The sequence below is a fragment of the Flavobacteriales bacterium genome, assembly GCA_016715895.1.
In the GTDB taxonomy this organism is placed as follows: Bacteria; Bacteroidota; Bacteroidia; order Flavobacteriales_F; family PHOS-HE28; genus PHOS-HE28.
Genome location: JADJXH010000003.1, coordinates 1,195,973 through 1,250,946 on the forward strand (window position 1 = coordinate 1,195,973; position 54,974 = coordinate 1,250,946).

General features: G+C 64.7%; 61 protein-coding genes and 1 tRNA gene (2 of these 62 running past the window's edge). 30 read left to right on the plus strand and 32 right to left on the minus strand.

Translation table 11 applies throughout. The annotated features are described in order from the left end of the window. The 10 genes from IPM49_05510 to IPM49_05555 form a co-directional block, all read right to left on the minus strand. Positions 1–40 carry the beginning of a hypothetical protein gene (locus IPM49_05510; GenBank protein ID MBK9273985.1) on the minus strand. Its footprint begins 905 nt before the window's first position, so only the first 40 of its 945 coding nucleotides appear in the window; it begins with the start codon at positions 38–40; its stop codon lies off the left edge, out of view. Positions 41–126: 86 nt separating this feature from the next. Then, complete coding sequence (locus IPM49_05515; protein MBK9273986.1) at positions 127–678, minus strand: YceI family protein; 552 nt, start codon at positions 676–678, stop codon at positions 127–129. A gap of 32 nt (positions 679–710) precedes the next feature. Then, the gene (locus IPM49_05520) at positions 711–1,121 is read right to left on the minus strand and encodes a hypothetical protein (protein ID MBK9273987.1); all 411 of its coding nucleotides are present in this window, start codon (positions 1,119–1,121) and stop codon (positions 711–713) included. A 4-nt stretch (positions 1,122–1,125) separates the two neighbouring features. After that, positions 1,126–1,476, minus strand: coding sequence for a hypothetical protein (locus IPM49_05525; GenBank protein ID MBK9273988.1), 351 nt, complete (start codon positions 1,474–1,476; stop codon positions 1,126–1,128). Then, positions 1,476–2,228 (minus strand): hypothetical protein, encoded by a 753-nt coding sequence (locus tag IPM49_05530; GenBank protein ID MBK9273989.1) that lies wholly within the window; start codon positions 2,226–2,228, stop codon positions 1,476–1,478. The genes IPM49_05525 and IPM49_05530 overlap by 1 nt, the downstream gene beginning before the upstream one ends. A gap of 133 nt (positions 2,229–2,361) precedes the next feature. Continuing rightward, entirely contained in the window at positions 2,362–2,565 is a 204-nt protein-coding gene (locus IPM49_05535) for a hypothetical protein (protein ID MBK9273990.1), read from the minus strand. Positions 2,566–2,582: 17 nt separating this feature from the next. Then, complete coding sequence (locus IPM49_05540; protein ID MBK9273991.1) at positions 2,583–3,776, minus strand: hypothetical protein; 1,194 nt, start codon at positions 3,774–3,776, stop codon at positions 2,583–2,585. A 101-nt stretch (positions 3,777–3,877) separates the two neighbouring features. Then, the gene (locus IPM49_05545) at positions 3,878–4,639 is read right to left on the minus strand and encodes a response regulator transcription factor (GenBank protein ID MBK9273992.1); all 762 of its coding nucleotides are present in this window, start codon (positions 4,637–4,639) and stop codon (positions 3,878–3,880) included. Beyond that, the gene (locus IPM49_05550) at positions 4,636–7,479 is read right to left on the minus strand and encodes a histidine kinase (protein MBK9273993.1); all 2,844 of its coding nucleotides are present in this window, start codon (positions 7,477–7,479) and stop codon (positions 4,636–4,638) included. Before IPM49_05550 ends, IPM49_05545 begins: the two co-directional genes overlap by 4 nt. Beyond that, positions 7,476–8,042, minus strand: a complete 567-nt coding sequence (locus tag IPM49_05555; GenBank protein MBK9273994.1) for a YceI family protein — start codon at positions 8,040–8,042, stop codon at positions 7,476–7,478. The genes IPM49_05550 and IPM49_05555 overlap by 4 nt, the downstream gene beginning before the upstream one ends. Before the next feature lie 69 nt (positions 8,043–8,111). On the opposite strand from IPM49_05555, the gene IPM49_05560 reads away from it, so the two are divergent. Beyond that, positions 8,112–8,201 (plus strand) — tRNA-Ser (locus tag IPM49_05560). Between the two features lie 229 nt (positions 8,202–8,430). On the opposite strand, the gene IPM49_05565 is transcribed toward IPM49_05560, so the two are convergent. Beyond that, on the minus strand, positions 8,431–9,477 hold the full coding sequence (locus tag IPM49_05565; GenBank protein ID MBK9273995.1) for a hypothetical protein: 1,047 nt from the start codon (positions 9,475–9,477) through the stop codon (positions 8,431–8,433). 114 nt (positions 9,478–9,591) lie between these two features. Between IPM49_05565 and IPM49_05570 the strand changes: the two genes are divergently transcribed. After that, positions 9,592–10,914 carry a DUF5103 domain-containing protein gene (locus IPM49_05570; GenBank protein ID MBK9273996.1) on the plus strand — a complete coding sequence of 441 codons (1,323 nt, stop codon included), beginning with the start codon at positions 9,592–9,594 and terminating at the stop codon, positions 10,912–10,914. A gap of 3 nt (positions 10,915–10,917) precedes the next feature. Here IPM49_05570 and IPM49_05575 read toward each other — a convergent pair whose 3' ends face one another. Further along, complete coding sequence (locus tag IPM49_05575; GenBank protein MBK9273997.1) at positions 10,918–11,949, minus strand: hypothetical protein; 1,032 nt, start codon at positions 11,947–11,949, stop codon at positions 10,918–10,920. Between the two features lie 68 nt (positions 11,950–12,017). On the opposite strand from IPM49_05575, the gene apaG reads away from it, so the two are divergent. From apaG to IPM49_05595, 4 genes are all read left to right on the plus strand, one after another. After that, positions 12,018–12,404, plus strand: coding sequence for a Co2+/Mg2+ efflux protein ApaG (gene apaG / locus IPM49_05580; GenBank protein MBK9273998.1), 387 nt, complete (start codon positions 12,018–12,020; stop codon positions 12,402–12,404). A 49-nt stretch (positions 12,405–12,453) separates the two neighbouring features. Further along, positions 12,454–12,747: a hypothetical protein gene (locus IPM49_05585; GenBank protein MBK9273999.1), complete on the plus strand. Its 294-nt coding sequence runs from the start codon at positions 12,454–12,456 to the stop codon at positions 12,745–12,747. Positions 12,748–12,831: 84 nt separating this feature from the next. Continuing rightward, complete coding sequence (locus tag IPM49_05590) at positions 12,832–14,409, plus strand: SulP family inorganic anion transporter (GenBank protein ID MBK9274000.1); 1,578 nt, start codon at positions 12,832–12,834, stop codon at positions 14,407–14,409. A 9-nt stretch (positions 14,410–14,418) separates the two neighbouring features. Then, on the plus strand, positions 14,419–15,054 hold the full coding sequence (locus tag IPM49_05595; GenBank protein MBK9274001.1) for a carbonic anhydrase: 636 nt from the start codon (positions 14,419–14,421) through the stop codon (positions 15,052–15,054). A 6-nt stretch (positions 15,055–15,060) separates the two neighbouring features. Here the strand turns inward: IPM49_05595 and IPM49_05600 are convergent, their stop codons facing one another. Together IPM49_05600 and IPM49_05605 are read right to left on the minus strand one after the other, a co-directional pair. Then, positions 15,061–16,521 carry an NADP-dependent isocitrate dehydrogenase gene (locus IPM49_05600; protein MBK9274002.1) on the minus strand — a complete coding sequence of 487 codons (1,461 nt, stop codon included), beginning with the start codon at positions 16,519–16,521 and terminating at the stop codon, positions 15,061–15,063. Further along, entirely contained in the window at positions 16,518–17,216 is a 699-nt protein-coding gene (locus IPM49_05605) for a TetR/AcrR family transcriptional regulator (GenBank protein ID MBK9274003.1), read from the minus strand. The genes IPM49_05600 and IPM49_05605 overlap by 4 nt, the downstream gene beginning before the upstream one ends. Positions 17,217–17,289: 73 nt before the next feature. On the opposite strand from IPM49_05605, the gene IPM49_05610 reads away from it, so the two are divergent. The 5 genes from IPM49_05610 (at position 17,290) to IPM49_05630 (ending at position 21,416) form a co-directional block, all read left to right on the plus strand. After that, positions 17,290–17,505, plus strand: a complete 216-nt coding sequence (locus IPM49_05610; GenBank protein ID MBK9274004.1) for a hypothetical protein — start codon at positions 17,290–17,292, stop codon at positions 17,503–17,505. 6 nt (positions 17,506–17,511) lie between these two features. Beyond that, complete coding sequence (locus IPM49_05615) at positions 17,512–18,474, plus strand: sodium-dependent bicarbonate transport family permease (GenBank protein MBK9274005.1); 963 nt, start codon at positions 17,512–17,514, stop codon at positions 18,472–18,474. A gap of 11 nt (positions 18,475–18,485) precedes the next feature. Then, complete coding sequence (locus tag IPM49_05620; protein MBK9274006.1) at positions 18,486–19,340, plus strand: hypothetical protein; 855 nt, start codon at positions 18,486–18,488, stop codon at positions 19,338–19,340. A gap of 58 nt (positions 19,341–19,398) precedes the next feature. Continuing rightward, positions 19,399–21,027: an L-glutamate gamma-semialdehyde dehydrogenase gene (gene pruA / locus IPM49_05625; protein MBK9274007.1), complete on the plus strand. Its 1,629-nt coding sequence runs from the start codon at positions 19,399–19,401 to the stop codon at positions 21,025–21,027. An 80-nt stretch (positions 21,028–21,107) separates the two neighbouring features. Next, complete coding sequence (locus IPM49_05630; GenBank protein MBK9274008.1) at positions 21,108–21,416, plus strand: septum formation initiator family protein; 309 nt, start codon at positions 21,108–21,110, stop codon at positions 21,414–21,416. 18 nt (positions 21,417–21,434) lie between these two features. Here the strand turns inward: IPM49_05630 and IPM49_05635 are convergent, their stop codons facing one another. Continuing rightward, positions 21,435–21,905, minus strand: a complete 471-nt coding sequence (locus tag IPM49_05635) for a peptidylprolyl isomerase (protein ID MBK9274009.1) — start codon at positions 21,903–21,905, stop codon at positions 21,435–21,437. Positions 21,906–22,018: 113 nt separating this feature from the next. Here IPM49_05635 and scpA point away from each other — a divergent pair, with 113 nt between their 5' ends. The 4 genes from scpA to IPM49_05655 all read left to right on the plus strand — a co-directional run bounded on the left by scpA (position 22,019) and on the right by IPM49_05655 (position 28,308). Next, complete coding sequence (scpA, locus tag IPM49_05640; GenBank protein ID MBK9274010.1) at positions 22,019–25,243, plus strand: methylmalonyl-CoA mutase; 3,225 nt, start codon at positions 22,019–22,021, stop codon at positions 25,241–25,243. 302 nt (positions 25,244–25,545) lie between these two features. Beyond that, a complete protein-coding gene (locus tag IPM49_05645; GenBank protein ID MBK9274011.1) occupies positions 25,546–25,797 on the plus strand; it encodes a KTSC domain-containing protein in 252 nt (83 codons plus the stop codon). A gap of 20 nt (positions 25,798–25,817) precedes the next feature. Next, positions 25,818–27,032 (plus strand): hypothetical protein, encoded by a 1,215-nt coding sequence (locus IPM49_05650; GenBank protein ID MBK9274012.1) that lies wholly within the window; start codon positions 25,818–25,820, stop codon positions 27,030–27,032. Between the two features lie 79 nt (positions 27,033–27,111). After that, on the plus strand, positions 27,112–28,308 hold the full coding sequence (locus IPM49_05655; protein ID MBK9274013.1) for a hypothetical protein: 1,197 nt from the start codon (positions 27,112–27,114) through the stop codon (positions 28,306–28,308). 262 nt (positions 28,309–28,570) lie between these two features. On the opposite strand, the gene IPM49_05660 is transcribed toward IPM49_05655, so the two are convergent. Next, positions 28,571–29,581: an IS110 family transposase gene (locus IPM49_05660; protein MBK9274014.1), complete on the minus strand. Its 1,011-nt coding sequence runs from the start codon at positions 29,579–29,581 to the stop codon at positions 28,571–28,573. A gap of 628 nt (positions 29,582–30,209) precedes the next feature. Between IPM49_05660 and IPM49_05665 the strand changes: the two genes are divergently transcribed. From IPM49_05665 to IPM49_05685, 5 genes are read left to right on the plus strand one after another with little or no spacing between them, the layout of a single operon-like run. Continuing rightward, positions 30,210–30,575, plus strand: coding sequence for a helix-turn-helix transcriptional regulator (locus tag IPM49_05665; GenBank protein MBK9274015.1), 366 nt, complete (start codon positions 30,210–30,212; stop codon positions 30,573–30,575). Further along, complete coding sequence (locus tag IPM49_05670) at positions 30,569–31,882, plus strand: type II toxin-antitoxin system HipA family toxin (protein MBK9274016.1); 1,314 nt, start codon at positions 30,569–30,571, stop codon at positions 31,880–31,882. Before IPM49_05665 ends, IPM49_05670 begins: the two co-directional genes overlap by 7 nt. Positions 31,883–31,930: 48 nt before the next feature. Then, positions 31,931–32,674: a hypothetical protein gene (locus IPM49_05675; protein MBK9274017.1), complete on the plus strand. Its 744-nt coding sequence runs from the start codon at positions 31,931–31,933 to the stop codon at positions 32,672–32,674. A gap of 2 nt (positions 32,675–32,676) precedes the next feature. Continuing rightward, entirely contained in the window at positions 32,677–33,312 is a 636-nt protein-coding gene (locus tag IPM49_05680) for a DUF523 domain-containing protein (GenBank protein ID MBK9274018.1), read from the plus strand. Further along, positions 33,309–33,563 carry a Smr/MutS family protein gene (locus IPM49_05685; GenBank protein ID MBK9274019.1) on the plus strand — a complete coding sequence of 85 codons (255 nt, stop codon included), beginning with the start codon at positions 33,309–33,311 and terminating at the stop codon, positions 33,561–33,563. The genes IPM49_05680 and IPM49_05685 overlap by 4 nt, the downstream gene beginning before the upstream one ends. Positions 33,564–33,566: 3 nt before the next feature. Here the strand turns inward: IPM49_05685 and IPM49_05690 are convergent, their stop codons facing one another. Continuing rightward, positions 33,567–34,244 carry a hypothetical protein gene (locus IPM49_05690; protein ID MBK9274020.1) on the minus strand — a complete coding sequence of 226 codons (678 nt, stop codon included), beginning with the start codon at positions 34,242–34,244 and terminating at the stop codon, positions 33,567–33,569. Between the two features lie 126 nt (positions 34,245–34,370). Between IPM49_05690 and IPM49_05695 the strand changes: the two genes are divergently transcribed. Then, entirely contained in the window at positions 34,371–36,203 is a 1,833-nt protein-coding gene (locus tag IPM49_05695) for an ABC transporter ATP-binding protein (protein MBK9274021.1), read from the plus strand. Here the strand turns inward: IPM49_05695 and IPM49_05700 are convergent. After that, entirely contained in the window at positions 36,185–36,601 is a 417-nt protein-coding gene (locus IPM49_05700) for an NUDIX hydrolase (GenBank protein ID MBK9274022.1), read from the minus strand. The two genes, IPM49_05695 and IPM49_05700, sit on opposite strands and share 19 nt — an antisense overlap. A 2-nt stretch (positions 36,602–36,603) precedes the next feature. After that, on the minus strand, positions 36,604–37,335 hold the full coding sequence (locus tag IPM49_05705) for an SRPBCC domain-containing protein (GenBank protein ID MBK9274023.1): 732 nt from the start codon (positions 37,333–37,335) through the stop codon (positions 36,604–36,606). A gap of 107 nt (positions 37,336–37,442) precedes the next feature. On the opposite strand from IPM49_05705, the gene IPM49_05710 reads away from it, so the two are divergent. From IPM49_05710 to IPM49_05740, 7 genes are all read left to right on the plus strand, one after another. Beyond that, entirely contained in the window at positions 37,443–37,598 is a 156-nt protein-coding gene (locus tag IPM49_05710) for a hypothetical protein (GenBank protein ID MBK9274024.1), read from the plus strand. Between the two features lie 58 nt (positions 37,599–37,656). Beyond that, positions 37,657–38,154: a peptide-methionine (R)-S-oxide reductase MsrB gene (gene msrB, locus IPM49_05715; protein ID MBK9274025.1), complete on the plus strand. Its 498-nt coding sequence runs from the start codon at positions 37,657–37,659 to the stop codon at positions 38,152–38,154. A gap of 143 nt (positions 38,155–38,297) precedes the next feature. Further along, positions 38,298–38,900: a hypothetical protein gene (locus tag IPM49_05720; protein MBK9274026.1), complete on the plus strand. Its 603-nt coding sequence runs from the start codon at positions 38,298–38,300 to the stop codon at positions 38,898–38,900. Beyond that, positions 38,881–40,026 carry a T9SS type A sorting domain-containing protein gene (locus IPM49_05725; GenBank protein MBK9274027.1) on the plus strand — a complete coding sequence of 382 codons (1,146 nt, stop codon included), beginning with the start codon at positions 38,881–38,883 and terminating at the stop codon, positions 40,024–40,026. The genes IPM49_05720 and IPM49_05725 overlap by 20 nt, the downstream gene beginning before the upstream one ends. A 118-nt stretch (positions 40,027–40,144) precedes the next feature. Further along, entirely contained in the window at positions 40,145–40,963 is an 819-nt protein-coding gene (locus IPM49_05730; GenBank protein MBK9274028.1) for a hypothetical protein, read from the plus strand. Positions 40,964–41,006: 43 nt separating this feature from the next. Further along, a complete protein-coding gene (locus tag IPM49_05735; GenBank protein ID MBK9274029.1) occupies positions 41,007–41,498 on the plus strand; it encodes a YajQ family cyclic di-GMP-binding protein in 492 nt (163 codons plus the stop codon). Positions 41,499–41,502: 4 nt separating this feature from the next. Continuing rightward, positions 41,503–42,000: an acyl-CoA thioesterase gene (locus IPM49_05740; GenBank protein MBK9274030.1), complete on the plus strand. Its 498-nt coding sequence runs from the start codon at positions 41,503–41,505 to the stop codon at positions 41,998–42,000. Between the two features lie 305 nt (positions 42,001–42,305). Here the strand turns inward: IPM49_05740 and IPM49_05745 are convergent, their stop codons facing one another. From IPM49_05745 to IPM49_05785, 9 genes are all read right to left on the minus strand, one after another. Next, entirely contained in the window at positions 42,306–42,629 is a 324-nt protein-coding gene (locus IPM49_05745) for a hypothetical protein (GenBank protein MBK9274031.1), read from the minus strand. 82 nt (positions 42,630–42,711) lie between these two features. Further along, the gene (locus IPM49_05750; GenBank protein MBK9274032.1) at positions 42,712–43,410 is read right to left on the minus strand and encodes a hypothetical protein; all 699 of its coding nucleotides are present in this window, start codon (positions 43,408–43,410) and stop codon (positions 42,712–42,714) included. 6 nt (positions 43,411–43,416) lie between these two features. After that, on the minus strand, positions 43,417–44,340 hold the full coding sequence (locus IPM49_05755) for an endonuclease/exonuclease/phosphatase family protein (GenBank protein MBK9274033.1): 924 nt from the start codon (positions 44,338–44,340) through the stop codon (positions 43,417–43,419). After that, the gene (locus IPM49_05760; GenBank protein ID MBK9274034.1) at positions 44,337–44,825 is read right to left on the minus strand and encodes a hypothetical protein; all 489 of its coding nucleotides are present in this window, start codon (positions 44,823–44,825) and stop codon (positions 44,337–44,339) included. Before IPM49_05760 ends, IPM49_05755 begins: the two co-directional genes overlap by 4 nt. 3 nt (positions 44,826–44,828) lie before the next feature. Then, on the minus strand, positions 44,829–46,394 hold the full coding sequence (locus tag IPM49_05765; GenBank protein ID MBK9274035.1) for a DUF4173 domain-containing protein: 1,566 nt from the start codon (positions 46,392–46,394) through the stop codon (positions 44,829–44,831). Further along, positions 46,391–46,687 carry a transcriptional regulator gene (locus IPM49_05770; GenBank protein MBK9274036.1) on the minus strand — a complete coding sequence of 99 codons (297 nt, stop codon included), beginning with the start codon at positions 46,685–46,687 and terminating at the stop codon, positions 46,391–46,393. The genes IPM49_05765 and IPM49_05770 overlap by 4 nt, the downstream gene beginning before the upstream one ends. Further along, positions 46,684–47,355, minus strand: coding sequence for a hypothetical protein (locus IPM49_05775; protein ID MBK9274037.1), 672 nt, complete (start codon positions 47,353–47,355; stop codon positions 46,684–46,686). The genes IPM49_05770 and IPM49_05775 overlap by 4 nt, the downstream gene beginning before the upstream one ends. Before the next feature lie 72 nt (positions 47,356–47,427). Beyond that, the gene (locus IPM49_05780) at positions 47,428–48,129 is read right to left on the minus strand and encodes a ZIP family metal transporter (protein MBK9274038.1); all 702 of its coding nucleotides are present in this window, start codon (positions 48,127–48,129) and stop codon (positions 47,428–47,430) included. Continuing rightward, the gene (locus IPM49_05785) at positions 48,126–48,854 is read right to left on the minus strand and encodes a methyltransferase domain-containing protein (protein ID MBK9274039.1); all 729 of its coding nucleotides are present in this window, start codon (positions 48,852–48,854) and stop codon (positions 48,126–48,128) included. Before IPM49_05785 ends, IPM49_05780 begins: the two co-directional genes overlap by 4 nt. Before the next feature lie 61 nt (positions 48,855–48,915). Here IPM49_05785 and IPM49_05790 point away from each other — a divergent pair, with 61 nt between their 5' ends. After that, a complete protein-coding gene (locus IPM49_05790; protein MBK9274040.1) occupies positions 48,916–49,722 on the plus strand; it encodes a hypothetical protein in 807 nt (268 codons plus the stop codon). A 130-nt stretch (positions 49,723–49,852) separates the two neighbouring features. Continuing rightward, on the plus strand, positions 49,853–50,245 hold the full coding sequence (locus IPM49_05795) for a DUF1987 domain-containing protein (GenBank protein ID MBK9274041.1): 393 nt from the start codon (positions 49,853–49,855) through the stop codon (positions 50,243–50,245). On the opposite strand, the gene IPM49_05800 is transcribed toward IPM49_05795, so the two are convergent. The 4 genes from IPM49_05800 to IPM49_05815 all read right to left on the minus strand — a co-directional run. Next, positions 50,242–53,310 carry an ATP-binding cassette domain-containing protein gene (locus tag IPM49_05800; protein ID MBK9274042.1) on the minus strand — a complete coding sequence of 1,023 codons (3,069 nt, stop codon included), beginning with the start codon at positions 53,308–53,310 and terminating at the stop codon, positions 50,242–50,244. The two genes, IPM49_05795 and IPM49_05800, sit on opposite strands and share 4 nt — an antisense overlap. An 83-nt stretch (positions 53,311–53,393) precedes the next feature. Beyond that, positions 53,394–53,813 carry a hypothetical protein gene (locus IPM49_05805; protein ID MBK9274043.1) on the minus strand — a complete coding sequence of 140 codons (420 nt, stop codon included), beginning with the start codon at positions 53,811–53,813 and terminating at the stop codon, positions 53,394–53,396. A 2-nt stretch (positions 53,814–53,815) separates the two neighbouring features. Further along, positions 53,816–54,718 carry a hypothetical protein gene (locus tag IPM49_05810; GenBank protein MBK9274044.1) on the minus strand — a complete coding sequence of 301 codons (903 nt, stop codon included), beginning with the start codon at positions 54,716–54,718 and terminating at the stop codon, positions 53,816–53,818. A 103-nt stretch (positions 54,719–54,821) separates the two neighbouring features. Beyond that, a protein-coding gene (locus IPM49_05815; protein ID MBK9274045.1) for a hypothetical protein crosses the window boundary here: on the minus strand, positions 54,822–54,974 show its end. Its footprint extends 2,556 nt past the window's final position; the window shows 153 of its 2,709 coding nt (coding positions 2,557–2,709); its start codon lies beyond the right edge, outside the window; the stop codon is at positions 54,822–54,824.

Below are 54,974 nucleotides of genomic sequence, written 5' to 3' on the forward strand. Positions count from 1 at the left end.
GCGTGGCGATGAAGAACAGGACGGACAGGGTTCGGCGCATGCGGGTGATGGTTGGTGGGGCTGTCGAATGAACGGCCCCGATGGCATCGGGGCCGTTCAAAGGTCGATGGGGCGGGCGGCCCGCGATCACATCTTCGTGTGGTCCACCTGGACCTTGATCACGATCTCCTTGGCGATGTTGTCGCGCACCATCCCGGGGATGGTGATGTTGTAGTCCTCGGGCTTCACGGTGAAGGAGCCCGTTGCACGGATGGCCCCCGTGGGCTCCATGCCCATGGTACCGCTGGCCTTCACGGGCTTGGTCACGCCGTGCAGGGTCAGATCACCCTCCACGGTGACCGCATGGCTGCCGGGCTTCTTCAGGTCCTCGGCGGTGATGCCGGTGATCTTGCCCTTGAAGGTGGCCTTCGGGAACTTGTCGCTCTCCACGTAGTTCTCGTTGAAGTGCTCCTGCATGAGGGCCTTCTCGAACTCGAAGCCCTTCATCAGCACGGCCATCTCGATGGCCCCCGTGGTGGCGTCGAACACGCTGGTGGCCTTGTGGTTGTGCGCCTCGATCTTCTCCATCGGCGTGTCGCTGTGGAACGAGATGTGGCCCGTACGGGTGGCATAGCGTTCCTGGGCGGTCGCGGTGAGCGTGGCGAGGAGCGCGGCGGTGTACAGCAGATGGCGGGTCATGGTCATGGGTTCGTTCGGAAGGGTTGCAAGTGTCATTCCACAATGGCGCAGCGCTGCAGGACGACGTCCAAGAGCAGGCCAGTGGAGATGCCTTTGATGCGGACGGGGGTACCGGCGGTCAGTGAGGCGGGTGCGTCGGCCTGTGCGAACTGGCAGACCACGCCGGCGAGGGGATCACCGGTCTCCAGCACCACGTCCACCAGCCCGTTCTCGGGGGCCTTCACCTCCCGCACGGTGCCGCTCACCAGGAGCACCTTTCCGTTGAAGCGCGCGTTCGCGGCGCTCTCATCGGCGGTGTAGGCCTGAAGCAGCGCTGCGGCCTCGATGGTCTCGGCGGCCTCCAGTTCGCCGGTGGGCGCGGCCGTTCTGTTGTACTCGCGCCAGGCATACCAGCCGCCGCCGACCAGGGCCAGCAGGGCGATGAGGATCACGATCCGTTTCATGGGTTCAGTTGTTGGGGGCCCCGGCGTTCACCCAGGCTTCGATCCGCCGGCGGTCACAATCCGGAAGCAACCCGGTGGGTGGCATGGGCGAGGGATCCCCCTGCACCGCCCGCGATACGAGCGCACCGGCATCCGCAGCGGCCTTGATGCCGGCGTAGCTGCCGAGGTCGGGCGTCTGGGCTCCGGCCACATGGCAGCCGGGTACCGCGCAGTTCCCTTGGATCAAGGGCTGCACCGTGCCGGAAAAGGTGACGTTCGACACGTCGCAGAGGCGGTTCGGATAGAGCTCCTCCTCCACATCGTAGTAGCAGCCCCCGAGGGAAAGGGCGAGCAGGGCGGTCAACAGGGTGCGCATCAGTTGTTGGGGGCTCCGTCCTGGATCCAGATGAGGAACTTGTCAATGTCGCACTGGGGCAGCATGGGGCCCGTGGGCGGCATCGGGATGCCTTGTGGGTCGTGCGTCACCGAGGCGGCCAGGGTGCCGTCCAGGGCCAGCGTGCTCAGCACGGCATGGGTGCCCAGGTTGAGGCCGCCCTGCGGATTGGCACCGCCATGGCAGCCACCGCACCGCTGTTGCACCAGGGGGGCGATGCTCGCCGAGTAGGTGACATTCATCGTGTCGCAGACCGCGGAACAGCTGTTGTTCTGCGCACCCTGGTTGATCCATAGCTCGATCAGGGCGATCTGCTGCGCGGTGAGCCCGGGCTGACCAGGCGGCGGCATCACCTTGTCGGGGTCGGTCTCCGTGAGCGCCTCCATCATGTCGCCATCCTGAACGATGCCGCTGTTGAGCAGGGAGGCGTGGTCCGTGATCTGGATCCAGTCATTGTCGTCGGTGGCCTGGTCATGGCAGCCAGGCACGGCACAGTTGCTGATCAGGATCGGCAGGACCTGCTGCTGGAAGTAGACCACGTTCGGGTCACAATCATCACCGCCACCACCTCCGTTCCCACCATCATCGACCAGCGGAGCGATGGGCGGTTCGTGCTTGCAGCCGGGCAGCATGAGCAGTAGCAGGATGGCCGCGGCGAACAAGGCAACAGCGCCGACGGTGAGCGCCTGTTCGGTGCGGTGTTGAGGGGTTCCGGCGGCTGGTGGGGACTGCATCAGATCGCGTAGTGCTGCAAAACTAGGTCGGGGGTGTGGGCGTGGCCGCCGTTCTTCTGACGAAACGGGCGATCGGGGCGACGGAGCGGGAAAAGGCTTCCTGGACATGCGATGGTGGGCGGATGCGTTGTGGTCAGGAATTGCTGCCGGCGGCCCGCAGTTCGGCCACGGCCACGGCGATCGCGATGGCATCCAGTCCGTTGTGATACCGCGGCTGGCGATTGAGGAGCAGGATGAGCCCGGGGACCTCATCGGGCCTGCAGCGCAGCAGCCTGCGCAGGTCCTTGCGATCGAGCTGCGGACCGATGCGCGGGCCGGGGGTGATCCTGGTGGCCATGGCCTTACGGTGTCAGCTCAACGGGCGAGTACGGTGAAGGCACGCTGCACCACGAGGCCGTTCCTGTCAGCGACCCGTGCGATGTAGCGCCCGGCGGGCAGCTCGGCGATGCGCGCCGATCGCTGCGGCGATCCCCAGCTCACGCGCTGCACCATCCGGCCATCGCTCAGGAAAAGGGTAAGCTCGGCGGGGCCCGCGAAAGGACGGCCCTCCCAGGTCAGCTGGACCGGTCCGTCGGATGGATCCGGGAAGACCAGCAGTCCGCCTGGTGCAGCATCCTCCGGAACACCGATCGCACCACCGGCCCCGAGCTTGATCGCCGTGCCGTTGATCCCCACCGCCAGCGCAAGGCCATCCTTCGCATCCGCCGCTTCGAGCGCGCTGTTCACCGGCGTGCTCATGGCCTGCCAGGTGAGGCCCTCATCAGTGGAGACGTATACCAAACCGTTCTCCCCACAGAGGTACACCGCACTGTCATGAGCGCAGGCCACTGCGCCCATCTCCAGGGCGGTTCCTGTCGGGATCACCGCCCAGGAGGCCCCTGCATCCGCTGAGCGCAGCACCTCCCCGGTGGCCAGCGGGGCCAGCATCACGCTGCTGTTGATGGGTAGGCTCAACAGGTCGTTGAGGTCCTCGCCCGTGCCTGTGGGCGCGGCGGCCCAGGTCGCACCGGCGTCGGTGGTGTGGCGCATGGTGCCGTTGCGCCCCGCGATCCACACGTGGGTGGGTTGATCCGCGATCACGGCGTGCAACCGGTCCAGCGTGCCGGCGTTCTGAACCGTCCAGGTGACGCCATCATCCTCGCTGCGCACCACCTGCCCGTCCCGTCCCACGGCGGTGACCATGGCCCCCGCCGTGGCGAGCGCTTCGAACCCATCGGGCACACCGGTCGCATGGGTGGTCCAGGTGGCGCCGTCATCCGTGGAGCGGTGCACGGCCCCATCATCACCGGCGATCACGAGCGCGCCGGACGCGGTGCGCACCAGGGCGTTCACATCATCGTTGGGCACGCCGACCATCGGCATCCAGGTCGATCCACCGTCCATGGTGCGGAGCAGCGTGCCATCGACACCGCCGATGAAGGCGTGCAGGCCGTCCTCCACGAGAACGGCGGTCAGTTCAACGGAGGTACCGGTCTGGACCGCGGTCCATTGGGCGCCGGTCGGCAGGGCCAGCATCGCGGCACCGAGCAGGAGCAGTGAGGTTCGCATCGTCGTTGGGGTTGATGAGGCGAAACTGGTGGCGCCTCCATCGGGGCGCACGATCGGATCGGACGGAACAGGCGAAATGAAGGATGGAGCGGTCCGCGCGCTCACTGTCCCGACAACCAGCGCTTGAACGCCGCGCTTCGCTCACTGCTCACCACCGCATCCTGGCCATAGGCCGGATCGAGGATCACCTTCACACGGCTCTTGCTGTAGGCGAGCAGCTCTTTGATCGCCTGGATGTGTGTGATCACCTGCCGGTTGATCCGGTGGAACTTCTCGGGATCGAGCTGCTTCTCCAGGCGGTCGAGGCTCTCATCGAGCGGCAGGTCGCGTCCTTCGCGTGTACGGAGGAAGGTGTTCTTCTCCAGCGAGTGGATGTAGGCGATGTCGTCGGGGACGACCACCCGGAAGTGGTCGCCGTAGCGGATGAGAAAGCGTTTGATGAAGGCGTGCGGTACGTCCACATCCGCCCTCGCCGAAGGCGGGGCAAGGGCCGCAAGGTCGCGGACCGGGCCGAGCCGTTCGACGCGCTCGATGGCCTCGTGGAGCTCGGCGGCCTTGATGGGCTTCAGCAGATAGTCCACGGCGTTCACACGGAAGGCCTTCAGGGCGTGGGCATCGTAGGCCGTGGTGAACACCACGGGGCAGTCCACGGTGGTCCGCTCGAAGACCTTGAAGCTCTCGCCGTCGGCGAGCTGCACATCGAAGAAGGCCAGATCGGGCGCTTCGTGCGCGGCGAACCACTCCACCGCCTCATGCACGCTCTCCACCACACGGAGGACCACGGCATCGGGTCGCACCTCGGCGAGCAACCTGCGCATCCGCTGGGCGGCGGCAGGCTCATCCTCCACGATAAGGATCTTCATGTTCCGGGTCCGATCAAAGGTATCCGCACCTCGAAGGTGCCGGGCCCGTTGACCACATGCACGGGACGGTCGGTGAGGGCGGTATAGCGCTGGCGGATGCTCTCCAGACCATAGCCGGTGGAGCGATGCCCCACATCGCGTGGTCGGAGCGGATTGCGCACGATCAGCTCCCCTGCGGCGACCTCCACGGTCACGGGCAGCGGTTCGGCGGTCGTGGCGGCGTTGTGCTTCAAGGCGTTCTCCACCAGCAGTTGAAGGGTCAAGGGTACGATCCGGTGCCGGCGTGCCTGCTCATCCACGTTGACGAGCAAGGCGATCCGGTCGCCGAAGCGGCGTTTCTCGAGGTCGAAGTAGGTGGCCAGCAGGCGCAGCTCCTCCTCCACCGGGATCAGCTCGCGTTCGCGCACCTGCAGGATGTTGCGGAAGAAGGTGCTGAGCTGCTCCACGTGACCGACCGCTTTGTGCGGCTCCTCCTCGATGAGCTCAATGAGCGTGTTGAAACTGTTGAAGAGGAAATGAGGGTTCACCTGGCTGCGGAGGGCTTCGAGCTGGAAGCGCACGCGGTCCTTCTCCAGCCGGTCGCGCAAGCGGATCCGTTCTTCCCGCAGGCGGATGAAGGCGTAGAGCAGCATGGTGATGGCGAGGAGCCAGAGCGCCAGGGCCCAGGGGCGACGCCACCAGGGACGCTGGATGGTGAAGCTGAAGGCGGTCCAGGGATGAGCGGCGCCACCATCGGTGGATGCGGGCCGCACCTCGAAACGATAGGCGCCCGGTGTCAACCGCGCATAGGTCACCTGACGTTCGCGCGTGGTCCGGACCGCACTGTCGTACCCGACCAGCCGATGTTCGAACCGGACGGCCCGGGGATCCGCACCGGGGGGCGTGAAATACTGGAAGGTGAGCAGGTCCTGGTCGTGGGCGAGCCGCGTACCATCAACGAGGGGCAGGGGCTCCAGGCCCCATGTCCAACCCAGGATGGCAGCCTTCACGGTGCGTGAACGGTCCACCAGCTCCGGACGGATCCGAACGAGCCCCTGGTCCGTGGCAAGCCAAAGCGCACCCTCGGCATCGGAGGCCATCGCGTTCAGCTCGCCATCTACCCCCTGAAGGCCGCAGGCAGCACCCAGGTCCAGGAAGTGGTCGTCCGCCGGCTCGTACAGGAGCAGGCCTTCGTCCGTGAACACGGCCACACCGGACCGGAAGGGCGCCACACCCAGCGGTTCCCCGCGCAGCACGGGATGGTCCTGTCCCACGCACCGCACGGCGCCGTCCTTCACCTGGCACAGGCCGGTGCCCGGCCCCAAGGCCCAGATCGTCCCATCCTCGCCCCGGCAGAGGCTGTAGTAGGAACGGGGTCCGGCCCCGGATCCCGGCCCGGCGAGCGGTGTTCCGGTGGACCCTGGTCGCACCTGGATGAGACCGGACCCATCGGAGGCCACGATCGCGGAGCCGTCCTCGAGCGGCATGATGTCGTAGAGAAAGCCACCACCGGGTACCGGCAGGGTGGTGAAGCCGCCGTGCGGCGTCCACCGCGCCGCGCCGCCCAAGGTGGCCATCCACAGCGCCTCACCCGAGCGGCGAATGCGCAGGACATGATCGTTGACCAGTCCATCACGTTCGGTGAGGTGAAGGTCAGCGCCGGAGGGTGTCAGGCGATGGACCCCATCGCCCATGGTGCCCGTCCATACCTCCCCAGTCGCATCGGAGAGCAGGGTCACCACGGCCATGGAGGGCTTCAAGGCCGAGCGGCGGCTGGTGAACGCGGCCGTGTCCGCGAAGGCCACCGCATGGCTGTACACCTGCTCGCCGATGGCGAACTGCACGCGGCCGTCCGGGGAGGTCGTCAGCGCACTGATGCGCCTCAGGTCGATGCGCTCATGTATGCTGGCGACGAGCACATCCGGGTCGGAGCGATGAACCCGCTCCCTGCCCGTGCACCACCACAGGGCACCGTCGGGGCTGCGGACGAGTCCCGTCACCCGCGTCGGACCCTCCGAGGGATCGCCAGAGCGGTACCACTCCGAGCGGTCCTTGAGGTCGAGGGCGAGGAGGCCATGCCGCTCCGTGGCCAGCCAGGCGATCGATGGGTCGATCCACAGGCCGGTCACCGGGCCGAAGGCCCACGCACTGTCCAGCGCCAGCGGCCTTGCCACGCGGACATCCGAACCGATGCTGAAGACACCACCGCGGTCCGTTCCGCCCCAGAGGGTGCCTTGGGCATCCGCGAACAAGCTGAGGACGAGGTTGTCCGGCAGGCCTTCGGTCTCGGTGATGTGCGCCACCACGGAGCCGTCCGGTCCGAGGAGATCCACACCGGCGTCCGTGGCCAGCGCAACGCGGCCGTCAGGCAGAAGGACCAGCGCGTTCACGTGATCGTCAGCAAGGCCGTTCACCGTGCTCAACCAGTGGAGGGTGCCGCCCTGCAGCCTGCAGATGCCGGCCCCATAGGTACCCACCCACAGGGATCCCGAGGCATCCCGGAGCAGACCGGTCACCGGCCAGCGGCGCAGCGTCGTGTCCACGAGCAGGGTATCGTGGAACAGCCCGTGGCCATGGAGGACCACACCGTTGTTCAGCGCGACCAGCACACCGTCCTTGTCGGAGGCCAGGGCCGTGACCACGGGCATGGGGTCCGGGAGGGCCGCCTGGGTCAACTCGCCGTCGGTGCGGAAGAGGCCATCGGGGCCACCGGTCCAGAGCAATCCATCCGGAGACACAGCCAGCACTTCAGCGCGCGGCCTGCGCATGCCGTCCTGCAGCTCGAAGCTGCGCGTCAAGGGATACTGCCCCCATCCGGGGCTTGCCCACAGCAGGGCGAGGATGGGCCACAGGCACCTCATGGGGCCGCCGGCTTCGGCCGGAAGAGCAGGTCCACGGTGACGATGGCCTCCGGAGCCACCTTGCGCTGTACGACGCGAGGCACGCGGATCGCATGGTCCTCCAAAAGCACGGGAAAGGTGGAGGTCACGCGCACACCGTCCCGGCCCACGGCGATGCGGCATTCGATGATGCGCTCGCGCTCCACACCATGCAGATCAAAGGTGCCCTTCGCCCGCACGATGGTGGTGCCCGGTGTCCGCAGGTCGAGGCTTTCGATCACACGGCCCTTGAACACCGCATAGGGATGGGTCGCGGACTCCAGGTAGTTCTCGTTGAAGTGCTCCCGTTGCAGGGGGCTGTTGAATCCATCGAGATCGGCCATGGCCACTTGCACGGCGAAGGTGCGGGCCGCAGGGTCCATGATCCCCTTTGCGGAACGCATGGAGGCCTTGATGATCTCCAGTGGTGCATCGCTCACGAAGGAGACCTCCGAACGCACGACGTAAAGCAGCTCCGCGGTCTGTGCATGCAGCGGCGGGAGCGCCAGGGCCGGGAACAGCGCAAGGAGGACGTTCCGGAACATGGTGGACCGCGAACTTACGCCCGACCGCAGCGCCCTCGGTGGCCCGCTCCTATCTTCGCGCAACCGTTCGGAGAGGTGCCAGAGTGGTCGAATGGGCCTGACTCGAAATCAGGTGTGCCCTTCGGGGCACCGGGGGTTCGAATCCCTCCCTCTCCGCCAAGCCGCCCCGCGTAAGCGGGGCGTGTTCGTTCACGGCAGCGAGGCGATCGTGATCGGCAGAGCGGACGGAACGAACACACGCGGACGCGAAGCGGGCGCGGCTTGAAGCCTCCCCCCAACGGGATGCGCAGCCATCCCTCCCTCTCCGCCTGCGGGCCTTTCAGCACCCTGCGGCGAACACGGTCCGCCAGGCCGACCCGCGCAAGATCGGGGCGTGTTCGCGGATCGCTCAGCGGGCCACCTGGCCGAAGTTGATGCAAACGGACACGAAGGGAAAGCCGAAGAAGACCTCGTCACGCAACTCCTCGTTGTTCACAAAGGAGAGATCGACGGCCACACGACGGCTCACAAAGCGTAGCCCGGCGGACCACCAGGTGCGGTAGCGGCCGTCGACGTGCACCAGCCAGTTGTCCGTCACCACCCAGAGCTTGGGGATCAGCCGGCCGGCCAGAGCGAAGGAATAGGTCGGCAGCAGCTCCCAACCATCCCATTCGTGGTATCGCACACCTGCTGAGAACGTGCCGTGGAACAGCTCCATGCCAATGGTCAGAAGGCCCTGGCCTGCGAAGAGCCCCTGCCTGACGCCCTCATCGCGGTGCCGATCGAACGGGGCCGTGATCCCGTACGGTGTGTTGCTGTAAAGCCCGGCAGCGCCGAGATGCAGCTGCGGTGTGATGGACCAGCCGGTCCGGGCACCGACCACCACGCCGGGCGCGTTCCGTGAGTACGAGAGGAGCGAAACCACCTCCAAGCCCCCGAACAGCTCCAGGTGATCGACGGGCGACACGTGCACGGACTGGATGGCCAGGTAGGTGTTCCGATAGAAGTGCTCGCCGCGCCGCACGGGCAAGGCGGAGGGGGCCAGCGTATACCGGGACGCATGCCGGTCGCGGAACCAGCGCAGACCGTCCGGGTCACGCCTCCGTGCCGCCCGGCGCACCGCAGGGGCCTCCGCAGCGGATGCCGGCCGGGAAGGTGCCGGGACGGGTCCATCGATCCGCTCCATGCGCACCACACGATCCAGCGGGACCTCCACGATTCCGAAGGCTTCCGTGCGGACACGGATCGCTCCCGGACCGGGATCCATCAGTTCACCCAGGATCAGCGACCCATCGTCGAGCTCGATGCGATGAACGTAACGGGTGGTATCCGGTTGAGCGAAACACACCAGCGAGCAGGCCATCGCGAAGCCGAGCAGTCCCTGCCGCCACCAGGTGACCGGCGACCATCGGCGGTGCGCCGCATCCGGGACGACCGGCCGCGCGGCCCGGGTCATCCCGGATACGGGAACGGTCGGTGCCATCGGTTGAGGGCGGAAGTCCACATTCAAAAGTAGGTACCTTTCACCGCCTCGGACCACGGTGTCCGCAGGGGTTCCCGCACTCCGCTCATGAAGCGTCTCCGCCGCGTTCACGCCGTTCGGGCCCTCCTTGCTCTGCTGCCCCTGGCCTGCGGTTCGACGCAGCCGGCCATGGACGCGCTGAGCCCGGAGTACTATGAGCCACGCACGGTGCAGTACCGGGACGAGGTCTTCGACCCCTTGATCCGGACGGTGCAGTGCTTCAAAGGGGGCTTCGAGCTGGCCGCACCGGTGATCGAGCTGGGCAGCACGGAGTTCGTGGAGCTGCGCTTCGATGACCTGCGCACCACCACGCTCGACCTGTCCTACACGATCGAGCATTGCAATGCCGACTGGACGCCCAGCGACTTGGCCAAGGGGCAGTACATCGACGGAGCCTTCATCGATCTGGTGCGGGCACCGCGGATGAGCTTCAACACCCTGCAACCCTTCTTCCACTACAGCCTGCAGGTACCGAACCCCATGATGCGGCCGACGCGATCGGGCAACTACATCCTGAAGGTGTTCCAAAGCGACGACGAGACCGCCGTGATGGTGACCCGCCGCTTCCTGGTGGTGGAGAAGGTGATCGGCATCGATGCGCGCGTGATGGCCAGCCGGGATGTGCAGGTGCGTGACGTCGCGCAGCAGGTGGACATCACCGTGCGGACCAACGACCTGACGGTGATCGATCCCTTCGGCGACATCAAGGTGGCCGTGTTGCAGAACCTCAACTGGAACGATGTACGCACCGGATTGAAACCCCGCTTTATCCGCAACGACGAGCTCATCTACGACCACCCGCCGGAAGCTCAGTTCATGGGGGGCAACGAGTACCGCAACTTCGAGATCAAGAACCTCCGCTATCCATCCCTCCGTGTGGCGAGCGTCCGCACGGGCCAGCAGCTGATGGAGGCGGTGCTGTCCGACGATCCGTCGCGCCACATCCGGGTGTACCTCGAGCAGCCCGACGTGAACGGCCGCTTCCTCATCCGCAACGACGATGTGGACGGCGACCCCACGGGGGCCGATTATGTGAACGTGGTGTTCAGCCTGCCGATGGATGCGCCCCTGCCAGGAGGGGACGTGTACGTGGTCGGCGGATTCTGCGACCTCCTCTGCCGCAAGGAATACCGGATGCAGTACGTGCCCGACAGGAAGCGATACATGCTGGTGGCGCCGCTGAAGCAGGGCTTCTACGACTACCAGTTCGCCTGGCTTCCGCATGGCGCGCATCTGCCCGACCTCACCAGGCTGGAGGGCAGCCACTTCCAGACGGAGAACGACTACCTCGTGCTGGTGTACCTGCGGGATCACCAGCAGCGCTGCGACCGGTTGGTCGGGGCACGCTTCGTGAACAGCCGCAGGGGGTGAGCCTCAGGGCACCATGATCCGGCGGACCCCAATGCCGTCGACCTGAACAAGGATCGCACCCGTGAAAGCCGGTAACAGGACCGTCGTCCGCAGCCGGCCTGCATCCAGCAGCCTGCCGGTCACATCCAACAGGCGGTAGGCGGTCGCCTCCAAGGGCAGGCCCTGGAACCACAGGGAACGACCATCCTCGTTGAGGGATACCGTGAAGGCATCGGATGGGGAAGGCCCGGGCACGGCCGTGGCGCAGTCGGCCAGGTCGAAGAGGATCACCTGGTCGTTCCCACCGCTCGGGATGCAGATCCGGTCGTGCACGGTATCGAAGTCGATGTCGGCCGGCTGGCTCAGGCCTGGCACCATGAGGTCCTCGAACTGCGGCGACACGACGCCCCATTCGAAGCGGGAGATCCGGTTCGGGCTCCAGGACGAGATCACCACCAGCCCATGGCATTCGAGCGTGATGCCGTCAATGCTGCCCACGCCGGTGCTGACGGTGCCGGTGATGGCGGCGGTGGCGCGGTCGTAGCCTCGGACGATGGCCCCGGGCCCCCAATAGGCCACCAGCAGCGCGTCGCTCACCGGTTCGTACACGATGCCGTTCGGCGTGCCGCCCGTGCTGGCCACCCAGGTGATGAAGCTCATTGTGGACGGTTCCACCCGGAGGATCTGCTGCCCGCTGAAGTCGGTGACATAGAGGAAGTGCCCGTCCGTGGTGATCCCGTTCAGGAACCCGCCTCCCGTGTTCAGGTCGAAGACCTGCGAACCATCGCTCAACAGGTAGCCCTTCACCCGCCCTCCGCTGCAGGCATACAGGGTATCACCCAGGATCTCAAGTCCGTACGGGTCGGGGCTCACGCTGGCAAAGGGGGTGACGGTACCGGCCTGGTCCCGTTGTTTGATGGTGCCATCGCCCAGGTTGCTCACGAAATAGCGGTCACCGATGGGGTCATGTTCCACGCTCTCCGGGTCGGTGTACTGGGCGCTGAGGGACATGGAAAGGCCGAGCACGGGACCGAGCAGAAGGGGACGGGGGATCATGTGGCCAAGCTACCGGATCCCCGGAGATGCACCGGAAGCGCCTCCGGGCGCGTTATCCTTGCACCCAGATGCCCACCACGGTCACCAACGGGATCCGCGTCAGCGTGAAGGTGCGCTTCGCCGAGGAGCTCAGCGATCCGAAGCTGGGCCGGTTCCTGTTCGCCTACCGCATCACGATCGCCAACGAAGGCCAGCACACCGTCCAGTTGCTGCGCCGCCGCTGGACCATCTGGGACAGCCTGGGGCCGGTGCGCCAGGTGGAGGGGCCCGGCGTGGTCGGCGAACAGCCGGTGCTCGCCCCCGGCGGACGCTTCACATACACGAGCCAGTGCGACCTGCGCAGCGGCCTGGGCCGCATGGTGGGCACGTACACGATGGGGGATCGCGACAGTGGGGAACGCTTCAGCGTGGAGGTGCCGGAATTCGTGCTCCGCTATCCGTTCCTGGCCAATTGAAGGGCGGTCGTCCGGGGCACCTACCTTAGCGCCCGTTCATCCTCATCGCATGGTCAGGCCCATCCTTCGCATCCTCGTCCCGCTCCTGATGGCGGTGTCGCTGGTGGTGCTGCCGGGCTCCATCCAGGCCGCGGACCGGATGCTGGCGGAACAGCACATGGACAGCGGACAGCTGCCCGCCGCCGAGGAGGAGGTCGGACATGCCGGTGCGGCCGCGCTGCTGGCGGGCGGTCCATCGGACAACCCGCCGGATCGGATCATCGCATTGCTGGGCCGGCATGCGGTGGGCGAACTTCCCGAAGGGATGCGCCGCATCCACGTACCACCGCCCAAGGGATGGTGAGCTGACGGCGCGGAACGCGCCTGCCCCGGGCCCACGAGGCCCAGTCCGTCCGGTCCCTCACATCCCTGAATCCACGCTCCGTCCATGGGAGGCTCCCTCTTCCGTCATCTCCGTTCCGATCTGCCCGCCTCGCTGGTGGTCTTTCTCGTCGCCCTGCCCCTTTGCCTGGGCATCGCGGTGGCCTCAGGCGCACCTCCGGTCTCGGGCATCATCGCCGGGGTCATCGGCGGCATCCTTGTAGGCGCCGCGAGCGGTTCGCCGCTTGGTGTCTCCGGGCCGGCCGCGGGGCTGACGGCCATTGTGGCCGCCGGCATCGCCGACCTCGGCAGCTTCGAAGCCCTCTTGGGCGCGGTCGTGCTGGCCGGCGTGATCCAGGTCGCCCTCGGGTTCGCCCGCGCCGGCATCATCGCCTACTACTTCCCCAGTGCGGTGATCAAGGGCATGCTCGCCGGCATCGGCATCATCATCATCCTCAAGCAGATCCCGCACGCCGTGGGCGATGACAAGGATTACATGGGGGATGAGAGCTTCGATCAACCCGACAAGCTGAACACCTTCGAGGAACTGTGGTATGCCGTGAACAACCCGACGCTCGGAGCCGTGCTCATCACCGTGGCCTGCCTGCTGTTGATGCTGCTGTGGGAGCGGCCGTTCATCCAGCGGAACAACTGGTTGCGCTACATCCCAGGTCCGCTGCTGGCCGTGGCGCTGGGTGTGTTGATGGCCCTGGGCTTCTCGGGCGCTCCAACGCTGGCCATCGGTCCGGAGCACTACGTACCCCTGCCGGACCTGACCGACCTAGGTTCCTATGCATTCCCCTCCTTCACGCTCATCGGCACCGGGACGTTCTGGACCGTGGCGCTCACCATCGCCGTGGTGGCCAGCATCGAGACCCTGCTCTGCGTGGAGGCCACCGACAAACTGGACCCGCACAAGCGGATCACCCCGGCCAACCGCGAGCTCTTCGCCCAGGGCGCGGGCAATGTCGTCAGCGGCCTGCTGGGCGGGCTGCCCCTCACGCAGGTGATCGTGCGCAGCTCGGCGAACATCCAGAGCGGGGGGCGGACGAAGCTCTCCAGCATCATGCACGGGCTGTGGCTGCTCGTGGCGGTGTTCTCCATCGCGGGCCTGCTGCGCATGGTGCCGTTGGCGAGCCTGGCGGCCGTGCTGCTGCTGGTGGGCTACAAGCTGGCGAAGCCCTCCCTGTTCCGATCCATGTGGTCGCAGGGCCTGCCTCAGTTCGTTCCCTTCGTGGTGACGGTGGGCTTCATGGCCGTCACCAACGACCTGTTGCGCGGTGTGGCCCTGGGCCTTGCGATGGCCTTCGTGCACATCCTGTGGAAGAACTTCAAGGTCCCGTTCCACTACGACCCGAACCGCTACAAACCGGGCATGCCCATCTACATCGAGCTCAGCGAGGACGTCACCTTCCTGAACAAGGCGGGGATCAAGCGCACCTTGCACGAGATCCCCGAAGGTGCGCGTGTGGTGATCGACGGCGGACGCTCCATGGACCTCGATCCGGACGTGCGCGAGATCATCTACGACTTCGCCGGCACGTGCGCGGAACGGAAGATCCGCCTCCAGCTCATGAACATGCCCGCCCCACCGGGTGAGGCGCAGCGACCCGCGCCCACCATGCTCGCCACGACCAGACCATAATCCCATACCATGGACAGCTATCACAAGCTCCTGTTGAACAACAAGGCCTGGGCCGAGAACACGGTGGCCCAGGACGCCGAGTTCTTCCATCGCCTCGAGAAGCTCCAGCGACCGGAGTTCCTCTGGATCGGCTGCAGCGACAGCCGCGTGCCCGCCAACGAGATCACCGGCACCCAACCCGGGGAGATCTTCGTGCACCGCAACATCGCCAACCTGGTGGTGCACACGGACCTCAACCTCCTGAGCGTGCTCCAGTACGCCGTGGAGTACCTGAAGGTGAAGCACGTCATCGTCTGCGGCCACTACGGTTGCGGTGGTGTGCACGCGGCCATGACCCATCAGAGCCTCGGCCTGATCAACAAATGGCTGCGCAACATCAAGGACGTGTATCGCTTGCACAAGGCCGAGGTGGACGCGCAACCCACGGAACAGGCCCGGTTGGACCGCATGGTCGAGCTCAACGTGCAGGAGCAGGTGATGGACCTGGTGAAGACCAGCATCATCCAGAAAGCCTGGAAGGACCGTGGCGGCCCCCATCTGCACGGCTGGGTGTACAGCCTGCATGACGGCATCGTGAAGCCGATCTGCGATGTCCCCGCGGGTACGCCCGTGGACGACATCTACCGGTTCGACAACCTGGAGTAAGGCGGTTCATTCCCCCTGCCCGAGGGAGAAGCCGCGCACGTGGTCGAAGAGGTACAGGTTCTCGGTCTTGATCACGTCCACGCCCGCCTCGGTGAGCAGGTGCAGCAATTGCACCACCTGCCGCTGGCCGATGGGCATGTACGTCGCCTTGCTGTCATCGATGGCCACATCGGGCCCCACGAAGCGGCAGCGCCAGTGGTCGGTGCAGAAGGTCTCGGGGAAGCCCTCGGGCCAGACCTTCACGCCGCGGTTGGTGATGAGCTTGAGCTTCAACATCCCGTGCGAGGCCTTCTGCAGGCGGGCCGCCAGCTCGTCGGGCGCGCTCGTCGGGTCGCACACGAACACATCCACGCCGCAGAGCTCACGCTTCACCGCGGGACGGTCATACGCGTACTTCAGTGCGGTGCCGTGCTTCATCTCCACGCTGCTCAGCTGCTTGGGCTTGCGGCCCAGGCGCTCGACCACCGCATCAGCGAACTCGGCGGTGCCCACCCGCTTCTTCGACACGCCCTCCTGGAAGATGTCGCCGGGATGCAGCCCATCCTCCAGTGCGCAGAGCCAGGCGTTCTGGATGGCCCCGGCCTTTTCCGGCAGGCCCAGGTGCACGAGCATCATACAGGCCGCATTGAGCATGGCGCTGGGGTTGGCGATGCCCTGGCCGGCGATGTCGGGCGCACTGCCATGGATGGCCTCGAACATGCTGATGCGATCGCCGATGTTGGCGCTCCCCGCCATGCCCACGCTGCCGGTGAGCTCGGCGGTGACATCGCTGATGATGTCGCCGTAGAGGTTCAGCGTCACGATCACATCATAGCGGTCGGGCTGCGTGGCCACGCGCGCGGTGCCGATGTCGATGATCTGGATCTCCTGCTGAAGGCCGGGATACTCCTTGCCCACGCGGCGGAACATGTCGGCGAACATGCCGTCCGTGAGCTTCATGATGTTGTCCTTCACCAGGCAGGTCACCTTCTTACGGCCGTTGGCGTGCGCGTACTCGAAGGCGTAGCGGATGATCTTCTCGGTGCCGGGCAGGCTGAGGACCTTCAGGCACTGGAACACGTCGGTGGTCTGGCGGTGCTCGATGCCCGCGTAGAGGTCCTCCTCGTTCTCGCGCACCACCACCACGTCCATGCCCGGGTGCTGCGTGCGCACGAAGGGGTGGAAGCTGCGGCACGGGCGCACGTTGGCGTACAGGCCCAGGGTCTTCCGGATGGTGACGTTGAGGCTCTTGTACCCCAAACCCTGCGGCGTGGTGATGGGGCCCTTGAGGAAGACGGGGTTCCGGCGCAGTGTGGCCCAGGCCTCGGCGGGGATGCCGCTGCTGTTGCCGGAGAGGTAGACCTTCTCGCCCACCTCGATGTGCTCATAGGTAAGACCGCATTGCGCGGCGTCGAGGATGCGGAGCACCGCATCGGTGATCTCCGGTCCGATGCCGTCGCCCTTGGCGACGGTGATGGTATGGCTCATCTCTTCTTGAGGGGTTGTGCGTGGTCGAGGTAGGTGATGGTGCGGTGCAGCAGGTGCTGCGCCAGTTGCTTGAGGTCCTTGCGGCTGCTGAGCTCGGTGAGCGAGGGCAGGTGCTCCATGGCGAAGGGCAGGCTGTGCGCCATCTCGATCACCGTGGTGGCGAAGGAGCGCGGCCAGGGCACGTCGGCACGGCAGGCCACCAGGCGCTCGGCCATGAAGGCGCTGAGCTCCTTGTAGGGCAGGAAGAGCCGGCGGGCGTTGTCATCATCCACGTTCTTGTGGAGGTAGCTCTTCATGCCCTCCTCGATCACCAGGCGACGCAGGGCATGCGGGTCGAGCTGCAGCGGCGGCAGCGGCCTGGGCCAGACGCCGCAGATGGCCTCCACGATGTCCTCCAGCGCCTCGCGCGGGTCGTGCGCACGCTCGGCGATGCGTCCGCAGACCTGCCGCAGCCAGAGCCAGTAGAGCTGGTAGTAGTACTGGAGCAGCCGCTGCTTGTTGGGGAAGTACTTGTAGAGCGTGACCTCCGTGCTGCCCATGCGGTCCGCGAGCTTCCTGAAGGTGAAGGCCTCGAGCCCCAGTTCGTTCATGAGCCCGAGCCCCTCCTCCAGCACGCGCAGGCCCAGCCCGGTGGACTCGGGATCCTTGAGGGACAGGGCCGGATCGGGGCGGAGGTGGAGGTGCGCGGAGGCCATTGCGGGGGCGAATATAGTATTACTTAACTGTTCGGATAGTTTCACTTACTTCGCACCGCGGGAGGACAACTTCATGGAAGAGCTCATCACCGGCCATCGGGTCCAGTTGATCGGGACGGCCATCGCCCTGGCGGCGTTCGCGGGCCTCAGGACCAACTTGCGCTGGCTCGTGCGCAACGCGGTGTTCAAGTTCGTCCTCATCCGTCTGAGGGACGTGCACCCGCTGACGGTGCCGAACTCGGTGCTGCTGAAGAGCCCGTTCGCCATCGCCTCATCCCATCGTAACTAGCCCGGCATGGACACCCAGCTCCTGCTCTCGAACCTCACCAACCCCACCCTGCTCTTCTTCCTGCTGGGCATCGTGGCGCATCTGGTCAGGAGCGACCTGGAGATCCCGCCCACCACCATCAAGTTCATCTCGCTCTACCTGCTCTTCGCGATCGGCTTCAAGGGCGGCCAGGAACTGGCGCACGAGCACCTGAACATCCAGGTCACCAAGGAGCTGGTCTTCGGCATGGCCATCGCGTCCGCCATCCCGTTCTACGCCTTCTTCCTGTTGCGCGGCAAGCTGGGCGTGCAGAACGCCGGTGCGGTGGCGGCCGCCTACGGTTCGGTGAGCGCGGTGACCTTCGTGGCGGCCAGCAGCTTCCTGGAGGCCAAGGGCCTGCCGTTCAGCGGGCACATGGTGGCCATCATGGCGCTGATGGAGAGCCCCGCGATCATCGTGGGCATGGTGCTGTTGATGCGGTACGACAAGGAGGGCACCGGGCGCCCCTCGCTCGGGCACATGCTGAAGCACTCGTTCACCAACGCCAGCGTGCTCATGCTCATCGGCAGCCTGCTCATCGGGCTGGTGGCCGATGCCAGGCAGGCCGAGGGCATCAAGCCCTTCACCACCGACATCTTCAAGGGCTTCCTCGCGATCTTCCTGCTGGAGATGGGGATGGTGACGGCCTCGCGGTTCGCGGCCTTCCGCGCGTACGGGGGCTATGTGAGCGCCATGGCCCTGGTGCTCCCGCTGGTGAACGGCAGCCTGGTGGCCTGGTCCAGCGGGTCCATCACCACCGACCCGGGCGACCGCTTCATGTTCGCGGTGCTCGCCGCCAGCGCCAGCTACATCGCCGTGCCCGCCGCCATGCGCCTGGCCGCGCCGAAGGCCGACCCCGGGCTCTACATCCCGATGGCCCTCGGCGTCACCTTCCCCTTCAACATCACTGTGGGCATGCCGCTCTACCTCGGCATCATCCAGGCCGGTTGACCATGGATGCCGTGCACGAACGCTTCGCAGGGCGCACCCTCGCGGTGGCCACCATGCACGGCAAGGAGCAGGTGATCGGTCCGGCCCTGTGCGCCGCGCTCCCGCTGGCGGGCTTCGACGCCATCGCCGACCTGGACACCGACCGCTTCGGAGCCTTCAGCGGCGAGGTGGAGCGCACGCACGACCCGCGCACCGCCGCACTCCACAAGGCCATACACGGGGCCGAACGCAGCGGCATGGACCTGGTGATCGCCAGCGAAGGCTCCTTCGTGCCCTACCCGCCCGCGCCCTTCCTGACCTGCGATGAGGAGTGGCTGGTGCTTTACGATGCGCGCGACGGCCGCAATTGGGCGCATCGCCATGTGTCGCTGGAGACCATGGCCGGCGGGGAGGAATGCCGCACGGTGGATCAGGTTCGGACGTTCGCCCAACGCATCGGCTTCCCCTCGCACGGCCTGGTGCTGAAGCCTCAGGAGCGCTGGCGGGAAGGCGATGCGGTGATCAAGGGGATCGCGGATCGTGATGCCCTGGAGGTCCATGCCGCTCGGATCATCGGTGCGCATGGCACGGTGTGGGCGGAGTGCGACCTGCGGGCGATGCTGAACCCCACCCGCATGGCGGTGATCCGCGCCACCGCCGAACGCTTCGCGCAGGAGCTGGCCCACTGCTGCCCGGCCTGCGGCGAGCCGCACTTCGCCATCACCGAAGCCGTTCCCGGACTGCCCTGCGGGCTGTGCGGCATGCCCACGCGCAGCACCCTGTTCCATCTTCGGAACTGCGGGCGCTGCGGGCACAGTGCGCAGGAACCGCGCGAGGATGGCCGCGTCAGCGAGGATCCGCAATACTGCGACCACTGCAACCCGTGACCCTTGTCACGCTCTCCAGCCACAGCAGGCTGGGTATCTTCGCGCCCCATTCCACGCCATGACCGACGCCATCTTCCACAGCCCCGCCCCCCTCAACGAACCGGTCCTCTCCTACGCCCCCGGCACTAGGGAACGCGAGCAGCTCTTCGCCGCGTACGACCGCATGATGAAGGAGAAGCGCGAGCTGCCCATGTGGATCGGTGGCAAGCCGGTGGAGACCAAGGACCGCCGTCCGGTGCGTCCCCCGCACCAGCACAAGCACATCCTGGGCTACAGCCACCACGGCGACAAGGGGCACGTGAAGCAGGCCATCGCCGCCGCGCTGCGCGCCAAGAAGGACTGGGAGAGCATGCGCTGGGAGGACCGCGCCGCCATCTTCCTGAAGGCGGCCGACCTGTTGAGCGGTCCGTACCGTGCCGCCATCAACGCCAGCAGCATGCTGGCCCAGAGCAAGAACGCCTTCCAGGCCGAGATCGACGCCGCCTGCGAGTTCGCCGACTTCCTGCGCTTCAACGTGCACTACATGCAGCAGATCTACCGTGACCAGCCCTACAGCCCGGCCGGCACGTGGAACCGCGTGGAGTACCGCCCGCTGGAAGGCTTCGTGTTCGCCCTCACGCCCTTCAACTTCACCAGCATCGCCGGCAACCTGCCCAGCAGCGCCGCCCTCATGGGCAACACCGTGGTGTGGAAGTGCGCCGACAGCCAGGTGTACAGCGCGCAGGTGATCATGGACCTCTTCCGCGCCGCGGGCCTGCCCGGCGGGGTCATCAACCTGGTCCACGTGAGCGGCAAGGACGCTGGTGAGGTGATCTTCAGCCACCCCGACTTCGCCGGCATCCACTTCACCGGCAGCACCAGCGTGTTCCAGACCATCTGGTCCACCATCGGCGCCAACATCCGCACCTACCGCAGCTACCCGCGGATCGTGGGCGAGACCGGCGGCAAGGACTTCGTGATCGCGCACCCCAGCGCCGACCCCGTGGAGGTGGCCACCGCGCTGAGCCGCGGCGCCTTCGAGTTCCAGGGGCAGAAGTGCAGCGCCGCCAGCCGCGCCTACATCCCCGGCAACCTGTGGCCCACGGTGAAAAAGGAGCTGCTGGCCGACCTGGAGAGCTTCACGATGGGCAGCCCGCGCGACCCGAAGAACTTCATCAACGCCGTGATCGACGAGAAGGCCTTCGACAAGATCGCTTCGTACATCGACGGGTTGAAGAAGGACCGGAAGAACGTGAGCATCATCGCCGGCGGCACCTACGACAAGAGCCAGGGCTGGTTCATCGCGCCCACCGTGGCCGTGACGAAGGACCCGAAGAGCACCACGATGTGCGAGGAGATCTTCGGGCCCGTGCTCACCATCTACGTGTACCCCGAGAACGAGTGGGCGAAGACCCTGAAGCTCGTGGACGCCACCAGCCCGTACGCCCTCACCGGTGCGGTGTTCAGCCGGGACCGCGCGGCGATCGTGGAGGCCACCGACGCCCTGCGCCACGCGGCCGGCAACTTCTACATCAACGACAAGCCCACGGGGGCCGTGGTGGGGCAGCAGCCCTTCGGCGGCGCGCGCGGCAGCGGCACCAACGACAAGGCCGGCAGCTACCTCAACCTGCTCCGCTGGGTCAACGCCCGCACCATCAAGGAGAACTTCGTACCGCCCACGGACCACCGGTATCCGTTCATGGCGTGAGGGGTTCTCCACGATCGATCGTTGATCGCGCACACGCCGAAGCCTGCCCTGACCCTGGTTGAACGTGCCACCTTCGCAGGGTGAAGGAGAAGCTGAGCCGTTTCGTGCCTGCCGGCCTGCGCAACCGCTACGGAGTGGCGGTGCTGGTGCTCGTGGCCTGGATCGCCTTCTTCGACGAGTATGACCTGTGGACCACCTTCAAGCTCCGCCGCCAGCTGGCGCGCATGAAAAGTGAGCAGGCCTGGTACCAGGAGCAGATCGGCGTCACCCGGCAGCACCTGCATCAGCTCACCAGCGACAAACAGCTGCTGGAGAAGTTCGCCCGGGAGCGCTACCTGATGAAGCGCGACAACGAGGAGATCTTCGTGCTGGTGCCTGCGGAGGACTGACCCGGTCCTCCGTTCCGCTCAGTGATGATGCCCACCGGGCCCGTGCACATGACCATGCGCGATCTCATCGGCCGTGGCCTCACGTACATCGGTGATCTCCACCTTGAAGTGCAGTGTCACTCCTGCCAGGGGATGATTGCCGTTCAGGACCACCTCCCCGTCCTTCACCTCCACCACGCTCCATACCCGGTTGTCCGGGGTCTGGAACTGCATGCCCTCCTCCACCGTCTGATCGCCGAAGCGGTCCATGGGCACGCGCTGCAGCAGGGAGTGATCCAGCTCACCGTAGCCCTTCCCCGGCTCCACGACCACTTCCATCGTATCGCCCTTCACGCGCCCCTCCATCCGCTCCTCCAGGCCCGGTACGATGTTCCCCGCACCATGCAGGTAGGCGAACGCATCGCGTCCGGCGCTGGTGTCCAGCAGCACGCCGTCCGGGTCGTTCAGGGTATAATGGAAAGTGACCACGGAGTGCTTGCCGATCTGCATGAGCATTGTTTGTGGGGGCAAGGTACGGCGCGTGCCGCACGCGCTGTTGCTCGCCAGCACCGGCTTGGAACGGCTGCTCCGAAGTGCACCACGGCGTGCCGAACTTCGCCCCGATGGCAACCACGAAGCTGTTCGAGGCCTTCCCCCCCGCCACGCGTGCGCAATGGGAGGCCGTGATCAAGAAGGAGCTCAAGGACAAGGAGATCGCCTCCTTGTTCGTGCAAGTGGAGGGCGAGACGCTCCCCCCTTTCCACATGGCCGGGGAAGCTGGTGCCGGCGGAAGCCGCCGCCGCGGCGTGAAGCGCGAGGGCAACCCCTGGCGGGCCACCATCGGCGTGGACGCCAGCGATGCCGATGCCAACGACAAGCTGCTCGAGGGCCTCATGGGCGGTGCCGATGCCGTCGAGGTCTACGGCCGCATGCCCGACCTGTCGCCGGTACTGAACGACGTGCTGCTCGGGGGCATCGACCTGCAGGTGGATGGCGAGCACGGCACCCTGGGCCTGCTGCTGAAGCGCGCCGCGGAACAGCAGGTGGCCCCCACCGACCTCAGCCTCTGCCTGGGCCTTCCCCATGATGCCGACGTGCGCGACCTGAAGGACCGCATCGCGCAGCACCCGCGCATCCGCCTGTTCAGCGTGAGCGATGGCGCTTCGCGGAACACGCATGAAGCTCTAGAGCAAGGCCGGATGCTGCTGCAACGCCTGCTGGACCAAGGCTTCGCCATCGATGACGCCTGTGCCCGTCTCCAGTTCCGCCTCCACCTCGGGGATGATCTGTTCCTGGAAGTTGCACGCATGCGCGCCTTCCGCGAGGCCTGGGCCGCCGTGGTGGATGCATTCAAGCCGGAGCACGACTGCTCGCACAACACTTGGGTCCAGGCCGTCGTCTGCTACCCTGCCGAGACGAAGTCCGCGCACGAGAACCTGATCCGCGCCACGCTGCAGGCGGTGTCCGCGATCACCGGCGGCTGCGATGGCCTCACCATTCCCACTCCTGCCCTGCCCGAAGGTGATGCGCTCGCCCGCCGCGTGGTCCGCAACATCCACAACCTGCTGCGCGACGAGAGCTTCCTGGGCCGCGTGGCCGATCCCACTGGCGGGAGCTATTCGGTGGATAAGCTGACGGATGTGTTGGTGGAAAAGATGGTTGTCGGTTGTCAGTTGTCAGCTGCCAGCGCCCCACCCAGCCGGACAACGGACAACCAACAACTGACAACCGGCATTCCCAACAGAGAAGAAATCCCCCTTAAGTCCTTCTACAGGCCCGTCGATGCCGCGCAGCTCGAGCACCTGCATTACGCCGCCGGCATCCCACCCTACCTGCGCGGACCCTACGGCAGCATGTACGCCATCCGTCCGTGGACCATCCGGCAGTACGCGGGATTCAGCACGGCCGAGGAGAGCAACGCCTTCTACCGCCGCAACCTCGCCGCAGGTCAAATGGGTCTCAGCGTCGCTTTCGACCTCGCCACGCACCGCGGCTACGACAGCGACCACCCGCGCGTGAAGGGCGATGTGGGCAAGGCCGGCGTGGCCATCAGCAGCGTGGAGGACATGAAGATCCTGTTCGACAACATCCCGCTGGACAAGATGAGCGTGAGCATGACCATGAACGGCGCCGTGCTGCCCATCATGGCCTTCTTCATCGTGGCGGCAGAGGAACAGGGCGTACCACCCGAGCAGTTGCAGGGCACCATCCAGAACGACATCCTCAAGGAGTTCATGGTGCGCAATACCTACATCTACCCGCCGGGGCCCAGCATGCGCATCGTGGGCGACATCTTCAGCTATTGCGCGAAGAAGATGCCCAAGTTCAACAGCATCAGCATCAGCGGCTACCACATGCACGAGGCCGGTGCGCCTGCCGACCTGGAACTGGCCTACACGCTGGCCGACGGCATCGAGTACGTGCGCACGGGCATGGCGGCCGGCATGCAGGTGGACGAGTTCGCTGGTCGCCTCAGCTTCTTCTGGGGCATCGGCATGGACCTGTTCATGGAGGTGGCCAAGATGCGCGCGGGCCGTCTGCTATGGGCCAAGCTGCTGAAGGAGATCGGCGCCACCAGTCCGAAGAGCCTCGCGCTGCGCACGCACTGCCAGACCAGCGGCTGGAGCCTTACGGCGCAGGACCCCTTCAACAACGTGGCGCGCACCACGGTGGAAGCGCTCGCGGCGGTGCTCGGCGGCACGCAATCGTTGCACACCAACTCGCTGGACGAGGCCATCGCACTGCCCACCGACTTCAGCGCCAAGATCGCCCGCGACACGCAGCTCTACCTGCAGAAGAACGCTGGCATCACGAAGTGGATCGATCCGCTCGGCGGCAGTTACTACGTGGAGTGCCTCACGCACGAGCTGGTGCACAAGGCCTGGGCGCGCATCAAGGAAGTGGAGGAGCTCGGCGGCATGAGCAAGGCCATCGAGACCGGTCTGCCGAAGATGCGCATCGAAGAAGCCGCCGCGAAACGCCAGGCCCGCATCGACACCGGCAAGGACCGCATCATCGGCGTGAACGCGTTCCCGGTGGAGGAAGAGACCACCATCGAACTCCTCGAAGTGGACAACGCGAAAGTGCGGGAGCAGCAGATCGCACGGCTCAATGCGATGAAGGCGGCACGGAACGAGGTCGCCGTTGCCGAAGCACTTAGCGCACTGACGCAGGCCGCAAAGGCGAATGGCGAATGGTCATTGGCGAATGGTGAGCGCCGCAGTCACCAGTCGCCAAATACCATTCACCAAGACAACCTTCTAGAGCTAGCCGTCATCGCCGCCCGGCACAGAGCAACCCTCGGAGAAATAAGCGACGCCCTCGAAAAAGCCTACGGCCGCTACAGCGCGGTGATCCGCAGCATCAGCGGTGTTTACTCAGCCGAAAGCATGCAGGACCCCGAGATGAAGGAGGCCATGCGCCTCGCCGATGAATTCGCCAAGCACGAAGGCCGCCGCCCCCGCATCCTCGTCGCCAAGATGGGCCAGGACGGGCACGACCGCGGCGCCAAGGTGATCGCCACCAGCTTCGCCGACATCGGCTTCGATGTGGACATCGGTCCGCTGTTCCAGACCCCGCAGGAAGTGGCCAAGCAGGCCATCGAGAACGATGTGCACGTGTTGGGCATCAGCAGCCTCGCCGGCGGCCACAAGACCCTGGTACCCGAGGTGATCAAGGAGCTACGCGAGACCTACAAGCGCCCCGACATCCTGGTGGTGGCCGGTGGTGTGATCCCACCGAACGACTTCGAGTTCCTGAAGCAGGCCGGCTGCTTTGATGTGTATGGGCCGGGGACGAAGATCCCGGTGGCGGCGAAGGGGATCATTGCGATATTGATGGCACGGTGATGATGCGTGCCTTTGATGATTTGGGCGTGCCGGTTCCCCCGGCTCACAGGCCGGGGCTCCCGTCGCGCTTTCCGCTGTACTCCTCGCTCCTTCGGCGCTGCGGGGTGCCGCTCCAATCGCTCACGCGGGGTTCCCGTTCACCTATCGTGTTTCTTCTTGGAGCTGCTGTCCTGTTCTCCGGGTGCAGCAGCGATAGCGCGTCGTCCAGCGAAGTGAAAAGCGGTCCTGTTGATGAGGCCAACACATCTGTCGGAAACAGTTGTGCTGATCTCCCAACGTCATTCGCTTCATACACTGAGGCGATGAATCGCATCCGGTCAGCATCCTTTCGCATTGCAGAGGAACAGAACACGGACGAAAGCTCTTGGGTCCGAGGTGCCGAGTTCTACAGTTGCAATGGCGCTTCCGGATTCTTCATTCTCCGCACCGATGATCGCGAGTACATCCACGTTGACGTGCCGCTTAAAGTGTGGCATGGGTTCAAGGAAGCCTCATCGTTCGGGACCTATTACAACGCCAAGATCAAGAGGCGCTATCGCCTTGGCTTATACTGATGGAGCTACATTCGACACACATGAAACGCATCATTGCCAAAGAGTTCCTGCTGCTCGTCGGATGCTTGATTGTGGTTCTGCTTGTCGCCGTGTTCGGATGGATACGGGACTCTTGGTTTCAACATCGTGCTGATAGTCTCGGGCGAGAGCAGTCGGAACAGGCCACTATCCTAGACTCATTGAGTCAACTTTCGGTACCGAGGCATCTCGACTTCTTGGATTTGTTCGAACCCGACTTCGTGCGCAAGAACTACGATGTATTCCTCGTATCCCCCTTCTGGACCATGGACCCATTCTTTTCAGGCATTCACGGCGGTCCCATCCTAAGAAAAGTGGAAGGCGACCCTTTCGCCACCCAAGGAGCTAAACCTCAAGATGATCAGAACAAGCCATTCACGGGTGTTGAGGACGATCCATTTGAAGAGTTCGGCGGCCATGCAGTCAAGACCCCGAAATTCATCGAGGTTGAGGCGCCGGATGGAAGCGTCATAGAATTCCCCGAAACCATGACCAAAGGTGATATTGAGGCAGTTATGCAAAGGCATTATCCGAATATCAACAGGCGTTTCTTGGTGTGCATTGCAAAATCACTCAATGCCCAAGGGTACCTGACTGCCGATCGAATTGGGCAATTAGAAGCGACTTGCGGATTGTCTGGCGCAGACCTAATCGGAATCGAGCACGAACTGAGAAATGCAAGTGCAGGACATGAAATGTCATGGAAGCCGCCCTTAGATGCTGAGGAGGTGTACACTTCCTCAAAGACAGACGGGGCCTCTATAAGCTGGATCGAGGCGCTTCAAGAAAGAGGCGTGCCTAAGGATGAGATGACCAAGTGCCTCACGAAAGCCCGTTCCGATACGACCATTGCACCAAGTCTCCTTCATGCTGTCAGGGGCTTGCTGTGCGACACCATCCCGTATGCTGAACTGCGGGATGGTTTTGACTACCTGAAGCAACGCCGCGTCCTACGATGCAACTTTGACGAACTGCTGTACACGCTCCAGAATCAGGCCGTCCCCCCGAGCCAAGAAGCTCTAGAGGCTGCTGCGAGGCAGAGAGTAGTCGTTAATCAGCTCCGCGATGATAAGAATATCGCACGCGCGAGTATTTGGAACGAGACAAAGCAATGGATAGTGGTGAAATGGGTTGCGATCGTGCTGCTCGTGCTGGTCTATCCGTTACGGCTGCTCGTGATGGGAACACTCTGGGCAGTGCGAACTTTACGGACCTGAGGCTTGGCCTTCAGCCAGGCCCTCTACCGTTATGCCGCTCAGCCTGCTTCTGGACAAGTCTACATTTCAGATGCTCCACATGGAGCAGATGCTGGTGCTTCACAGGTACTACAACCCGAACGTAACCCCTACTCTGGTTACCGAGGTACTTGGCGACCTGAGCAAAGAGGTCGAACGAGGTACGCCAGCCGATAAGGTTTCCGCATTTGCCCGGAAGCTCCTCCCCCACCAGATCGCCATTAATGTAGACTACCGTTCGCTCATCGAAGGCGAGCTCCTTGGTCATCCTGTCGCTGCCGACTTTCGGCCACAGGTCGGGAATGGAATGTATGTGCGGTCTGCTTCTGGAGGTTTGGGTATGCGCATAGGGCCGTCGGCCGAGGAGGAGGCATTGCGTCGCTGGAGAGAACGGGAGTTCACGGACATTGAAGCGCTGACCGCAGAACTTTGGAGAAAGACGACCAGGAACCCGGATGTGCTGCAGAACCTCAAGACCGCGCTCAAGGATAAACTGGATCTTGAGCAACGCATTGGCGATCTTGACGGCATCCGAGAGCACACGGATCGGCTGCTCCAATCATCAGCCAACCAAGAGCATCTGCTTCAGTTCGCGCTAGCAGAGTTCGCCGTTTCGGCAGAGAGCGCGACCAAAGCCTATTCGCGTTGGCAGCAGGAAAGCCCAGCTTCATTTGAGCACTATGCGCCGTACGTCTATCACTGTTGTCGAGTTCGGCTGTTCTTCCTTCTCGCGCTCACTCATGACATTGATGGTATCGGAAGGAAGACGGATGGTATCGATCTTGAGTACCTGTACTACCTCCCCTTTTGTCGGGTCTTCACATCGAACGATGGCTTCCACAAGAAGCTCGCTCCATTCTTCATCACCGCCGAGCAGGATTTCGTTACTGGCGATGCTCTCCAAAAGGACCTGAAGGCAATCATCGAGTATTGTGAGACGCTAAGTGAAGAGAAGCACAAAAGCAGAGTATTGAAGGAGCCGCCGCAGATCCCTTCCTTGTTGACCTATCAGCTATGGGCTAAGTACTTCCAGTGGCCAAACCCTGGTTTTCATGACCCTAGGGCGAATGACATTGAATACCACCGCAAGAAAGCCCACGAATTGTACGACGCGACCAGGACGGGCACTCCGCCCAGCTCATCGGGCGAACCCGACTTCATGGTCGTTGAAAGAGCCATGAACTGGAATGATCCATGTCCTTGCAAGAGCGGACTATCACTGCGTGAATGCCTTCCGAAGCACGCTGTGGTCCAGTAATTCCTGCGACCCCTTCAGGGTCGAATGCCTGTTTGGCTGGGCCGAGTGCTAATGGCTGTGACCCCTCCGGGGTCAAGACCACTTAGGTCTCCGGTGATGCGCTCCCGACCCCGGAGGGGTCGCAGCAATTAGACCAAGATCGTCCGATTCCACCACGACCCGCCGGACGGCGGGGTCGCAGGCATCAGGCCGGATCTTCGGCAGGTCCATGGTCCCGGCCGTGATCGTTTGCGTTGTAGGCTTTCGCATTTCGCGTTAGGGATTATTCTATGACGTTTGCAAGGGGTGTTCGTATCTCGTAGGGTACTCCCTTCCGGATCACTGCACAGACACGGTGGATGAGCTTGTTGCGCATGGCGTTGAAGACGAGCATCTTGTGTTTGCCCTCAGCCACTTTGCGGTCATAGTAAGCGCGGAACTCACCGGGGAACCGGATGAGCCCGACCACCGAGACATGCAGCAGGGCCTTGAGCGTGTGGTTGGCATTGTGCGATACGCGGGTGCGCCCTCTGATGCTGGTGCCCGACCTGTTCTCGAAGGGTGCGCATCCGGCATGGCAAGCTAGCTGTCGCGGTGAGGTGAACCGCGTGAAGCCGTCGGTGAGGGCCAGCAGATGTGAGCCCAGGATGAGCCCAACGCCTTCCACAGACCTCAGCAGCTCGAAGCGCTTGCTCAACTCGGGCTCCGCGTTGATGGTGTCTTCGATCATGCCTTCCAGTTCCTTGATCACCTTGTCCAGCGCTTTGATCTGTGCCTTGTCGAACCGGGTGAACGGCCCGCGCAGGTCTTTGTCCATGAGCTTGTTCATGTCCTTGATCTGCCGCTGGTGCATGGTCTTGCGCATCACGTAGTTCTGGCGCTTGCTCAAGAGCTGCTTGAGCTTGTTCATCTTCAGCTGGTCAGCCGTGAACAACCGTGACTTGTCCTGGAAGCGACGGGCGTAGTCGGCGATCCTGAGCGCATCTACCCGGTCGCTCTTCCCCCGGGTCATGCCAATGCTCTGCTTGATGTCGTTGGGATGAGCAAGCCAGGTGGGGATCTCCAATTCCACCAACACTTCCAGCAGCGCATGGCCGTAGTAGCCCGTGGGCTCCAGGCACACCAGGTATTCTCCTTTGACCAGTGTGAACTCCTTGGTCCATCGGCGCAGTAGCGCCTTCACGCTCCTGGTGGTGTTCTCCACCTTGATCTCTGCGGCCAGTGTCCCGCGTTCATCCAACAAGGCCACATCCAAGGTCGCCTTGCTCACGTCGATCCCGATCCAGTGCTTCATGTTCGTTTACTTTTGGGTGACACACGATCCCCTGGGGGGAGCGCTGAGCATCGGGTCCTGAACTTGACAACTCTAGTAGGCCGTGAGCCTCACATTCTATCCAAGCCTCAGACCTGAGGGACCGCAGGTACCGATAATCGCTATAGGTCATCACACCTTCGCAGCGGACTGGTTCACCTGTGATCCTGCTCAGCCTCCTTCGGAGGAATTGTTCACTTCGAAGATGCTTCATCTTCCAAGCGTCCAAGTGTAGAGCAGCAGCGGAAAGCCCACAGCGAGGAACGAGCGAGGACTTGCAGCCCCGGCTCATGGGCCGGGGTAAACTACTGGCCCGACGGCGACATCCCGAGCGAAGGCTCTGCGAAGCGAAGGGACGAGCCGGAACGCCCCGCAACCGATCAGAGAATGAGCGGATCAGATGATCAGACAATGCCCCCGCCCCGGCATTCCATCTTCTGATCATCTGATCACCCTATCATCTAATCATATGTGTTGCTTAAAGACTCCATTGTTATCATCTTATTGTCTCTATGATGCTCTTAGGCATCTTTTGGATGTAACAGAACCGAAGGGAATGCGTATACTTGTGGCGGGAAAGCTGCGTTAGTGAACTGAACCCACCTTTACGATGGCTACGAGCAACATCAACTGGCAAGCCCTGAGCGACACCCAAGCAGTGGAAAGGCTGGGCGCGGAGCTGCGGCGCATGCGGCTGGAGCGCAACCTGAGCCAAGCCGAGGTGGCCACGCGCGCCGGTCTGGACCGCACCACCGTGGTGAAGCTGGAAGCCGGCAGGGCCGCCACCCTGCTCACCGTGGTGCAGGTGCTGCGCGCCATCGGGCGGCTGGAGCTGCTCGATGCCTTCCACCAGGAGCCGCAGCCCACGCCCTACATGCTGGTGGAGGCGCAGGAGAAGTACCTGAAGCAGCAACGAAAGCGCGCCAGCCGCAAGAAGGCCACCATCCTACCGCCCAAACCCAAGAGCACATGGTAACGCATGCACGTGTGCTCCTCTGGGGCCAGGTGGTGGGCCTGGTGGTGTGGGACGACCAACTGCAACGGGCCACCTTCCAGTACGATCGCGCCTTTACGCGCAGCGGGCTGGACGTGGCTCCCATCATGATGCCTTTGGCGAAGGCGCGCGGTGGCGATGAGGTCTTCAGCTTCGGCGATGTGCGCGACGAGACCTTCCGCGGGCTGCCAGGGCTGCTGGCCGACAGCCTGCCCGACCGCTTCGGGGAGCAGATCCTGAACGCGTGGCTGGCCACCCAGCAGCGCACGCCCGGCAGCGCCAACCCCGTGGAGCGCCTGTGCTACACCGGTCGCCGCGGCATGGGTGCGCTGGAGTTCGAGCCGGCCCACAACGACTGGGAGGCCAGCAGTGAGGCCCTGCAGGTGGAAGACCTGGTGCGCGTGGCGAACAGCGTGCTGTACGAGCGTGCCGCCTTCCGCACGAACCACAAGAATAAGGGCCGCGAGGAGGCCCTGATGGACATCCTGCAGGTGGGCACCTCGGCCGGCGGTGCCCGCGCCAAGGCGATCGTGGCCTTCAACGCGGATACGGGCGAAGTGCGCAGCGGCCAGGTGGACGGTCTGCCCGGCTTTACCTACTGCCTGATCAAGTTCGACGGCGTGACGAACGAGAAGCTCGGCGACCCCAAGGGCTACGGCCGCATTGAGTACGCCTACTACCTGATGGTGCGGGCGTGCGGCGTGGAGATGATGCCCTGCCGCCTGCTGGAGGAGCACGGGCGCGCGCACTTTCTCACCCAGCGCTTCGACCGCGTGCGCGACACGGAGGGCACGGTACACAAGCTGCACATGGCCACGCTCTGCGGCATCGCGCACATGGACTACAACCAGCCGCTGGTGCACAGCTACGAGCAGGCTTTCCAGGTGATGCGTGTGCTGGGCCTGCCCTACCCCGCCGCCGTGGAGCTCTTCCGCCGGATGTGCTTCAACGTGGTGGCCATGAACTGCGACGACCACACAAAGAACATCAGCTTCCTGATGGACCCGCAAGGCGCGTGGCACCTGGCCCCGGCGTACGACATGACCTATGCCTACCACCCGGAAAGCCTGTGGCTGCGGCAACACCAGATGAGCGTGAACGGCAAGCGCACGGACATCACCCGCGACGACCTGCTAGCAGTGGCCAAGGCGATGAACATCAAGAAGGCCGCTGCGATCATTGACGAGGTGAAGGCGGGCGTGAAGAAGTGGAAGACCTTTGCGAAGAAGGCGGAGGTGGAAGGGAAGCAGGTGGAGATGATCGGGCGGATGCACTTGACCAGGATCTAAGCCCGGGAAAGGACTTGAACCGCACGTTCCGATCACGACCTTCGCATCATGGGGCTCATCAGCTGGTTGAGCGAGTACCGCAAACGGAGGGCGTTATCGGGCATCACACACGCCTATTGCCTGGAAGGACGTGTGGATGGCAAGGTGGCATACCACCTGTTCCGCCTGGAGGACGGAAAGTTCATTGAGAGCTGCTGGGGGACCCCGAAACGATATGGGCGCGTGGGTTGCTCAGGAAGCGCTAATGTCGCCCAAGCCTTGGAGGCCATCGCCGAGAGGCGGGCGTATTATTACGCACAAGGCTTCGTGGAAGTGGAAGTGCCGGACTGGTGGCAGAAGGGCTACAGACCACCAGAGAACGAAGGCCCCGACTTCTTCGAGGACCCGGACTTCCACGAATGGGACGATGTGAAGGTGAAAGAAAAGGACACCTGGACCCATACGGGGATGTATCTCATGTGGCTGGACGCACGTGGCTTCCTTGACCCACCGACCGATGAGACCGATGCCCAACGACTGGCCCTTGCACGTCAACGGCAATTGACACCTGGAGCGTTCTTCGGCGCGGTGTACGGAGGATGGTTCGGTCCCGAGGAACTCACCGATGAAGGCTTGGACTTTACCCGCAGCTACTACACCGACAAGGGCTACAAGGCCGACTACCGCGCTCATGTGCTGAAGCCCCGAAGCAACTTCTACAGTGCAGCGGACACTTGGGAGACCTATGACCGTATCGCGCCGGTATTGGACGAACGGTATGCGGCGTGGAAAGAAGCGCAGTTGTTGAAATGACCATGCAGCGCCCCGCCCACCTCCCCGACCCTGCCTTCTTTCAGCGCCCGCGCCCCACGGCGGATCACCCCTTGGTGGTGATGATGAGCGCCTGTCTGGGCGGTATCGGCTGCGGGGTGGACGGCAGCACCAACGGCGATCATACACCCCTGCGCTCGTGGCTGGTGCGGCCCGAGGTGCGGCTGGTGAAGTTCTGCCCCGAGGACTTCTCCTTCGGCACACCGCGCATGACGCCTGACAGCCACGGCGGCAACGGCTTCGATGTGCTGGACGGCAAGGCGCGCTCATTGGCGGAGGACGGTACCGACTGGACCGAGGGCATGGTGAAGGCCGCCTTCGAAATGCGCGACCGGGCCCTGCGTGAGCGCGTGGACGTGGCGATCCTGATGGACATGAGCGGCGCCTGCGGCAGCACGGTGACCTACCTGGGCTCGCGCTTCGCGGCGGACAAGGTGTACCAGCAGGGTCCCGGTGTGGCGGCGGCGGCCTTGATCCGTGCGGGCATCCCGGTGATCTCGCAGCGCGACGACCGCTCACTGCGCATGCTGCGCGACCTGCTCGACGGCACGCACACGGTCAACAATGAGCGCGACCACTGGGAGAAGGAGTGGTACCAGAGCTACTTCGCGCGACCATGAGCAAGCACAAGCTCGACCTCCACGACATCTTCAACAAGGGCGACCAGATCGACCGGGCGCTGCGCGAGGCCATGGACTTCTGCATCGACCGCCGCATCGACATGCTGGAGATCATCCCAGGCAAGGGAAGCGGGCAGCTGAAGAAGAAGGTACTGCGCTTCCTGCAGCTACCGGAGGTGAAGAGGACCTACCATCGCATCGACAAGGACCGGGACAACTTCGGAAGGCTCTTCGTGCGGTTCAGGCACTGAGCCTTACGGCCGCGTGGCGAACCAAAGGTGGTGCTTCGTGCCCTTGTTGCGGTGCGCGAAGACCTTCTCCTCCTTCACCCGGAAACCGGCCAGCTCCAGGCGACGCGTGAAGGGATCGTGCTGATCGGTGGACCACACGGCGAGCACACCGCCGGGCCGCAGCGCCTTATAAGCGGACTGCAACCCGCGATGCGAGTACAGCCGGTTGTTCTTCACCTGGGTAAGCCCTTCCGGTCCGTTGTCCGTGTCGAGCAGGATCGCATCGTAACTCCCGTTCCCGGCGCGGATCAGCTCCAGCACGTCGCCCTGGTGCACGATGGTGCGCGGATCCTTCAGTGGGTTGCCGGCGCGCTCGCCCATCGGCCCCTGGTTCCATTTGACCACCTCGGGCACCAGCTCCGCCACGATCACCTTGCCCTTATCGCCCACGATCCGCAGCACGGCAGCGAGCGTGAAGCCCATGCCCAGCCCACCGATCACCACGTACGCCTCCTGCGGCGACCTCAGGCGCTTCAACGCGAGCTCCGCGAGGGCGTCCTCCGAGCCATGCATGGCCGTGGACATCAGTTCGCCCCGGATGCCGACCACCTCGATGGCGTACTCATTGCCGCGCTGGTAGAACAGCAGTTCGCCCCCGTTGTCGGGGATCAGTGCACGGTCGAGCAGCTTGTTGATGCGCATCTTCATGGCGTGGGCCGGTTGCACTGGAGCGGACAGGCGGGCGCGAAGGTCGCCAACCTGGCGTTGTCCTGACGATCCGTCGCACGGCTTGGAACGGCCCGGTATTGGGCCACAGCGGCCCCATCCATGCTCCCGACCTCCACAAAACTGCCCACGTCCCGCGCCGAGCGCACCCCCAACGGCCCCAAAGCCACCATCCGCGCGAAGGCCGGCGAACTGCCCAAGGCGGAGCGCAAGGTGACCTGGCGCACGGCATTCTGGCAGTACATCTGGCCGCGCCGAAAGCACATGCTCCTGGGACTCCTGCTGATCGTGGTGAGCCGCGTGGCGGGCATGGTGCTGCCGGGTAGCACCAAGTACCTGCTGGACGATGTGGTGGGACAGGGCGACCTGCAGATGCTGTGGGTGCTGCTGGGCGCTGTGGTGGGCGCGCTCATCGTGCAGAGCGTGACGAGCTATGCCCTCACCCAACTGCTGAGCGTGGAGGCGCAATTGCTCATCAGCCAACTGCGCACACAGGTGCAGCGCAAGATCCTCTCGCTGCCCACGAGCTTCTTCGACAACACCAAGAGCGGCGCGCTCGTGAGCCGGATCATGAGCGATGTGGAAGGCGTGCGCAACCTGGTGGGCACGGGCCTGGTGCAACTGATCGGCGGCACGCTCACCGCGCTGATCTCGCTGGTCTGGCTCATCTACATCAGTCCGTGGATGACCCTCTTCACCTTGGTGCCCGTGGGCTTCTTCGCGTTCATTGCCATGAAGGCCTTCGGCCGGATCCGACCGATCTTCCGCACACGGGGTGTCATCAACGCAGAGGTGACCGGCCGGCTCACGGAATCGCTGAACGGCGTACGCGTGATCAAGGGCTTCGGCGCGGAGGAGCAGGAGAACCAGACCTTCGAGCAGGGCGTGCAGCGGCTCTTCGACAACGTGAAGACCAGCCTCACCGCCACCTCCTTCATCAGCAGCATGAGCACCCTGCTGCTCGGACTGGCCAGCGCGGGCATCATGGGCATCGGGGCCTACCAGATGGTGGGCGGTGAGCTCACCAGCGGCGAGTTCGTGCAGTTCACCGTGCTGCTGGGCTTCATGATCGCGCCCATCGTGCAGATGAGCAACATCGGCAGCCAGCTCACCGAGGCCTTCGCCGGACTGGACCGCACCGAGGAGATCATGAACATGCAGCCCGAGGACATCGCGGAGGAACGGCCCATCGTGCTGGGCGAGGTGAAGGGCGACATCGCCTTCCACGATGTGCGCTTCGCCTACGCGGAAGGCAAGGAGGTGCTGCACGGCATCGACTTCACCGCCACAAAGGGCTCCGTGATCGCGCTGGTGGGCACAAGCGGCAGCGGCAAGAGCACCATCGCGGGCTTGGTGGCCACCTACCTCACCCCCACCGCCGGCACCGTCACCATCGATGGCCACGACCTGAGCAAGGTGCGCCTGAGCAGCTACCGCAGGCACCTGGGCGTGGTGCTGCAGGACGACTTCCTCTTCGAAGGCACGATCCGGGAGAACATCCTCTTCCCCCGCCCGGACGCCACCAAGGAGCAGTTGATGAAGGCCGTGAAGGGCGCCTACGTGAACGAGTTCACCGACCGCATGGAGCTGGGGCTGGACACGGTGATCGGTGAGCGCGGCGTAAAGCTGAGCGGTGGTCAGCGGCAGCGGGTGGCCATCGCGCGGGCCATGCTGGCCGATCCGAGGATCCTCATCCTCGACGAGGCCACGAGCAACCTCGACACCGAGAGCGAAGCGCTGATCCAGAAGAGCCTGAACGAACTGGTGAAGGACCGCACCACCTTCGTGATCGCGCACCGCCTCAGCACCATCCGCCAGGCCACGGAGATCCTGGTGATCGAGCAGGGACGCATCGCCGAGCGCGGCACGCACACCGAGCTCATCGCCAAGGAGGGTCGGTACTACGAGTTGTACACCTACCAAGCGCGCATCTGAGCGCGGTGGTCGGCGAGGATGCGAGCGTGGTCGAAGCCCATGGGAACCTCCTCACCCGGCTCCAGCCACCGATGCGCGCGGGCCTCGGAGGTGACGGTGGGTGTGCCACTAACGACCTCGGCACGATAGGCGATGCTGACGAAGGACCCGCGCGGGTCGCGACCGGGTTCCGAGTAGATGCCGATCAGGCCGGTGAGCTTCACCTCCAACCCAAGTTCCTCGCGCACCTCGCGGATGCAGGCCTGTTCCACGGTCTCGCCCGGATCCACAAGTCCGCCGGGAAAGACCCATGTGCCGCGGAAGGGATCGGTGCCGCGTTCCATGAGGAGCACGCGGCCGGCATGATCGGTGATCACCGCATCCACGGTGAGGACCACGCGGTCCGGATCGTGGCCCATCCTCAGGCTGCCATCTGGCCCTGCTGCTCCTCGGCCACCCGCTTGATGCCGACCAGGACCTCCACCCATTCACGACCAGCCTCCCGGGCCCTGCGCACATCCTGCGGCAAGCCGGCAAAATCACCATGCCACAGCTCCAGCCGGGTCCGACCATCACGCTCCGGTTCGAGCAGAATGTCCACCGTGGTGTAGCTGGCCGGTTCGTCAGGAAGGTCGCTATCGGTGAGGAAACAGGTGTACCGGAGACGGCGGTCGGCCTGACAGGCCATCACCGTGCCTTTCGCCCGGACCCGTTCCTGACCATCCACCTTGTCCACCCAGACCACCGGGGAACCGGGTTTCCATGAACTGCGGGCCTGGGAACCCTCCAAATAGAGCTTGGTCAACTGCGGCTCGGTCAACACATGCCAGATGGCGCGCGGCGAAGCGTCCACCAATAAGGTCCTTTGGATGATGGTCTCTCGTTCCATGGTGCTCGAAGAACGCATGATCCGTGCCGATTGTGCGATGGGCACACCCTGTCGCCCGACCATGATCGGAAAGCCGATCGGGAGAAGTGTTACACACAGCTGACGATCGGCTTTAGGGGGGCCGAACCACGGATGTTCGCGGTCCTTCCTTCCACGGGTGACCGAGGTGGAAAGGTCGGACGGCCCCGACCGGGGCATGATGGGCACCACGCGGAAAATTGCCAGATCGTCAGACAACGATCCCAGATCCTGCCAGATCAACACCCAACAGCGACCACATACCGATCAGCCGGCCTTTCAACCGTTCGTAAGGGAGGGGTCCGATCCCGGCACGATTCTTCGTACCCTCGCAGCAACAGAACTCCGAGGCCATGCCCCGCAAGAAGACCCTGATCCTGACCCAGCCCGTCCCCGACGGGAAGACCATCAAAGTGCGCCTCGACGGAAGGACCGTCGTGCACCTGAAGAGCATGAAGACCTTTGAGTTCTGGCGCAAGAAGTATCCAAAGGCCGAGGTGATCGGCTAAGGCCATGCGACCCGCGTTGCGGTGGTCTGGCCCGGTGGCCGCCCTGTCGATCACCTGGATGGCCTGCGGGCAGGCCCCCACCCGGCCAACGGAAGCCGCCATGGTGATGAGGTCCAACCCCTATTACAGCGAGACGGATACGGCACGCCTGGAGCTGCCGGACAGTGTGTGGCGTGCGGTCCTGGAACCCGACGTGTATCACATCGCCCGGGAGAAGGGAACGGAACGCGCGTTCACAGGAGCATATTGGGACCATGAAGGCCGTGGGCGCTATCGGTGCGCCGCGTGCGGTAACGCGTTGTTCCTGGCGGACAGCAAGTTCGCGAGCGGGTGCGGCTGGCCCAGCTTCTTCCGACCGGAACGGGAGGGCAGCGTGCTGTATGCCGAGGACAGGAGCCACGGCATGGTCCGCACGGAGGTGCTCTGTGGCCGGTGCGGAGGGCATTTGGGCCATGTGTTCGACGACGGTCCCCCCCCCACGGGAAAGCGGTTCTGCATGAATTCGGTCGTGCTGCGGTTCGAACCTGGACCCGCTGCACCGGAGCCCGAACATTGAGTTCCCGGCCTTGGGACTGTGATGTTCGGGGCGGACCGTGATGGTCGGTTGACCGTCCGATCGCTTAAACTTGTCCTTCCGCCACCCTGAAGCTGCGTTCGCGCAGCGGCGGCACAACCAACAACCATCCATCCCGAACGACCATGAAGAAAACCCTACTCGCATTGCTGCTCGGATCGGCCGGCCTTGGTGCACAAGGCCAGGTGATCCTGAACGTGTTGGAACCCGCCAACATCGCCGGAAGCTACTCGTTCACCTGGGCCGACCCCGGTGGAGGCTGGGGCAGCCCGGACCTGAACGACCCGCTGAACGCGTTGACCGATACCCTGGCGCTGGCCACGGACGGCACGGTGGCCGACAGCCTGTGCTGCAACCCGCTTACGAACGGACAGGACGTGGCCGGTAAGATCGCCGTGATCTACCGCGGAGATTGCGAGTTCGGTGTGAAGGCCCTGAACGCCCAGAACGCCGGTGCCGTGGCCGTCTTCATCATCAACCGGGAGGCCGGAGCGCCTGTCGCGATGGGGGCCGGGGCGCAAGGGGCGAACGTCACCATCCCGGTGGCCATGATCACCCTGGAGGACGGTATCGAAGTGGAGGATGAACTGGAGGCCGGCACCCCGGTGGTCGCCTTCCTCCGGTTCCATCAACAACTTCTTCCAATACAACCTGAGTGCCTACCGGCCGGATGTGCTGGTGGCCCCGGCCAGCGGACAACCCGCCTTGGTGTCCCAGAACGCCAGTGAGTTCAGTGTCGAACTGGGCCTGTGGATCCACAATTATGGCACCGCCGATCAACCCGATGCGAGCCTGAACGCCAAGGTGGAGCAGAACGGCACCGTGCTCTACGACCAGACCTCGACCGGTACCGCGATCAACGCCGGGGACAGCCTCTTCGTGACCCTGCCTCCCTTCTCCCAGCCCACGTACACCGACGACATCTACACGGTCACCTACTCCATCTCCTCCGGGTCGTTCCCCGATGAGTTCATGGCGGACAACATGTATTCGTTCACCTTCAGGGTCGATTCCGTGCTCAGCTACGCCCCCATCGACCCGTTGACCGGAAAGCCCACGCCCAATGCCCATTACCGGCCCGGGGATGACCTGGACGGTTTCCAATCGTGCATCCATTTCCAGAACCCCAACGCGAGCCGCATGGCCGCCACGGGCATCTACACAAGCGCCACGACCGCGGCCGGAACCACCTTGGACGGCGAGTTCATCGGCGTGCGTGCCTACGAATGGGCCGACACCTTCACCGGCCTGAGCGACCCGAACTTCCCCGCGCAGACCGCATACACCCTGGTGGAGGAAGCCACGGGCGAATACTACTTCCAGGCCGACCTCCAGAGCGAGGTGATCTTCGTGCCCTTCCAGGACCCGCTGGTGCTGTTGGACAACACCCGGTACCTCTTCTGCGTGTACACCCTTACGGACGGCATCTTCGTGGGCTACGACGCGACGCTGGACTATGACGAGCATACCACGCTGTATGATCAGCCGGTCTCCCTGGTCGAGGACGACGGTACCTGGTTCAACGTCGGCTTCGGTACGGATGTCACCAGCGCCCTCGGCGTGGAGTTGATCCCGGCCGGAAACATCGGCATCAACGAACTGAACACGGTGGAGGTGACGCCGTATCCCAACCCGACCGCGGACATGATCCGTGTGCCGCTCGCCGGCCTCAGCGGTGCCGCCGATCTGCGCATCCTGGATCGGACGGGCAAGCTGGTGGCCGAGCACCGCGTGAGCATCGCCAACGAAGTGCTGGTGCTCGAAGTGGCCGACCTCTCGAACGGCACCTATCAATTCGTCCTCAACTTCCAGGACGGCGGTCGCACCACCTTCCGTGTGGCGGTGACCAAGTGACCATCCGCATTGCTAGAACGAAGCGCGGGCCTCGGCCCGCGCTTCTTTTTTCACCTTCATGGTCGGCCCAAGGGAACCTTTCGCACGGACCCTCGTCTATCGCCCAGCCGACCCGCCCATGACCCACCGCCTCCTGGCCCTGCTCCTTGTCCTGGGGGCTGCGCTCATCCTGGCGCCGGAGCTGAACGCGATCGACACGCCGGCCCCGACCAAGGCGTGCACGCTTCGCGGAGCCGACCTGGAGCTGCACGGGCTCAGGCGTGGCCGAAGGCTCAGGTCGGGCGGGACCAGCCCCCTGGCGCACGACAGCCACTACTTCTTCGGCCCCTCCGCGATCCCCCTGGAGGGTGGGCAGGGCTATTACCAGAACGTGAGCATCCTGATGCATTCGGCCTATTTCGCTCCGGTGACAGGGCTTCAGATCGGCGCCGGACTTCAAGTGGGTTCATTGATCACAAGCCTCGCCACACGATCCGGTGGCCCCATCGTGCACCTGCGTGTGGGGGGAAGCGGTCGCATCGGCCAGGGGGCCATGCATCTGGGCGGGTTCGCCATGGGGGCCCGTGTGACGGCCTCGCCCCCGTTCAACGACCGGGAGCCTTTGTCAATGACGGTGGGCATCGCGGCCATGCAGGCCACGTTCGGTGGTGAACTGTTCAACGTGACCTTGACCGGAGGATGGGGCTACGAGAACGGTGAGCTCACCGATTCCCCGGTCATCGGGCTCAGCGGGCTTTGGCACATCACCGACCTCATCTGCTTCGTCACGGAGAACTGGCAAGTCCCCTTCGGCCGCTCAGACTACCGTGTCTTCAGCTACGGTGCCCGCTTCACCCACCGGAAAATGGCCTTCGATGCCGGCTTCGCCGTGAACAAGGACTTCGCGGAGTTCTTCGTTCTGGGCGTTCCCCTCATCGGTTTCGCCCTGCGCTTCTGAGCTGCGACCGAGCGCTTAGCTTTCGGCTCCGAACCGAACGCCCATGCCCAGCTTCGACATCGTGAGCAAGATCGACGTCCAGACCCTGGACAATGCCGTGAACACCGCGAAACGCGAGGTGGAGACGCGCTACGATCTGCGCGGAAGCAACAGCAGCATCGAACTGGACAAGAAGGCGCTCACCATCAAACTGAGCACCGAGGATACCATGAAGCTCGATGCGATCGAGAAGATCGTCCTGGAGCGCAGCACCAAGCAACGCATCGATGTGAAGGCCTTCGACCTGAGCGGAGCGCCCCAACCCAGCGGCAAGCTCGTGTTGAAGACGATCAAGGTGCAGCAGGGCATCGAGCGCGACAAGGCCAAGCGGATCATGAAGGCCATCAAGGACAGCGGGCTGAAGGTGCAACCCCAGATCATGGATGACATGATCCGGGTGACGGGCAAGAAGATCGACGACCTGCAGGCCGTGATCTCCCTGTGCAAGGGGGAGGATTTCGAGGTGCCGCTGCAGTACGAGAACATGAAGTCCTGATCCCATGCACGCGATCACCCTTCGGTTCCTCGCCGAACCCGCGGATGTGAACTACGGCGGCATGGTACATGGCGGTGCGGTGATGCGGTGGATCGATCAGGCCGGCTACACCTGCGCCGTGAACTGGAGCGGCCGGTATTGCGTCACGGTCTACGTGGGCGGCATCAGGTTCCATCACCCGATCCGCATCGGCCATCTCGTGGAAGCCGAGGCCCGCCTCATCCACACCGGGACCACGAGCATGCACATCGCGGTGGACATCCACGCCCGGGACCCACGGAACAACAAGCGCGAGAAGACCACGCATTGCATCATCGTGTTCGTGGCCATGGATGATGAGCGGAAGCCCGTGGCCGTTCCCCGATGGTCGCCCGGCACGGACGAGGAAAAGGCCCTGAGCACCTACGCGGTCCGGTTGATGGGGATGAGGGAGGAGATCGAAGAGGCGATGCGGCCCCACCTTTCGGGCGGCGGCATACAGGACAGCAACCCCACCGGCTAGGGCGGCTCCCTGGCCCGGCAGGGCACAGGATGGAACGAGGAAGCGCGCCTTACGGGGCGCGCTTCGTTCGTTCTCCCGATGCCGGCTTACGGGCCGGGACAGGGTCTTCAGGCGCCCAGGAGGGCAAGGACCCCGATCATCGGGTATGCGTGTTCGGCCTTACGGGGCCGGTTGTTCCAAAGGCCTTACGGGGCCTCGATGGTGTAACGCAATGGGCGTGCCAGATGTTTCCGTGGAAGGGGGAAAAAATCAAAAAGGCCCCGTCCTCGCCGGGACCTGGGGCCTTCATCGGTCGACCCGCGAGCCTAGAAGACCGAGCGGCCCTGCAGAAAGAGCACGAAGATGAAGGTCATCAGGAAGTGATGGACCAGAAGAAGGACGGAAGCGAACGCGAGCACGGTCTTTCCACTGCGCTTCAGCTCTGGAAAGAGCTTCTTGTTGTTCAGGGCGATGATCGGCAGGGGAACGGTCGCGAGCAGGAAGGTCACCGCCAGGGCCTTGAAGACGAACACGTTGTCCAGTACGCCGAAGAACAGGTGAGCGTAGTAGAACACGAAGCCCAGGGAGGACAACAACGCGAGCCGGACGAACATTTTGGCCTCGTAGACCATCTTGGCTTTTGTTTCCATGGGATAGACGCACGGTTCATACGGGGTTGCGTCCCCCAGGGTTCCGAATTATCAACAGCGGCGCGGCTCTCCCGCAGGCAACCTAGCGACCGGTCGCGCGTACCGAGAGCCGCAACAGGCCGGCCGCTCCGGATGCCACGCCCGCCACTGCGAGCGGCCACGGATACCAGGCAGGAACGAACCCGCCCAGGAACGCGTTCACGGCCGCCGTGCCGAACAGGGGCTCACCGGCCGCGGACAACCAGCGGAGCGGCTCAACCATGAAGGAGGCCAGGAACAGGAAGGCCGAGGAGAGCAGCAGTACCCACGCGATGAGGTCGGGGGCGATCCGTCCCGCAGCGTTCGCCCCATGGAGGATGATCAGCGCGAGGAGCACCAAGCCCACGGAGATCAGGAGCGGCACCCACACGGGTCCGACCCACGGCGTTGGAACGAGAAAAAGAAGGTCCCACTCCAGGAGGGAGGCGGGCCAGTCGAGAAGGAGCTTCAGGAACACGTAGTAGAAGATGTCCCATACGCCGAAGCAGTAGGCGAACCAGGCGAACCGTTGCAAGCCCGACCTGGAGACCATGGCCCCGGGTGCGAACAGCATCACCAGGGTCGCGACCTCCCGGCAGCTCTCGGTGGTGGCGATCCCGGGATCGATCGGTCCAAGGGGAAAGGAGAAGCCGCCCGGGTAGTACATGGCACGCAGGTACACCACCACCGCGCTCTCCAGCAGCGCCATGGCCACCGCGAAGAGCGTCATCCAGGGCAGCAGGTGGCACCAGGGGCGTTCCATCGGCGGTCAGGTGGCGATGTCGGCCACGAGGCCGCGATGATCGGAACCCGGGATCACGAAGGTGCCGCTGCGCACGACGGAGGCGCCCGGTGTCATAAGCACGTGATCGATGGGGATGAGCGCAAGGCCCAGCACCGAGGGGAAGGTGGGCACCCTTGGCGCCGTGCCCATGCGCAGGCCACTGGATGCGCACAGCCCCCACATGGCGCGGTCCCAGCTCACGGTGTTGAGGTCGCCCACCACGATGGTGCGCTCGCCGCGGGAACGCACAAGACCGGCCAAGGCACGGAGCTGGGCGTTGCGCGCCCGGTGCTCGGCCAGGCTGCCCGGCGACGTGGCGTGCACGCTGAACACCCGCACAGGTCCGCCCCTGCCGGTGATCTCGGCCTCGATCACCGGGGAGCCGCCCAGGTGATGAACGGTCATGCGTTCGACCGGTCGGCGGCTGTAAAGCGCGATGCCGTAGCAGTGCTCGCCGGGCACCACCTCAGCATGGGGGTAGGCATCGGCCAGGGCCCGATCCAGCACGGCTGCCCAGGCGGAGCTCACCGCCTGGAAGGACAGCACATCGGCGTTGCTGGCCAGGGCCATGCGCACCACCTCATCATGCCTGCGGTTCGGCTGCAGCAGGTTGAACTGGGCGATGCGCAGATCGGCAGAACCGGTGTTCACCGGGAGCTCGGCGACGGGCGCATCCACCTGCAACAGCACCATGCAGACCGAGAAGGCGGCCGCGCCGAACGTCCATGGCCTTCGCCGCCAAAGCGACCACGCGGCGAAGGCTGCGAACAGCACCGCCCATTGCATCAGGAAGGCGCGGGCCAGCATGGGCAGGAAGGCATCGGGGGCGAAGGCGAGCGTGCAGGCCACGGCGAGCATGGCGGCGGCGAGCTGCACCTCGCGGTGCCGTGTCAGCTTGGGGAACCTCATGGGTGTACGGTGTTGGGGGCCTCGAGACGCTTGATCAAGGTGAGCACACGCCAGAGCGGCAACGCACCCAGTACGCCGAAGGAGGCGTCCACGCAGCGCCAGAAAAAGGGGATCCCGCGCACGGGGGCCCACAGGAAGGCGAGCGGCAGCACGAGCAGGCAGCACCACAGGCCCCACTCGATCACCCAGCGGTTGCGCACGGGATCGCGCAGTGGACCGATGAACGCGATGCCGATCACCACATGGGCGAAGGCGAGCCAGTCGGTGCCATAGAAGAGAAAAGCGTGCTTCGCCCCCACCTCGGCCATGGCATCCGCGCTGCGTTGCGCCCAGACATGCCAGGGGCCCGGCCAGCTGCGGGTCAGGTCCGCGAGCCACGCGGTGCCCCATTCCAGCGGCACGGCGGTGAGACCGCTCACCCACAGGGCGCCGATGAAGAACAGGATCCAAAGGCGGATCTCGCGGCGGATGCGGTGGGGATCCATGCCTCAAGGGTTCACACGGATACCCTCCACCGTTCCCTGTGCCATCAACTCCTCATAGGTCCGTTGATCCGCCCAGGTCCAGCTGCGCCAGTCCTGTGCGTTGTACCGCTTCAGGAATCGGTCGCGCTTGCGGTCCAATGCCGCCTTGAACTCGCCCGCATCCAGATGCTCCACCCAGCGCACGCGGTTCCCGCGATGCTTGGCCATCTGGGCCTCCACCTTCGGCAGGTCTTGATTGAGCAGGGGCAGCACCTTGTCGCTCATGGCCAGGTAGTTGTCCACGTCGATCTCGCCCTGGTTCCAGTGCGCCAGATTGAAGCGCACGATCACGCCATCCCAGTTCACCGTGGTGAGGCCCACCAGCGCCACGAAGGCCGCCCAGCCGTTCACGCGCAGCAGGTGGATCAGCGTGCGGCGCTCGTGCACCTTCAGGTGAAGCGTGACAAGGCCCACCAGCACGAGCGCCAGGAACACGATGACGCCGATACGCTTGTAGGCCAGCCCGTGGAAGTGGATGTAATGGTAGTTCCGCAGGAAGACCGAGATGCCGAGGATGAAGTTCTGCGCGATCCAGGTGGTCGCCAGCAGGCGCAGCGGCCGTGCCTCCGGATGGAAGTTCAGGTTGCCGCGGAAGAGGTACAGCAGGATGGCGATGCTGAGCAGGATGCTGAGGATGAGCAGCCAGGTGCCCTCGTGCACGAACTGCTTCAGGCTGAAGCCCTCCTCCACGGTGAACCCGATCCACACCCACGAGATGTCGATGAGGTTCACCACCAGCAGCAATGCGTTCACGAGCATGAGCAGGAGGATGCCCATGCGCCGCTCGCGGTCCAGCGCACCCATGGAGAGCGCAGGCAGCCAGTGCGGGCGCTTGTGCCGTTGGCGGATCAGCGATGCGTTCATCGGCCATTCCGGACCGGCGAACAGATGCGGGGCGAAACGGTGCACCAGGGCGGCGCTCACCAGCAAGCCGAGGCCCAGGAAGAACACGTGCGGTGTGAAGAGCTCCGCGAAGAGGTCGCCGAGCAGGTTGAACAGGCCGTCCAGGAACCCGGCGGTCATCGCCTCGAAGCGCGGGTTGGCGGCACGGTAGATGAGGAAGTAGAGCGCCCCCACGAGCACCGGTATGAAGGCGAGCCGTGTCCAGCGCCAACCGGAACGCGTCGCAGGCAGCTGCTTGAGCCCGTTGTTCAACAGGCCGGCCACGCCCAGCGGCGCGAAGACCCCGTTGAGGAAGGCGCCGACCAGGGCCACCGGCAGGTTCCGCTGCCGGGGCTCGAGCAGGAGCACCGCGCTCACCGCCAGGCAGGCCAGTGTGCCCACCGCGGCCACGACGCTCCCATGCACCACCAGCATGGCGGCGCTCACCAACAGACCGCCAAGGGCCCAGCGCGCTGCCACGGACGCGGTGCGCCGAAGCGCCAGCGAAACACCCACGGCCGCCAGGGCGAAGAGCGACAGGTTCAGCCCGATCTCCTGTTCCCAGAACAGGCGGTCGAACAGGACGGCGAGGAGCAGCACCGCCAGCGCGGTGCGGATGTCGGCGGAGCGGCGGGTGCGGTCGGTCATTGGCGGAGGTCCTTGTTCAGCAGTAGGTCGATGGCGTCCAGGTGTGCGCGGAACGCCTTCGCGCCGGCGGGGCTGGCCTTGTAACTGGTGTTGGGCCGCTTGCCCACGAAACGCTTGCGCACCTGCACGTACTTCACGCCCTCCAGCGCGGCCAGGTGGCTCGCGAGATTGCCGTCGGTCACGTTCAGCAGGTCCTTCAGCACGGCATGGTCCACCCAGTCGTTCACTACGAGCACCGCCATGATGCCGAGACGAACGCGGCTCTCGAACGCTTTATTGAGCCCTTCGATCATGGGGCGTCGTTGCCAGCGGATTCGTGCCGGTACCACATGAGCCCGCCATACAGGATGTGGAGCACCCCGAAGCCGAGCGCCCAGAACAGCAGGCCGGCGCCCACCCACGCGGTGCCGAGCAGACCCAGCACCACCTCGCTGAGGCCGAGCCAGCGGATCTCGTCGAGCGTGTACTTCGAGGCGTTCAGCAGGGCCAGTCCGTAGAACACGAGCGTGGCCGGGGCCACCAACGCCACATTGCCGTGCCACAGCATGGCCAGACAGAAGAGCCCGCCGGTGATCAAGGGGATGGCAAGGTTCCACGCGAGGCGCCGGGCCGAGGCGTCCCACAGCCCCTGCCCCACCCGCTTGGCGCGGCGCCAGGTGAACCATGCGGCCCCCGAGAGGGCCAGAACCAGCACCAGGGCCGCCAGCAGCACCAAGTCCCATACGGCGCCCATGGAGGACCCGTGCAAGTAGTGATCGAGCCCCGCCCCCTCCGACCGGAGACCTGCACCTCCGGTGGAGAGCATCAGGTCCTCGTAGCGCTCGCGCGCCACCAGTGCACCGACGAGCGCCACCAGCCCGGCGAGCACGCCGCTGAGGCCGCTCAACGAAAGGAACCGCGTGCTCCGCTCCATCAACCCGCGGATGTGGGCCAGATCATGGTGGTGCTCGTTGCGGGTCATGCTCAAAGTACTTTGCGGTTCAAAGTAAAGAACGCCGGAACGATCGTGCAAGTATGCGGGGCGGAAAAAAGATCAGTGCACCATCCAGAGCGCCAGGATGGCGCCGACGACCACCGCAGCGAAGCGCTGCAGGTTGAACCGGTGTTCGGGCGTGGTCTCGAAGATGATGGTCGTGCCGATATGAAGGAGCATGCCGATGGCCACGGCCAGGGCCCGATGAAGGAACGCCTCACCCAGGCTGCCGCCGCCGAGGGCGCCCACGAGGATGCCCGCCGGTGCGGCCACGGCGAACACCGCGATCATGGTCCAGCTGCGCAGCACGGGCACCTGGGAGCGTTGAAGCACGGTGGCCAGGGCGATGGCCATGGGCAGCTTATGGAGCAGGACCCCGAGCAGAAAGGGCATGTCGGTATGCACACGCGCGTCGGCGAACGGCATGCCCTCGGTGAAGGAATGAAGACAGAGGCTGAGCAGGGTGAGCATCGGCAGCGCCCTCCCGGGAGAGGTGTGCATGTGGCCGTGCTCGATCCCATGGCTGAAGAACTCGAGCACCACCTGGAACATGAACCCGGCAAGGAGCCAGGGTCCGATGCCTTCACCGGCCGCTTCATAGAGCTCGGGCATCATGTGGGTGAGCGCGACGCTCAGCAGGAACGAGCCGCTGAAGGCGAGGAGCAGGCGAAGCGCGTTCGAGCCAGGCCTGCTGAACTGCACCAGCGCACCAGCGGCCAGCGGCAGCAGCAGGAAGAGGGCGATGGTGGCGGTGAGCGTCATGCCATCGGTCGTTGCGCCCAGATCACCAGGCGTTCGGAGCGCTGCGGATCGAAGGGTGCAGGCTCGGGGCCATCCGTGAGGTCGAGCACCACGAAGCCGGCCTCATGGACCAGCTGCACGAGACGATCCGGGGCCAGGGCCGATACGCGTTCCTCGAAGTGATGGCGGCCGCTGTCATCCTCGGCCATGATGCGCTTCACGACCATTCCCCCTTCGGTGGACCGGGCGATGGTGAATCGGACCCCGCCGGCCAGGACACACTCCATGGGCACCAGTTCCTTGAGCACACGAACGCTGTTCATGAAGTCCAGCACGAAACGGCCACCCGGCCGGGTGGCCGAGAACGCCGCGGCCAGAGCCTTCCGATCATCGTCCTCGTCCTCGAAATAGCCCAGGCTGGTGAACAGGCACACGACCAGGTCGAACTCCGCCGTGGCAAAGGGCACCCGGATGTCGTGCACCGCGAATCGGGCGGATGGCACCTCGCTCCGGGCCTCGGCGACGCTCTCCTTCGAGAGGTCGATGCCGGTCACGCGGCATCCGGCCTCGGCGAACCATCGGGCGTGCCGGCCACGCCCGCACGCCATATCCAGCACGGTCGCTCCCTGCCCGACCCCACTGCGCCGCAGGATGGCGCGCACCCATGCCTCCGCCTCGTCCTCATCGCGATGGCCATAGAGGAGCTTGTAGTAGGGCGTGCCGAACCAGGTGCGGTACCAGGCCATTCGATGATCGGGCCCGAAAGTACACCACGACCGCCCACCCGCCCGACCGTACCTTCGCCGCATGAAGTTCCGGACCGGCGCCCTGCTCGCCATCCTCTTGCTGGTGCCCGGGTGCAAGAAGGAGGATGATCTGGGCAGCGAGGAGGTCAGCACAATGGTGGACCATGCCTATGCCGAGAACCTCATCACCCCGCTCTTCCCGCTCGCACAAGCCATGGGCTTCGGTCCGGGGCGCTGGTCGCCCGACAGTGCCCTGTTCTGCGTGGGGTTGGACAGCCTTGCAGGCGACACCACCGCGTTCCCGGCGAACGGCCCGGTGACGCTCCACTTGCGCTTCAGCGACGGAGGATGCACGGACGCCGCAGGGCGCGGTCGGTCGGGCCCGTTCATCCTGCGGTACGACAGCCTGGAAAGCGATGGCCGGGCCCGCCTCATCGCCTTCAGCACACCCGGGCTGCAGTGCGCCGGGTTCGAACTTCAATGCGGCGCCTCGGTGAACGCCTTGGGCGACGGAAGGGTGCGCGTGCAGGTGGACAGCAGCGCCATCTGGCGTCAGGGGGCTTGGAGCCGGCGCTACCGGGGACATCTGGACCATGAGCTGATCTCGGGCAGCATCGATGACGTGGCGGGCGATGATGTCTATGCGGTGTCCGTGGAGGTGATCGGCCAGGACCGCTACGGCACCGCCTACACGGCCACGACCAGCACCGCCCTGGAGGTCGCCACCGGCTGCCGGTGGGTCAGGGCCGGCGTGCTGGCCTTCGTCCAGAGCGATGAGCGGGAACGGACGCTCGACCATGGCAGCGGCTGCGATGCCCGCGCCGACCTGATGGTGTCGGACACGCGGTTCGGGTTGATAATCCCGTGAATAACTCACCAGGTCCGCGGAGACGCTCCGGGGTCGATGGGCCTTGCTTTGCGAGCGCGCTGCGCGTGATGCACGGCGCCGCATGGCCCGGGGGACGCCCCTCCGGGATCGAACCAGCACGCGAAGCACCATGGAACCGCTGATCTACGAAGGCACGGCCAAGACCCCCTCGATCCTTTTCGATGCCGAGCAGGGCCGGTTGGAGCTGAAGGGACGGTCGATCCCCGAGAACTCGATCGACTTCTACAAGCCCCTCATCGCCTGGGTGGACAAGTACGCCCGTGCGCCACGCCCCTCCACGGTGGTGCACGTGCAGCTGGAGTACTTCAACACCAGCAGCAGCAAGTGCATCCTGGACCTGTTCAAGAAGCTGGAGGCGGTGCGCACCCAGGGGAACGAGCTCGCGGTGCATTGGCACTATGAAGAGGATGATGAGGACATGCTGGAGGCCGGCGAGGACTACCAGGCCATCATCAACATCCCCTTCCGCATGATCCTCGTGAAGGATCAGGAAGGCTCCTAGGCGCCCGAGGAACGGCTTGACAGCCGCTGAACGAGCCAGGGGAACACCTCCATCCGGAGCGCGATCGCGAACGCCAGCGACATCAGCCACAGCACGGCCATGTTGGCCCAGAAGGTCGGGATCCGGACCGTACCCAGCCATTTCGCGGGTGCGTAGAAGTGGGCTCCGAAGAAGCCCATGCCCCGGGCCTCCAGGTAGATGGGATCGCTCTTGCGGACCAGGGTTCCCCGGTCCACGGCAATGACGTTCACATCGTTCTTGTTGGTGACGAACTCGGCCAGGCTCTCGTTGCGGTGGGCGTCCAGCAGGGCGAAGTAGCGCTCCCGGGCCTCGGGATCCGCAGTGAGCTCGGAGATGAGCTGCTCCTTGGACCGCTCGGCCTCCTTGTACATGCGACGGTAGTGGATGGTGAGGTCGTTCAGCAGCCCGTCCACGGCGTTGAGGGCCGCTTCATCCACCCGCCCGTCAGCCTCCATCCGGAGCTCCGGCACCACCAGTCCGCTGACCCGTGCGGCCTCCGCCCGCAGTTCGTTGAGGAGGAGGTCCAGATCGCGCTGGCGCTGTTCGACCTTCGTGGCATCGGTCCCCGTGCCGCGCAGGTTGGACACGCGGTGCTGCAGCTCCCGCACCCACAGGTCCTTCTTCCAATTGGCGGTCTTCATGCGCTGGTCCAGCGCATAGAACTGACGCTCGTAGGCATTGTCGACGTACTGCGTGACCGCGAGCCCCTCGTACGCCCAGCGGCTGGCCATCACGTTGCCGATCCATGGAACGCTCTGTTGGGAGGAGAACCAGGGGTGGAGCTTGTCGAAGCGCACGATGATGCCCGAGAAGAGGAGCTGCGGAATGATCAGCACGGGGATCACGATGTAGATGACCTTCGCGCTGTTGAAGCTCGCGCTCACGTTGAGGCCGAGCACGTTCGCGAAGCAGCTGGTGCTGAACAGGAGCGCCCAGTGCACGAAGGCCATGTCCCGGATCCCCAGCACGCGATCGCCGACCACCACGAAGAGCAGCGATTGGATCGCGGAGATGAGGAACAGGATGGCGATCTTGCTGAGCAGGTAGCTGTTGCGGTTCAAGGCCAGGAACTTCTCGCGCTGCAGGATCTTCCGGTCGCGGATGATCTCCTCGGCGGCCACGGTGAGGCCCAGGAAGAGCGAGACGATGACGGCGATGAAGAGGTATTGCGGGATGTTGTCGTTGGCGCGGTAGATGTAGGCGGTGCCCTCCTCCCCCGCCCCGTGATAGCGAAGGAAGAAGGCCATGACGAAGGCGAGCACCGGGGCCTCCAGCAGATTGATGAGGACGTACTGGCGGTTGGCCAGCTTCGCAAGGATGTCCCGGGTGAAGAACACCTTGAGCTGCACGAGCCAGCCCGGTGCCTTGAAGGTGCTCCGGGGCACACTGCGCACCTCGGGTGCCTGCGCCATGCGCCCCTCCATCTGCGCCCTGAAGACCTCGTTCCAGGCCTCGGGGCTGATGCGGCGCTGGTCGGTCTCCATGCCGTACTCGTCCACCAGCTTCGCCTCCAGGATGTTGAAGATCTGCTCGGGGTTCACGTTGCCACAGGCCCTGCACTGGCCCACATCGCTGTTCACCTGCCCGGTGACACGCTTGAAGTACACCACCGATTCCACCGGGTCACCATAGTACACGGGATACCCCTCTTGATCGATGAGCAGGAGGCGGTCGAAGAGCTTGAAGATGTCCGAGCTGGGCTGGTGGATCACCACGAACACGATGCGCCCGCGGAGCGCCAGCTCCTTGAGCAGGTCCATGATGTTCTCCGAATCGCGGGAGCTGAGGCCGCTCGTGGGCTCATCCACGAAAAGGACGCTGGGTTCGCGGATCAGCTCAAGGGCGATGTTCAGGCGCTTGCGCTGGCCGCCGCTGATCGTTTTCTCCAACGGCGAGCCGACCTTGAGGTCCTTGGTATCGTATAGCCCCAGCTGCTGAAGGAGCTTGAGCACACGGTCACCGATCTGCGCGTCGGAGAGGTCACCGAAACAGAGCTTGGCGTTGTAGAAGAGGTTCTGGTACACCGAGAGCTCCTCGATGAGCAGGTCGTCCTGGCTCACATGACCGATGACCCCGCGGATGCGGCCGGCCTCCCTGTGCACATCCACCCCGTTGATGGTGACGTGTCCGGTGGTGGGCCTCAGGTTCCCGTTCAGCACGTTGAGCAGCGTGCTCTTTCCGCTGCCACTGCCGCCCATGATGCCGACGAGCTTCCCGCTGGTCTCGGCCAGGTCCAGTTCGTGCAGGCCCACGCGTCCGTTGGGAAAGGCGTAGGTGATGCGTTCGGCCTTGAACACGAGCGCGTCGCGCTGGCGCCCCTTCATGAAGCTGCCGAGGATGTCGCTGTAGTAGATCGGGCGGCCGTGCGGGGGCCTGATCGACGCACCGTTGCTGAGCACGTAGTGATGGCGACCGCTCATGGGCTGCCCGTTCAGCAGCACCCGGTCCTGCCCGAGGTAGCGCGCCATGTACAGGTTCACGTTGGGCACGTGGAGGACACGGAGCTCCCCTTCCAGATGGGCATGCAGGTGGCGGGCCTTCGAAAGCCCGTTCTCCACTGCCGCATCGGCGTAAAGCAGATGCGGGGAGTCGACACGCTCACCAGCGGCCTGTGCCACGAAGGCCTGGCACCGCTCGAAATCCTCGCGGCCGATGTTGAAGGTCTCGGCCACCGTGTTGACGAACTCCTGCTCCTGCCCGGCCACGCCACCGGCATGGATGAACTCCAGCAGGTGCATGAGCACGATGAACTTCTGTCGCTGGGTGAGCTCCTCGTTCACCTGCACACAGATGCGCAGCACGCGGACGGAGTTCACCGAGAGGCGCTTGCGACCGGAGCGGCCCTCGCCTCCCTGGTTGTGGAAGGCGTCCACATGGGCATCGAAACGGGCGAGGTGTTCCTCCACCTGTTCCCCGGTGAACTGCTGGCGCAGGAAGCGTTCCAGCATGAGGCGCCCGGCAGGCCGGCCCGAACCGGCGCCGGCATCGGCCCGCGCGATGATGGCGAACAGTTGCAGCAGTGCGTTGAGGATCTTCTCGCTCATGAGGGGGACCGCCGGGCAGGCCCGGAAAAGGAACATCCCTCTTTACGGGAGGGATGTCCAAAGGGTTCCGGGCCCCGGAACGCCTACTGCTTGAAGCCGATCAGCATCACCGCACAGCCCGAACCGAGCTTGGACGGATCGAGCTGCGACTCGATGGTGACATCCAGCGTGTTGGCCACCACCAGGTCCCAATAGGGGCTGTTCGCATGCTCCTTGTTCGTGAAGAGCAGGTTCCGCTCCTTGTCGAACACGCTGAAGATCAGATTGCCATCCGCCAGCCCGCTGCAGGCCGCCACCCGGTACGTGGTGCCACCGAAGAGCGTGAGGGAGAATTCCGCCAGCTCATCCCCCTGCAACAGGGCACGGTAGAACTGGCCATCGGGGATGTACGACGCGGTGATGTGCTTGGCGCACAGATCGGCGATGGTGTCGCACTGCGCGGTTGCCTGGCCGGCTGCGAAAAGGCCGAGCACGGTGGCGGCCGTGGCGATGGTCGTCCTCATGGTCAGATCAGGTACTTGGTGCGCAGCACGGACACCTGCTCGGCGATGGCCGACAGGTCCTGCGGGGTGATGACCACCGTGGAAGTGCTGTTGATGAAGGTGGTGCGCGAAGCGGCGTCGGTGACGGGCTTTTCGTAGGTGTAGGTGCTCTTGAGACCCGCGAAGGCCTGCTTCAGGCTCTTCAGGTCGGCGCACAGGGCGGCGCATTGCTGCTCCCTGTCGTTGGCCTCGATGAGCGCGATCAGGTCGTCGAGGGCCTTGCGCTGCTCGGCGATGCGCGGTGCGAGCTTCGCCTGCGCATCACCCGTGGCATGCGCGAGGGCAAGGTGCAATGAGCCGATCCAGCCGCCGGCGAGCACCAGGGACGCCACATCGCCCCGTTCATTGGTCTTCAGGTAACGATCGGCGGCACGGAAGGCCTCCCCGCTGAGCCTCAACAGGCTGTCCTGGGTGTTCACGTTCCGCCTGAACCGGTCCACCAGACCCTTGTCGAAGGCATTGCCCATCTCCAGGTCGGCGCTCAGTTCTTCGATGGTCTGCAGGGTGGCCAGCGCGGTCTGCCCGTCCTTGTGGATCGTGGCATAGGCCAGATCGGACCCGAACAAGCCCACGGCCAGGGCTCGGCCCATCCTGCCGGTCAGGACCTCGGCCTTGCCCTTGTCCATGAGCAGGTCGCGCTGGTACGCCGCACCGGTGCTGCGGATCAACAGGGCGGTCTGCACCGGTGACGGGATGCTGAAGAGCTTGCCACCGACGTTCACCACACCTCCGCCGTCGGAGGGGGTCGTGGCCAGGCTGTCCTTGGCGGTGGCGTCGGAGCCCTGACCTTCGCCACCACCGCCGCAAGCGGCCAGCAGCATGGACCCGGCGATGGTCAGGACGAGATGGGGTCGATGGGAACGCATGGTCAATGACTGTCCGCGGGTACGGACCGGGGACGAAAGTAGATGCGTCCTCCCCCCCTGGCCGCCACGGGACGGGGCACTTATCAACAGGGCGGGGTTCGGCTCAGCGTTTCACCACGTGGCCGGTCGCGGTCACCGCTCCTTCCACCCGGTACAGGTAGCTGCCCGAGGCCAGGTCACGCGCTTCGACGCGCAGTTGGCCCGATGCGGGCGTCTCGAGCCGCCGCACCACACGTCCCTGCAGGTCCATCAGGTG

Coding starts and splice junctions, on each gene's coding strand:
- IPM49_05735 (MBK9274029.1), top strand. CDS start 41,007: ATGCCCAGCTTCGACATCGTGAGCAAGATCGACGTCCAGACCCTGGAC.
- IPM49_05595 (MBK9274001.1), top strand. CDS start 14,419: ATGGACAGCTATCACAAGCTCCTGTTGAACAACAAGGCCTGGGCCGAG.
- IPM49_05765 (MBK9274035.1), bottom strand. CDS start 46,394: ATGACCGACCGCACCCGCCGCTCCGCCGACATCCGCACCGCGCTGGCG.
- IPM49_05525 (MBK9273988.1), bottom strand. CDS start 1,476: ATGCGCACCCTGTTGACCGCCCTGCTCGCCCTTTCCCTCGGGGGCTGC.
- apaG (MBK9273998.1), top strand. CDS start 12,018: ATGCCCACCACGGTCACCAACGGGATCCGCGTCAGCGTGAAGGTGCGC.
- IPM49_05615 (MBK9274005.1), top strand. CDS start 17,512: ATGGACACCCAGCTCCTGCTCTCGAACCTCACCAACCCCACCCTGCTC.
- IPM49_05720 (MBK9274026.1), top strand. CDS start 38,298: ATGAAGAAAACCCTACTCGCATTGCTGCTCGGATCGGCCGGCCTTGGT.
- IPM49_05540 (MBK9273991.1), bottom strand. CDS start 3,776: ATGCGAACCTCACTGCTCCTGCTCGGTGCCGCGATGCTGGCCCTGCCG.
- IPM49_05575 (MBK9273997.1), bottom strand. CDS start 11,949: ATGATCCCCCGTCCCCTTCTGCTCGGTCCCGTGCTCGGCCTTTCCATG.
- IPM49_05605 (MBK9274003.1), bottom strand. CDS start 17,216: ATGGCCTCCGCGCACCTCCACCTCCGCCCCGATCCGGCCCTGTCCCTC.
- IPM49_05740 (MBK9274030.1), top strand. CDS start 41,503: ATGCACGCGATCACCCTTCGGTTCCTCGCCGAACCCGCGGATGTGAAC.
- IPM49_05670 (MBK9274016.1), top strand. CDS start 30,569: ATGGTAACGCATGCACGTGTGCTCCTCTGGGGCCAGGTGGTGGGCCTG.
- IPM49_05520 (MBK9273987.1), bottom strand. CDS start 1,121: ATGAAACGGATCGTGATCCTCATCGCCCTGCTGGCCCTGGTCGGCGGC.
- IPM49_05680 (MBK9274018.1), top strand. CDS start 32,677: ATGCAGCGCCCCGCCCACCTCCCCGACCCTGCCTTCTTTCAGCGCCCG.
- IPM49_05730 (MBK9274028.1), top strand. CDS start 40,145: ATGACCCACCGCCTCCTGGCCCTGCTCCTTGTCCTGGGGGCTGCGCTC.
- IPM49_05800 (MBK9274042.1), bottom strand. CDS start 53,310: ATGAGCGAGAAGATCCTCAACGCACTGCTGCAACTGTTCGCCATCATC.
- IPM49_05770 (MBK9274036.1), bottom strand. CDS start 46,687: ATGATCGAAGGGCTCAATAAAGCGTTCGAGAGCCGCGTTCGTCTCGGC.
- IPM49_05655 (MBK9274013.1), top strand. CDS start 27,112: ATGGAGCAGATGCTGGTGCTTCACAGGTACTACAACCCGAACGTAACC.
- msrB (MBK9274025.1), top strand. CDS start 37,657: ATGGCCTGCGGGCAGGCCCCCACCCGGCCAACGGAAGCCGCCATGGTG.
- IPM49_05710 (MBK9274024.1), top strand. CDS start 37,443: ATGCCCCGCAAGAAGACCCTGATCCTGACCCAGCCCGTCCCCGACGGG.
- IPM49_05585 (MBK9273999.1), top strand. CDS start 12,454: ATGGTCAGGCCCATCCTTCGCATCCTCGTCCCGCTCCTGATGGCGGTG.
- IPM49_05750 (MBK9274032.1), bottom strand. CDS start 43,410: ATGGAACGCCCCTGGTGCCACCTGCTGCCCTGGATGACGCTCTTCGCG.
- IPM49_05650 (MBK9274012.1), top strand. CDS start 25,818: ATGAAACGCATCATTGCCAAAGAGTTCCTGCTGCTCGTCGGATGCTTG.
- IPM49_05685 (MBK9274019.1), top strand. CDS start 33,309: ATGAGCAAGCACAAGCTCGACCTCCACGACATCTTCAACAAGGGCGAC.
- IPM49_05555 (MBK9273994.1), bottom strand. CDS start 8,042: ATGTTCCGGAACGTCCTCCTTGCGCTGTTCCCGGCCCTGGCGCTCCCG.
- IPM49_05530 (MBK9273989.1), bottom strand. CDS start 2,228: ATGCAGTCCCCACCAGCCGCCGGAACCCCTCAACACCGCACCGAACAG.
- IPM49_05785 (MBK9274039.1), bottom strand. CDS start 48,854: ATGGCCTGGTACCGCACCTGGTTCGGCACGCCCTACTACAAGCTCCTC.
- IPM49_05790 (MBK9274040.1), top strand. CDS start 48,916: ATGAAGTTCCGGACCGGCGCCCTGCTCGCCATCCTCTTGCTGGTGCCC.
- pruA (MBK9274007.1), top strand. CDS start 19,399: ATGACCGACGCCATCTTCCACAGCCCCGCCCCCCTCAACGAACCGGTC.
- IPM49_05775 (MBK9274037.1), bottom strand. CDS start 47,355: ATGACCCGCAACGAGCACCACCATGATCTGGCCCACATCCGCGGGTTG.
- IPM49_05745 (MBK9274031.1), bottom strand. CDS start 42,629: ATGGAAACAAAAGCCAAGATGGTCTACGAGGCCAAAATGTTCGTCCGG.
- IPM49_05660 (MBK9274014.1), bottom strand. CDS start 29,581: ATGAAGCACTGGATCGGGATCGACGTGAGCAAGGCGACCTTGGATGTG.
- IPM49_05635 (MBK9274009.1), bottom strand. CDS start 21,905: ATGCAGATCGGCAAGCACTCCGTGGTCACTTTCCATTATACCCTGAAC.
- IPM49_05675 (MBK9274017.1), top strand. CDS start 31,931: ATGGGGCTCATCAGCTGGTTGAGCGAGTACCGCAAACGGAGGGCGTTA.
- IPM49_05755 (MBK9274033.1), bottom strand. CDS start 44,340: ATGAGGTTCCCCAAGCTGACACGGCACCGCGAGGTGCAGCTCGCCGCC.
- IPM49_05695 (MBK9274021.1), top strand. CDS start 34,371: ATGCTCCCGACCTCCACAAAACTGCCCACGTCCCGCGCCGAGCGCACC.
- scpA (MBK9274010.1), top strand. CDS start 22,019: ATGGCAACCACGAAGCTGTTCGAGGCCTTCCCCCCCGCCACGCGTGCG.
- IPM49_05570 (MBK9273996.1), top strand. CDS start 9,592: ATGAAGCGTCTCCGCCGCGTTCACGCCGTTCGGGCCCTCCTTGCTCTG.
- IPM49_05690 (MBK9274020.1), bottom strand. CDS start 34,244: ATGCGCATCAACAAGCTGCTCGACCGTGCACTGATCCCCGACAACGGG.
- IPM49_05780 (MBK9274038.1), bottom strand. CDS start 48,129: ATGACGCTCACCGCCACCATCGCCCTCTTCCTGCTGCTGCCGCTGGCC.
- IPM49_05600 (MBK9274002.1), bottom strand. CDS start 16,521: ATGAGCCATACCATCACCGTCGCCAAGGGCGACGGCATCGGACCGGAG.
- IPM49_05700 (MBK9274022.1), bottom strand. CDS start 36,601: ATGGGCCACGATCCGGACCGCGTGGTCCTCACCGTGGATGCGGTGATC.
- IPM49_05805 (MBK9274043.1), bottom strand. CDS start 53,813: ATGAGGACGACCATCGCCACGGCCGCCACCGTGCTCGGCCTTTTCGCA.
- IPM49_05810 (MBK9274044.1), bottom strand. CDS start 54,718: ATGCGTTCCCATCGACCCCATCTCGTCCTGACCATCGCCGGGTCCATG.
- IPM49_05610 (MBK9274004.1), top strand. CDS start 17,290: ATGGAAGAGCTCATCACCGGCCATCGGGTCCAGTTGATCGGGACGGCC.
- IPM49_05665 (MBK9274015.1), top strand. CDS start 30,210: ATGGCTACGAGCAACATCAACTGGCAAGCCCTGAGCGACACCCAAGCA.
- IPM49_05535 (MBK9273990.1), bottom strand. CDS start 2,565: ATGGCCACCAGGATCACCCCCGGCCCGCGCATCGGTCCGCAGCTCGAT.
- IPM49_05565 (MBK9273995.1), bottom strand. CDS start 9,477: ATGACCCGGGCCGCGCGGCCGGTCGTCCCGGATGCGGCGCACCGCCGA.
- IPM49_05590 (MBK9274000.1), top strand. CDS start 12,832: ATGGGAGGCTCCCTCTTCCGTCATCTCCGTTCCGATCTGCCCGCCTCG.
- IPM49_05795 (MBK9274041.1), top strand. CDS start 49,853: ATGGAACCGCTGATCTACGAAGGCACGGCCAAGACCCCCTCGATCCTT.
- IPM49_05515 (MBK9273986.1), bottom strand. CDS start 678: ATGACCCGCCATCTGCTGTACACCGCCGCGCTCCTCGCCACGCTCACC.
- IPM49_05760 (MBK9274034.1), bottom strand. CDS start 44,825: ATGGATCCCCACCGCATCCGCCGCGAGATCCGCCTTTGGATCCTGTTC.
- IPM49_05645 (MBK9274011.1), top strand. CDS start 25,546: ATGAATCGCATCCGGTCAGCATCCTTTCGCATTGCAGAGGAACAGAAC.
- IPM49_05545 (MBK9273992.1), bottom strand. CDS start 4,639: ATGAAGATCCTTATCGTGGAGGATGAGCCTGCCGCCGCCCAGCGGATG.
- IPM49_05550 (MBK9273993.1), bottom strand. CDS start 7,479: ATGAGGTGCCTGTGGCCCATCCTCGCCCTGCTGTGGGCAAGCCCCGGA.